Raw genomic sequence first — 57,671 nt, forward strand, 5'->3', positions numbered from 1 at the left:
CATCGATTGGTTCAATAAATTCTCGAACTAACGATGTTTATATATTAACAGTTCTTTTATCATCCGTCAACAAAAAATTAAAAAAAACTTCCCTCTACAAAGAGGGAAGCTTTTATCTTATAGAAGAGTAATATCTTCTTTTGCAATCCATGCACTTTGACCAAAATCATCTAAAATCAAATAAGATTGTGCAAATTTATTAGTAACTAGCTTCAATATCTTTAGTGGTCGATCTGCTAGATTATAATTTTTAATTTCAGAAACTTCTGAATTTATCGAACCAATTGGCTGCGTATATAAAATAGCTTTTTCTTTTTTATTTAATACCCCTAATACATTTAGTTCTTCTGTCTCTAAACTACGACTTCTTATCGCTTTATTTTTAAGTTTGTAATTTAAGAGTACTTGAGCATTAAAAGGATTTATTATTGATAGCGCATCTTTAGAAATATATCCTAATTCTTCATCATTTATGAAAATGTGACATCGTATACCATCTGAAGTTAAAATTTCTTCTGTCACACGTACAATCACACCAGATAACTCTTCGGACATTCCTACATATAAAGACGTATCTACTGGATCTGATGCATTCTTGAAGATTTTTCTATTTTTTATAATTTTAGCGTCGTAATTACATTGATGATTTTGACTAATGATTAAAACATTTTCTGAAAGCTCTTGCGGATTTATTATCCAACCTCGATAGATAGAATTAACCATTACTTTGTAATACTCTATACCATCCAAATAAATTTTATTCAATGTAATAATTTGATCGCTAGGATGAATTGTTATTGTTTGAGTTAAATTCATGTTTTTTAAGTTAGGAATTACTGTTAATTCTTTTACATTATTAATAATCAATTCTTGAACACATTTTGTCTGATTTGAAATAACATTATTGATTCCATCATAAAATGGAAAATCTAAAATAGGCTCTTTATCTGAAGTTTTGTAGTATGTTACATATTCTTCTGCCACATAATCTTTTATGAATTGTAAGTTTTTTTCATGTCTTTGGTAAATATTAATAATTTGATCATAAAATTGATAATAAGTCATCATACCATATAATGATAGTTTCTTATTTACATAATTATTTTTCAAAGCTTTATTCCATTGATATTCCAAATCATATTGTTGTAATAGAATCTTGTAAAGACTATTACTTTCAGCAATATATCGACTCCAATAAAAATTATCTCCTTGAAAATCAATTGCGGCAGTGAAATGAGCATTAGAAAATACACGATTTGCTTCTCTTCTATAAGCTTTTTTTGGATAATTTGATATATCAGATTGGATAATTCCTTTTTTACGAATAATGCTATCTTGTAATCGTTCTTGTCCACTAAAAATTGCATATCCTTCGTAGAAAATAGGTCTAATTTTTGAAGAAATTTTACGTAAATTTTCGTAAGATTCAACAGTTAAATCATTAGATGGAATAAGGACAGAAATATCATACTGATCAAAATCTATCTCTTTCAAAACATTAAAGAAACGGTTTGTAATAAAATTATTCTTCAAATATCCTGCATAAAATAATAACGTTTTTTTGTTGTTTTCTATTTCCACAACATGCAAGCTATTTTGGGCATTTGCAAAGAAAATCATCTCAATAAACAAACTTGAGTTCCATTGCTTATTCACCACTGTATTTTCTTTCTTTTGAAGTTTTCTATGAATAAAATCATAAATTGTATCTACTGAATATTCATCTATTTGTTCTTTTCTTAAATAAGAATAGGTTATATCTACATCTTCTAGAGAATAATAATATATATTATTATTCATTTTTAAATAATCTAATGATAAAGAAGAATAATCTGATAATAATACATCCGTCATCGCTAAAACTGACATTATATCAACTGTATCTGGTACAATATGATCCACATATTTCTCGTTTTCTAGCAAATATTCTTTCAAATTTTCTGGTATTAATAAATATATATTATAAACGACTCCTAATTTTTGAATTAAGTATTCTAATTCATGCGTAAATCTTTCAATAGCTACAGGGTCCATTGAAAAAGTAGAAATATTCCATACTAAAGTTTCTTTTTTACTATCATAAATTCCATGCAGCTGAGAAACTAAATTTTCTTTGTAATGAACAGAATCAAATCGTGGTAAAGATGCTTCTAAAATCTTTCCTTCAAATAATCCAGATAATTTATAAGCACGTAATAAAATTTCTGTTGACTTTGGATTATCACTTAATATAAAATCACTCATCAAATAACTACGTAGACGATTACGTACTGGATATGGATTTTTATCATCATATGGAGCATCATATCCTACATAAAAGAAAGGATTAGATTCTCCAATCGTAATATATTTTTGTCCTTCTCTTTTCAAATAAAAAACAGGAGCTTCTGTATCATTGAAGTAATACTCTGCAGTAGCTAAATATTCTAGATATTTTAATGAATTTTTATTTACAAATTCAATATCATTAGATTTAAAAATCTCATCTATACCGTCTGCAAAATCTGTATTATAGACCCAAATCCATTTAAATTTTCTAAATCGAATATCTCTTTTTAAACTTTTGAATAAATACAATAAGTCTCCTGATAATTGATTGCCATAATTACTTTCAAATAAAACAGTTTTGGGTGATATAGATTGATGAGTTAAAATTTCTGAATATATTTTAGTTTTTTCAGATAAAGAATATTTAATTTCACTTTTTATATTTGAAGAAGAGATTGCTTCTTTTATCATCTGCAATGTTGGTTTAACGTTTAGTTGTTTCATATTTATTCCTCTTTACTATCGAATTTCATCATAAAAGTTTTGAATTGCATTTTGGTTATATTGTTCATAGTCAAAATAAGCAAAATGATGTTCTTGAGCCAAATATTCTTGTATAGTTTCAGCAATTTCCGTAGCTTCTGTTCCATCGATTAACATTCCATATTTTCCATTTTCTAATACATAACGATTAGATGGAATATCACTAGCAATAGTATTCATCCCTAAGGTTAAGGCTTCTAATAAAACCATAGGTTGACCTTCATATAGTGAAGGAAGAATAAAACAGTCACATTGTTTCATAATATAGAATGGATGTTCTTTTTGACCTAACATAATTACATTTTTCTCTAGTCCTAAGTTTTTAATTAAAGATAGTAATTGATTTTTTAATGGACCGTCTCCCATTATATATAGACAGAATTTTTCTTTTAATGACGGATCTTTTTCTAATAAGATAGAAATTGCTTGTATTAATGCTGCCTGATTTTTTTCATTGGATAATCTTCCCATTGTAACAAAATTAATATTATCAGAATTAATAAATGGAATTTCATTACCATGAATATCTGTTAACGTGTCTTCATTCACGTATTCTTTAACATATTGTTTTTCAATAAAAACTTCTTTCCCTTCCCAATTTATTTTCAACAGAATTTTATTATTGATGTTCATAGAAGAAAGAATAGTAATTGGATTATTTGTTGCAATATATTGTCTATAGTCTTCTAATGTATCATTAGATAAATAGTGATAATAATCTTCTAATGACATAAAGATTTGAGGGAATTCATCAGCAAAAACTGCTTGATAATTACATTCTTTTACATCTTTTACTTGATATTTGAAATTTCTTGCTGAAGTAATATTATGACTAGAAATCCAAATAGATTGTCCATTTTCTAAGATACCATGATAGTAATTATTTCCTGCAATATTTAATTTCCAAATGGCATAGAAAATAGAATTCTCTATCTCTAACATTGTTGAACGATTTGCAATAATATCTAAAACTGAAGCATACACTTTTCCATTTTGAATAATATAATTTCCTTCTACTCTCCAACTTTTTTCTAGTGATTTAGCTAAAGTACGTAAATTATGATCAGATATGATTTTTTCTTTTGTTATTGTGACTGCTTTAGAATTAATCCAACCAATTGTTTGTCCATCTACTTGGAATTGATAGTATTTTTCAGTTTCAACTTCCGATTCTCCATCAAATTCACCAATAGTTTTTACTTTTTCTACATTTGCTACTTGAGTAATAATGATATTTAAATCTTTTAATAATTTAGCAGATCCTTTAGAAATTCCTTCTTCCATATCAAATAGATTTTTATAAATTTGATGTCCAAAAGGCAAATCGATTTTAGCAAATTTACGTTCTTTATTATGAGATAAAATATGAATTTGTTTTTGATTTTTTAAATCATCTACAACATTGCAATTTTCTAAATATTTTGCAGGCAACCACCCAATATATCGTTCTTGGAATAAAATTTTAAAATATTTTTGATGATTGTAGTAACCAGACATAATCGCTACTAAATCATCTTCTTTTTTAATATATTCTAACTTTGTATACTTTGGTTTTGTTAAATCTAAAATAAACTCATACTCTTCATCTTGCAAAACATGAGTGGGAATATGTACGTCATTTAAGAAGAAATTGTTTTCTTCCAATGTTTCTTCTTCTTGCTCATGCTTAAAAATACGATTCGTATCAATCGTGTTAACGCAATATTGAAATTTATATTCTGGAGCATAATTATTCAATTTTGCTCGATTGACATCTCTTGTCGTTGGAGAAACACTTAGTAGAACATCATACCATTTATATAAAGAAAAAGCTCCTCTTAAATCGATAAAGTAACGTGCTTTTGCTTCAGCATGCAAATCATTATGTTGATAAATTACTTTGCGATCTGCATCTACTTCCAACATAAATTTAGCCCAATAATAACTATATCCACTAAAGTCTACTGAAACATTGAAATGACATCCGCCAGTTAAACGTCTCATTTCTCTTTGGTAAGCCTCTTTAGGATATAACTTTTCTAATTCTGGAGTAACTGATCTATTTTTCAGTAATTGATCCACGTATACTTCTTCTACCTTATAAATTGGCCAACCAAACCTTACAATAATTCGAGCATTTTTATTGATTTTATTAATATTTTTCAATGCTACTTCATTTCGATTATTTTGGACAATAACCGTTACATCATATTTATCATAATCAATGTTATTCAATAAGTTGATTGCACTAGTAGTAATTCCATTATCTTTTAGTGTACTTGGGAACAAAATAATTCGATATTTATCTTGACAAATAGTAGGATGATGTACTTCTTTATGCAAAATTCCAAAGAAAATTTCATCAATATAGCGTTCTGTAGCATGAGCATCATCATAAGGAACCATTAGTTCTTTCATTTTTAAATACTGATTGGCAAATTGTTCTTTTACCACATCTAAATGTTGAATGCATTGAACCACTTCTTCTACAGTAGATAATGTTGGTCCAGGTAATTCTGATTCTTTATAATACATTCCACGATCTTGAGAGTAAATTTCTTTATCCCAAGAATAAAATAGAATTGTTTTCCCAGTTGCTAAAAAATCAAAGAAAATACTTGAATAATCAGTGATTAAAATATCTGTAATAGACATCATTTCATTAGCATCATAATAATCTGGAACTAAAATCCCAGAAAGTTCTTCTCTATCTTGGACAAAAGGATACACAAACGGATGCACCTTAACCAGGAAATTATAGGAGGATGATACTTTTTCTTGAATATAATTCAATTCGGCAATCATTTGCTCAATATCTAATGTTGGATTTTTTAAATTGGATCCTTTCCAAGTAGGGGTATATAATATCGTCTGCTTACCAAAATCAATGTTTACTCCTGCAATTTTTAATTTCGCATAGATTTCTGCTTGAGGAACAGAAAATGTTAAATCAATTCTAGGATACCCACTTTCTAAAATTTCTCCATCATATAACCCATTCAGTTTATAACTTTTTAGATACATATCTGTAGTATGCTGATTTGGACTAATTAAATAATCTGCCATTAAAAAATTACGTAAAACATTTTGAGATGCAAATGGATTATTAGGAATATCAAATCCCATTGTTTTTAAAGGAGTTCCATGCCAAGTATTAATATAAACTTGTCCATCTTTTTTTGTAAAAAAGCTTTGGAAAGTAGAATTCGTAATTAAATATTGTACAGAAGCAAGTAATCGTAAATATTTATCTGAGTTACGTAATACAAATTGCGTATTTTTAACTTGTGGTAAATTACGCATTATCGTTTCTAGTTCTACATTTTGACTGTATACCCAATAAAATGTATAATTCTCAAATCGAGCATCATTTTGCATAAAACGATACATTGCATATGGACTATCTGTAAATGATTGACCATCACGCACCTCAAACAAAATAGAATTAGGGATTATTTCTAAATGATCATAATATCTAGCATAGCGATCATTCATATTTACTTGCTTATTACCAATGTATCGAGAAATAGGACGTGTCAAAAATTGATAACGTCTTTTTGTAATTCTCTTAATCTTATTTCTTTTCTTTTGGTTCATTTTATATTGTCTCCTAAAATAAAGCGTTAATTTTACTATATTATATATTCTATATTTTACAAATTACAACATAGAACTTTATTCATACTAAAAAAGATTATATAACAATAAAACATCAACAAACATTTATTTCTTAGTAGATTTCAATTAAATTTGTATCATATAAGTATCTTTATTTTATATAAAAATAACCCCTAGAAGTTTAAGCTTACTTCCAGGAGTTATACTAATATTTTATTAGATTTATTATAAAATTTTTATAATTGAATCGCTGTGTTTAATGCAATTTCAATCATTTCGTTGAATGTTGTTTGACGTTCTTCAGAAGTTGTTTCTTCTCCTGTTACTAAATGATCACTTACTGTCATCATTGCTAGTGCATTTACATGATATTTTTGTGCTAAGAAGTAAATCGCTGCTGCTTCCATTTCTACAGCAACTACTCCATAAGTTCCTAAACGGAAAGTATCTTCTAAACTGTCTTTATAGAACACATCATCACTCACAACATTCGCTACATAAGGAGTGATTCCCATTTCTTTACTTACTTCATTTGCTTTTGCTAGTAAATCAAAAGTAGCTGTTGCTGGGAATGAGTAAGTTGGAAACGCATTTTTTAACATGGAAGAAGAAGTTGCTGCTGCTTGAGCTAATACAACATCGCGTACTTTAACTTCTTCACTAATTGCACCACAAGTACCAACACGAATTAAGTTTTTCACACCATAAGATTGAATTAACTCTGTGCAGTAAATCGCTGCAGATGGCATTCCCATTCCTGTTCCTTGAACAGAAATACGATGTCCTTTATAAGTTCCAGTGAAACCATACATTCCACGCACTTCGTTATAGCATTCTACATCTTCTAAAAAAGTTTCTGCGATGTATTTCGCACGTAGTGGATCTCCTGGTAATAAAACTGTTTCTGCAATTGCGCCTTCTTTTGCTCCAATATGTATACTCATTATCATTTTTACCATCTTCTTATTAGGAAAATGGTACTCCTCCTTTTTTATCCTTACATTTCTTCAATAATATTTGCGACTAAGTTTTGGAAATGTTCTTTCACTTGATCTACAGTATTAACTACTGCAGAATGATCAATATTTTCTTGCATACCACTACCTAAGTTAGTAATACAAGATAAGCCCATAACTTTCATTCCTAAGTGACGAGCAGCAATAACTTCAGATACCGTAGACATTCCTACAGCGTCTGCTCCTAACGTACGGAACATACGAATTTCGGCTGGAGTTTCATAGGTAGGTCCTGTAACTCCCATATAAACGCCTTCTTTTAAATCAATATTTAATGCTGCGGCTTTTTCTTTTGCCAAAGCAATATAATCTTTCGCAAAAGGCTCACTCATATCAATGAAACGAGGTCCTAATTCATTGTCATTTGGCCCTAGTAATGGGTTTGTTCCTGTCATATTTAATTGGTCACAAATCACCATTAAATCTCCAGGTTGGAAATCCCAATTAATTCCCCCTGCAGCATTTGTGATCATTAATTTTTCAATTCCCATTGCTTTCATTACACGAATTGGGAAAATGACTTGTTCCATTTTATATCCTTCATAGTAATGGAAGCGTCCAGCCATTGCTAATACTTTACGGCCGTTTAATTCGCCATAAACTAATTCACTTGCATGACCTACTACTGTAGATACAGGGAAATGAGGAATTTCTTCATAAGGAATATGAATCGCATTTTCAAAACGTTCTACGATTTCACCTAATCCAGAACCTAAAACTAGTCCTACTTCTGCCTCATTTGCTCCTTTTTCTTGGATATAGCGTGCTGCTTCTTTAATTTGTTCTCTCATCAATTTTTCTTATTTTAGTTCTTCTAAGAAACTTTCTCCGTTTTCTGGCATTTCTACACCAAAGTTATCTGCGATTGTCGCTGCGATATCAGAGAAGTGTCCTTGTGGTAAAGAACCATGTCCTTTCATTTTTTTACTATAAGTTAATACTGGGATGTATTCACGAGTATGGTCTGTTCCTGTAAAGGTTGGATCATTTCCGTGGTCAGCTGTAATGATTAATAAATCATCTTCTTCCATAGCATCGATTAATTCTGGAATACGAGCGTCAAATTCTTCTAATGCATTTGCGTAACCTTGAACATCACGACGATGACCAAATAAAGCATCAAAGTCTACTAAGTTAGTAAAGCTCATACCATCAAAGTCTTTATGCATTACTTTTACTAATTGGTCTACTCCATCCATGTTGCTCTTTGTACGGATTGCTTCTGTTACCCCTTGACCGTTGAAAATGTCATTAATTTTACCAACGGCAATCACATCTTTACCTGCTTCTTTCAAGCTATCTAGTACTGTGTGTCCAGTTGGATTTAATGCGTAGTCATGACGATTTGGTGTACGAGTAAAGTTTCCTTCTTCTCCTACATAAGGACGAGCAATAATACGTCCTACGGTATGAGGTTCTTCTAAAGTAATACTACGTACGTATTCACAAATACGATATAATTCTTCTAATGGAATTACTTCTTCATGAGCCGCAATTTGTAATACTGGGTCTGCAGAAGTATAAACGATTAAATCTCCTGTTTCCATTTGATGTGGGCCGTAATCTTCAATTACTTTTGTTCCACTGTATGGTAAGTTACATACTACTTTACGACCAGAAAATTCTTCAATTTTATGAATTAATTCATCATCAAAACCATTTGGATAAGTAGGGAATGGAGTTTGGATGTTTAGACCCATTAATTCCCAGTGTCCTGTCATCGTATCTTTCCCAACTGAAATTTCTTCTAATTTTGTGACATATCCTTTGTGATCATTGATTACTTTTACTCCATGTAAAGGTTCAATAACTCCTAATCCTAATTGTTCCATATTAGGTACATGTAATCCTGCTTCACTAGCGATGTGTCCTAATGTATGGCTTCCTTTATCACCAAATTTTTCTGCATCTGGCGCTTCCCCAATTCCTACAGAATCCATTACAATAACATGTATTCGTTTAAACATCTGTCTTCCCTCCGTTGATTTTCGCGAAAGATACGAACAATTCCTTCGTGAAATTTTATTCGTTTTTATTATAACATAGATGAAAGGCTTATGTTCTCTTGTTTTCATCTATTTTTCAATCTTTTTCGAATATTCAGATAGTCCCCATATTTTCTATTTTCTTCTAAAAAATATTCGTATTTAAAACGTTTTTATGTTGTTTTTTAAAAAATCATCCTTCATCTCACGAACGATAATTTTCACTTATTTCTCATAAAACGATTTCACACTTTATTCTTCTCTCTAATTCAACCAAATTCCCATAGAAGAAATCCCTTTCGCTAGATTCCAATAGCGTTCTCCTCGGTCCGTAATGGCTTGATATAACTGTTTTACAGACTGTGGAACTTTGTTTTTATGTTTAATAACATAGGGAGTCAAAATATAGACTAGCTGAGAACAAATACAGGATAAACTATTCTTTTCATCTCGTAATGCTCTTCCTTCTTTGGCTAATAAATGTTTTAATTCAATTTCCACCGTTTGATCTTCTAAGACACCAACAATCAAAGACATCAATTTCTCTTCTTGTTTCATTTTTCCTCCAAAAAAAGAGCAGGGAATCCCCTACTCTGTACTTTTATTTTTCGATTTTTGTAACTCCACCCATGTATGGTACTAAAGCTTCTGGAATTGTTACAGAACCATCTTCATTTTGATAGTTTTCTAAAATAGCAGCTACGGTACGACCAACAGCTAAACCAGAACCATTTAATGTATGAACATAATGTAATTTACCATTTTCATCACGATAACGGATCATTGCGCGATGAGCTTGGAAGTCTACACAGTTTGAGCAAGAACTAATTTCACGGTAAGTATCTTGAGCTGGAATCCAAACTTCAACGTCATAAGTTTTCGCAGCGCTGAATCCCATATCACCAGTACATAAAGTAATGACGCGATGTGGTAATCCTAATTTTTGTAAGATATTTTGAGCATTGACTGTCATTTTTTCTAATTCTTCAAATGAAGTATCTTCAGTCGCAAATTTTACCATTTCTACTTTATTAAATTGGTGTAAACGAATTAAACCACGTGTATCACGACCTGCACTTCCTGCTTCTGAACGGAATGAAGGACTTAATGCTGTGAAGTAGATTGGTAAATCTTTTTCTTCTAAAATTTCACCTGCATAGTAGTTTGTTAATGGAACTTCCGCAGTTGGAATTAAGGTTAAGTCACGATTATCATTTTGAATTTGGAAGACATCTTCTTTAAATTTAGGGAATTGTCCTGTACCAAACATTGATTTATCGTTTACTAAGTATGGTGGGATAATTTCTGTATATCCTTCTTTGGCATGTTCATCTAACATGAAGTTATAGACCGCACGTTCTAAACGAGCACCTAAGCCTTTGTAGTATAAGAAACGGCTACCTGAAACTTTCGCCCCACGTTCAAAGTCTAAAATTCCTAATTCTTCCCCAATTTCCCAGTGAGGTTTTGGTTCAAAATCAAATTCACGTGGTGTACCCCAACGACGAACTTCTACGTTTTCATCTTCGTCTGCTCCGACAGGTACATCATCGGCAGGTAAGTTTGGTAAAATCACAGCGATTTCTTTCATTTTTTCATCAATCACTGCTACTTCTTCATCTAGACCTTTAATTTCTTGACCTAACAAACGCATTTTTTCAATCACTGCAGAAGCGTCTTGTTTTTCACGTTTCATTTGTGCAATTTGATCAGAAACTTCATTACGTTCTTTTTTCATTTCTTCTACTTTTACTAATAAATTACGACGTGTTTCATCTAAATCACGTAATTCAAATACTTTTGATTCATCTACTCCACGTGTCTTTAATTTGGCTAATACAGTGTCAAAATTTTGACGAATTTGCTTCATATCGATCATGTCGATGTCCTCCTTTTATATATAAAAAAAAACTCTCCGCCCCAATATGCTTGGGACGAAGAGTATACTTCGCGGTACCACCCAAGTTCAGAGAAATCCTCTCTGCCCTTGATCTTATTTAACGCATAAGAGACGGGATTACTTATTTCGCAATCCAATATCACAGATGGATTCACTACGCCACTGGATGACTCGCACCAACCGTCACCTCTCTGAACAGCTTCAATAGCTACTACTTCTGAACTTTTTATGATATTGACATCATTATATCATAACTTTATTTTTTCTACCAGTGAAAACGCTCACAAATATTTCCTTAAAAAATAATGTAAATGAAATTAAGCTATGTTATAAATATAGGTGAAAAAAGTAAAGGAGGCGTTTGCCGTGTCTATTAATATTATGTGGGAAATTTTCAGTCCAAAAGGAGAAGTCGCAACTAAACAGGTGAAAGAATGGTATGGAATGTGCCAATATTATACTGGAATCTATATGATTCCTCATACTGACCTTCCTGCTCTACGCAATGTGGTTGATAAAGTAAGTCAAAATCTCCCCACTGATAATGGACTGGTAAATATTGAACTCAATGATTTTGGAGAAAATCCTTTACGCGTCTTTGGTAATGTCGATGAAGATATGATTTTAGAAGCTATTCGCAATTATTCTGAATTTTATGATGATTGTATAATCACAAAAAAGGAGAACAATGCCGATTGGTTTGACTTATATCCAAAACAAATTGAAAAGGTGAATGCGGAAGTCGAAAAAGACCGAAAAGAAAGACAAAATAAAAAGAAATAATCAAAAAATTTGAATTCCTTTCCATATTTATTAATGATTCATGCTATGATAATTATTAATTGTATGAGAATACAAATATAAAAAGTGGAAGGGTAAAAATGAAAAAGATACGTAATAGTAATATTGAATTTATTAGAATTTTATTGATGTTTTTTATTATACTACATCATACTTCAATTTATGGATTAGAAAATAATTCTACTCTAAATACAAGCCAACAGATCATTGCAACTATTTTGTCTTCATTTGGTAAAATTGCAGTTATTTTATTCATATTGATTACTGGATATTTTCAAGGAAATAAAGAAAGGATAAATAAACATTCCCTTCAGAATATTCATAGGGTAACTTTATTTTATTCAATTTCTATCTTTGTTATATTTTGTATTCTATTTCCAATATACAAAATTAATTTTGGACGAATAATAAATGCAGTTTTCCCGATTTGCTCAGGAGCATATTGGTTTATTACTGATTATGTTATCTTATTAATCATTAGTCCTTATATCAATAAACTATGCAAATCTTTATCTAAAAAAGAATTTCAAAAGTTATTATTCGTTTCTTTTGTATTATTATGTTTTGTAAATTATCTTCCTTTTTTTGATTTAGATATGTCTTCTATTATTTATTTTGTCTTTTTTTATATATCAGGAATTTATATCCAAAACTACTTTGAATCATCAAAAATGAAAAATTATAACTTTAAAATTATCTTCTTGTGTTTATCTGTATTTTATTTCCTATGTATTTATTTAGGAAAAACATTGGATATTACCGTACTTTCTGATGTTGTACAATTAAGCAGTCCTATCGGATATGCTATTGCTGTGAGCATTTTCTTAACAATTTTAAAATTCAAACCAACTCATTTTAAAGTGATTAATCACATTTCTAAGTATATATTACCAATTTATTTAATTCATGATAATCGATTGATTAGAGCATGGGTTTATGATGACTTATTTCATCTTACTCGCATCCATTTTTCTAATAATTTGCAATTAATTTTTATTACAATTATGGATGCTATACTAATTTTCATAATTTGTTTCTTTATTGAAATTATCCGTGTTACCTTAATGAATAAAATTAAAAAAATTTGTGCAAAAAGCTAGGAGAAAAATTTCCCCTAGCTTTTTTAATTATCCGCCTTATTGAAAACGCTTTCTAATTTTGCTATATTTTAACTGTAATTATGATTCAATTGAGGTAAAGATATGAAATTCAAGCACTTATTCTCTGCAAGCGTGTTTGGACTTGCATTAATGAGCACACCTGCTTTTGCAGATGAGATCAAAGATTTTCCAAACGTATTAAATTTAAAAGCAGCACCAACAGAAGAAATTTATGGTTCTTACCAAACTAATAAATATAACCATTTTTCTGATTTAGGAGCTTGGCATGGATACTACTTGCCAGAACAAAATCAAAAACAATTATTAGGTGGATTCGCAGGTCCAATGATTATTGCGGAAGAATATCCTCTAAACTTATCAGATTCTATCAATAAAATTCAAATCAAAAATACAAAAACAAAAAAAGTTTATGATTTGAGTAAAACAAAAATGACAATGAATGCTTATCCTGGCCATTTAGAACAAGTCTATTCTAATAAAGATTTTGATTTAACATTGAAATTAATCTTTGCGACAAAACGTACGGCATTAATTCAAACAACCATCACTAATAAAACAAGTAAAAAATTACCATTACAATTATCTTGGACAGGTAAAGTCTTTGACCATATTAAACAAGGCGATAGCAAAACTCCATTAGGTCAAAAATTAAAAGCAACCAAAGATGGAGTCCAAGTTTCATTCAAAGAAGAACGTCAAACTTGGAATTACTTCATGACAGATGAAGTTCGCTATACTATCGCACATAAAGATGCAGTAAAAACTTCAGTAAAAGGAAATCACTACACTTCAACAATGAAAAAACCAGTAGTGATTGCACCAAAAGGAAAATTCCAAACAGAAACTGCTGAAAGTTATACCTTTACGAAAAAAGAAGAAGCTAAAGAAGCAAGTCAATATTCTAAATTATTCCATCAACCTGCCCGCTATTTTGGTGAAAATGAAAAACGTTGGCAAAAATATTTAGATAAGTCTTTACATTCTTACAGCGATAAAAAATATAAAAACGTCGCAGTAAAAAGTATTGAAACTTTAACAACAAACTGGAAGAGTGCCGCAGGAGCTATTAAACACGATGGAATCGTACCATCTACTTCTTATAAATGGTTTGTAGGAATGTGGAGTTGGGACACATGGAAAGAAGCAAGTGCCGTAGCACAATTCGATGGTGAATTAGCGAAAAATAGCGTTCGTTCCCTATTCGATTACCAAATTCAAAAAGATGACAAAGTTCGTCCACAAGATGAAGGCGCAATTATCGACGCTATCTTCTTCAACCAAGACGCTTCTCGTGGTGGCGATGGTGGAAACTGGAACGAACGTAACTCAAAACCTGCACTAGCAAGTTGGGTAGTTTGGAACATTTACCAAAAAACAAAAGATACTTCATTCTTACGTGAAATGTATCCAAAACTAGTTTCTTACCATGAATGGTGGTACCGTAACCGTGACCATAATAAGAATGGTTTATGCGAATACGGAAGCATGGTCAGCGATGCTAACTACGATGTAGATGACAGAGGAAATAAAACATTCAACGATGATGCAGTCATTGAAGCTGCTGCTTGGGAAAGTGGAATGGACAACGCACCACGTTTTGACAAAAACGGAATTGGTGTAGATGATTCTGGCGTTAAAGTTTTAACAAACAAAGATGCAAAAGGAAATGTTGTCGGCTATTCTATCAACCAAGAATCTGTCGATCTAAATGCTTACTTATACGATGAAAAAGTAACTTTAGGTAAAATTGCAAAAGTGATCGGTAAAGGTCAAGATGCAAAACGTTGGAATAAAGAAGCAGAAGAATTAGCGAAGAAAATTCAAACAAAAATGTTTGATAAAAACACAGGCTACTTCTATGACTTACAAATCTTACCAAACGGAAAAGATAAATTATTAGTAAACCGTGGTCGTGGACCTGAAGGATGGATTCCATTATTTGCTAAAGCAGCTACTTATGAACAAGCACGTTCTGTTCGTAATATTATGATGGCACCAACAGAATTCAATACATTCATGCCATTACCAACTGTATCTGCTTCAAGTCCTGCATTTGCTCCATCTAAATATTGGCGTGGACCTGTATGGATGGACCAAGCATTATTCGGTGTTGAAGGATTATCACGTTACGGTTACTACACAGACGCAAAACGATTAAGTGCAAAATTAATCGATAACGCAGATGGTTTAACTGGAGACAAATCTATCCGTGAAAACTACAACCCATTAACAGGAGAAGGATTACATACTGCAAACTTCAGTTGGTCTGCTGCAGCCTTCTACACTTTATATCAAAATAACTTATTCAAATAAGAATAAAAAAGAGGTTGGGAGATTACTCCCAGCCTCTTTCTTTTTTTTTGATTATTTACCAATATAGCTACGCATTGCCTCTTTTATCGGTAAATAGTAATGATATAATTTCAATCCCTTATCTTGATTGTTGTAATTCCCATCTAATTCAAATTCTATTTCTGTATATCCTACTTCTTTTTCTGAAGGTAAAATCAAAGCAATTTGTGTTTTGCTCTCATTTCCTAGTTTTTCAAAATAATTTTTTAGTAAAAAATAATATGAAATCTGTTTATAATCAATTCCTACTTTGTTCTTATAATATTTGGAATCAAAAATATACCGAATACCTCGATTTTCATCTTCAAAATAGTGATCAATTTCTAAGCGATGGTTTTTACTATCACTTGTTTTAGGATGTCTACAATCTGGATAAAATGTTTTCTGTTCTTCGAATAGTCTATGTTTTCCATCAAACCTTAATTGGTCATCTATGATTTGATCAAAAGATTTTAATTGATGATGGACTAATTTTTCCCAAATTTTATCAAAATGATGAATTTTTAACAAAATGTCTCCAGATGTGTTTCCTTCTGTCTTAAAGTAATTAATCAGTGCATCTATCAATTGTAAATGAATATCTTTAAACATAGTTTGCCGTAAATCATATAAACAGTTCAGAACATAACCTTTATTAGAAAATTCTTGTGGATTGAATGCATATTCGATAGGTTCTATTGAAAATAAAAAATTTAATTTTTGTGATACATCATTAATTACATAAGCCATACAACGAGTAATAAATGTATCATATGGATTCTGTTTTTCAATTTTTAGAGGCATATACATCCATTGTCCTTGATATTCTAAAGGAGTAACTGATTGGATAGTTTTACGCCAATTTATTTTTCCATAGTATCCATCTTTCAATTGCTTTTTCTCTTCATAATATAATCCAAATTGCTTGTAATAATTATAGACAGTCGCAAAAGCAGAAAGTGGAAAATTATTTTGAGAATTCGATAAATCCTTCAATCCATTTTGAGCAGCTTTAATAATGGTGGCTAATAATAACTGAAAATCTTCTTTAGAAAATTCATTCTCTAAATTTTCTTGATAAAAATGTTTAGGAAAACTAATTAAAATATGATTTTCTTTCAAAATAAAACCGACAAAATTAATATACTTTTTTTGATTCCACATTCTAATATCTTCTTCTTGATAAGATTGAATATCATTAAAAAATTCTTGCTCTATTTTCGAAGAAATTTCAGATCCATCTAGTACGATAGTGACATTTATTTTCTTATTCATTTTCTTCTATCTCATCGTCCATATTATAGGATACGTCTTTTGTAGAATGCATATTTTTCTCTAAACACCCCTTGAATTCTTCACTATAAATATCATAATGATTTTTCGCAGTTGCTTTCTGATATAAATCCCCAAAACTCTTAATGTTTTCATTGAATAAGCGTTTTTCTGTATGATAGCTAGCTTTTTCTACATCATGATACAAGTAGTACAAAACTTTATCTTTATAAGTTTCAAAATTCTTACTATCTTTGATAGTATATAAGACTTTTGATTCTTCTAACAACGGATCAATCGTCATTGCGTCTTTTGCATCATAGTTCTTCATGAAAAATTGACCTAACTGCTTATCTTCTGATAATTGCAATCCCTTATCATCCACAATATAGTCATTCACAGTTTTGACAAAATCATTCCATTCCATTGTTTCTGTATCAGAATATGGTAATGAAAATTGATTTTTGTTGGAATCGATTGTGGTAGGGACATATTTCATTAAGAATCGACGTTTGAATGCAGTATCCATCACAAATACATTTTGATCACTTGTATTCATTGTACCAATTAGATATAAATTCCCTGGAATATAAATTTTAGATTGATATTTATTCCAAGGATGAGATTTCCCTAGCTCTCTTTGTAAATAATTGGATAATTGAAGATGATTAATTGGGTATTCACTTTCTCCTTGCCCATTGCGATCTAAAAGTTGGAAAATATCCCCAAACACACTTGCGCAATTTGCTCGACTCATTTCTTCCAAAATTAAAAACACTGGTTCATCTGGATGGCGATATGCATATACTATTGCTTGAGTAAATGATCCTGGATTAAAAATGTATTCCAATTGTCCTTCTTCATTTACTGTTGGCATAATTTGACCTACAAAATCACTATATCCATATTCTGGATGGAAAGTAGTTCGAAAGACATCTTGGATGTATTTTTGAATTCCATAAGATTTCCCAGTTCCAGGTGCTCCATAAAAAATAAGATTAGAACCTATATTATCATCTATAGAAGTGTTTTGATTAGAATCAAAAGTAAGATATTTAGAATACGTCTTACTATTACCCATAATTTTAAAAATTGTATCGCTATCTTTATCACTCTTTAAAAGAATTACATATAGATTATTTTTATAGTTGAAAAAAAATAGTACATCTCCTATGTTTGCTTGATTTCTAAGTTCCAAAAAGTCTTTACCATCCTTCTTTATCTTAGACAAGCCTAATTGATCTTTATCTTTTTTAGGAAAAATCCAAACATTAGTAATTGATTCAATAAATGTATTATCTTTTTCTACAAATAAATTTAATACGATATCTTTTTCTTCGCCGCTGGGAAAAATAATTCCATATAATTTTAAGATATGATCTATATCTTCCTCTTCTAAAGAATGACATAATTCATTACTTAAAAAAAATTTTTTTCCTAGTTTATCGACAAAATATTTCTTAAAGAAATTCCTAGAGTCTCCAGTAACAGCTATATGTGCAGTCGAACCTTTAGTCCCTTCTTCTTTATTATTGAAAACAACATCTGCATTACTTAATTTCTTTACATATATAGATTGAAATCCTTCTTTTTTAAATTGAGGATACCTATCTATGATAGTTTCTATCAAAATATTTTCAATTTCCACAATAATCCCCCGTTCTGTTTGTATTAATTGTAACATAATATATTTATTATTGCCGGAAATAATCCGGATGTGGTATATTTATCATATTAATTTTGAAAGGAATCGAAATATTATTATGATTAATGTAGCTACAGTGTTCAGTGGTATTGGTGCGATAGAATGTGCTTTAAAAAGAATGAATATTCCTCACAAAATTATCTTTGCATGTGATAATGGAGAAAGAGAATTAAATATCTCGTATGAAGAAATTTCTAGGCAACTTCAAAATCGAAATAATGAATACGATATACAAACATTTATAAATAAAATTTATGATCAAACAGGAAAAAGAAACTATGTTCAAGAATCATATCAAGCTAATTATAATATAGACCCTAATAAATTTTTCCAAGATATAAGGTTTGTAGATGGGACTAATTATAGAAACAAAATAGATTTATTTGTTGGAGGTAGCCCTTGCCAAAGTTTTTCTATTAGTGGAAAAAGAGCTGGATTAGATGATGCTAGAGGTACACTATTTTATGACTTTGCTCGTCTAGTAAAAGAAATACAACCAAAGGTATTTATATATGAGAATGTTCCAGGAATGTTGAATCATGATAAGGGAAATACTTTTAAACATATAAGCGAAATATTTGATGATCTTAATTATAATTGGAGATTTCAAATTCTAAATTCTAAAGATTATGGTATTCCTCAAAATAGAAAACGTCTATTTATTGTAGGTTTTAGAAATGATTTAGATCTTGATATTTTTCAATTTCCAACACCAATAAAACTTAATTGTACTGTTAAACATTTTTTAGAAGATAATGTAGATCATAAGTATTTCCATGGAGAAAAAGGATTTAAATGGATCACTAAGGATGAAAGTTTAAAAAAACGTGTCAGTATTAATTCTGATATATGTAGAACCCAAGCAGCAAATCAACAATTTAATTGGTGCGGAGAAATGGTATTTAAACCTATAGAACTTGAACCATGGGCGTACGAAGATGATAGAGTATATGTAGGAAAATTTAATAATATTGAAGGAGTGGCGAGAAAGCTTACACCGAGAGAATGCTTACGCTTAATGGGATATGACGATAATTTTAAAATTGTTGTTCCAGATAAACAAATTTATCGTCAAGCTGGTAATTCTATTGTAGTAAATGTTTTAGAGCATATACTACAAAGTATTATAGCCACTAATGTTTTTAAAGGAGATTTATAAATGTTGAAATTAGCAACTGTATTTAGTGGCATAGGGGCAATAGAATGGGCTTTAAAGAGACTAAATATAGATCATAAAATTGTGTTTGCATGCGATAATGGTGAAATTGACTTAGATTTTGAAAACATAGATTTCAAAAATATATCTAACAAAGCCGAATATATTCAAAATCTCTATGAACGAAGCCGTAAAACAAATTTTGTAAAAAAAACTTATATGGCTAATTATAATATAGATAACGATAATTTTTTATATGATGTCCGATTTATAGATGGATACCAATATAGAGGACAGGTTGATTTATTTGTTGGGGGTAGCCCATGTCAAAGTTTTTCAATAATGGGATATCAAAAAGGATTAGATGATACAAGAGGTACATTATTCTATGATTTTGCACGCCTCGTAAAAGAAATACAACCAAAAGTATTTATATATGAAAATGTACAAGGTCTATTAAAACATGATAAAGGTAATACATGGGAAATTATTAAAAAAACTTTTGAATCATTAGGATATAAAATTTCATATCAACTACTTGACTCTAAAGATTATGATATTCCTCAAACAAGAAGAAGAATTTTTGTCATAGGTTTCCTTGATCATAGTACCAATTTTTCATTTCCAAAACCAAAAAAATTAAATTATACTATGCAAGATTTCCTAGAAAGTAATGTAAAAGAAGGATATTTAAAATCCATTAATGGTAATCTATCACTTGAGAATATTCCAGGTATTGTTGATGAAAAATACTTTTTATCTGAAAAGGTAACAAAACATGTACTATCTACAGGAACCAAAGGATACTATACAAAACCCGAAACAGACTTATCTATTGCTAGACCTTTGTTATCTACTATGCATAAAATGCATAGAGCAGGCGTAGATAATTATGTAACAGAAAATGGTAAATTAAGAAGATTGACACCTAGGGAATGTTTACGTTTAATGGGATATGACGATACTTTTAAAATCGTAGTATCTGACACACAGATGTATAAACAGGCTGGAAATTCAATAGTTGTAGATGTGATGATGGAAATAATTAAAAATATTATGATAGCTTATCCTCAAATTTTTGAATAAAATTCATAAAAAAAAGACATTGATAATTAATCAATGTCTTTTTTATTATTTTTTTCTTCTAAACACTCTTTGAATTCTTTACTATAAATATCATAATGATTTTTCGCAGTTGCTTTCTGGTACAAATCTCCAAAACTTTTAATATTTTCATTGAATAAGCGTTTTTCTGTATGATAACTAGCTTTTTCTACATCATGATATAAGTAGTACAAAACTTTATCTTTATAAGTTTCAAAATTCTTTGCAAAATATGGAGTACTTTCTTCTTGAATAGAATCATCATTTCCTTTTTGATTCTTCCCTTTCATGAAAAATTGACCTAACTGTTTATCTTCTGATAATTGCAATCCCTTATCATCCACGATATAGTCATTCACAGTTTTAACAAAATCATTCCATTCCATTGTTTCCGTATCAGAATATGGTAATGAAAATTGATTTTTGTTGGAATCAATTGTAGTAGGAACATATTTCATTAAGAATCGACGTTTGAATGCAGTATCCATCACAAATACATTTTGATCACTTGTATTCATTGTACCAATTAAGTATAAATTTCTTGGAATATAAATTTTAGATTGATATTTATCCCAAGAATGAAACTCCCTTAACTTTTCATGTAAATAATTAGATAGTTGGAAATGGTTAATTGGGTATTCACTTTCTCCTTGCTCATCGCGATCCAAAAGTTGGAAAATATCCCCAAACACACTTGCGCAATTTGCTCGACTCATTTCTTCCAAAATTAAAAATACTGGTTCATCTGAATGAATATAAGCATATACTATTGCTTGAGTAAATGATCCTGGATTAAAGATATATTCTAATTGTCCTTTTTCATTTACTGCTGGCATAATTTGACCTACAAAATCACTATATCCATATTCTGGATGGAAAGTAGTTCGAAAGACATTCTTGGATGTATTTTTGAATTCCATAAGATTTCCCAGTTCCAGGTGCTCCATAAAAAATAAGATTATTCCCTACTATATTTCCGTATTGTACAGTTTTATTATTTGCTTCATAATTTATGTTTAAAGGACTTTCTATTTTTCTTTTTTGTTCATCATTAAAATATTCATGAACGTCTGTATCAATATTCATTAATAAGTATTGCTTATTTTCCCATTTAATAACATTATTATTTGCTTGACAATTAATCCATAAAGAATATTGATATTTTCTTTTTATCTCTTCATGTAACTCATTTATATCATTGTCCTCTAATATATAATTACCATCTCCGTTTTTGATAATTTTTCCATTTTGCACTTGATAAATATTATCTATAAATGCCAAATTATCATTTGCCCTTATAAATTTTAAAATGTATTCATTATCTGATATATTTTCTATATTTTCATCAAATCCATCTGAAATATATAAACTTATACTCCCATTTATTTTTTGTTCAAACAATTCTTGTATAGATAATGATGTAGAGTAAAAATTTCTATTTCTATCTAAACTTTTACATATCTGATATGCTGTTTTGGTAGTTATATTATTGAATTTAACAGTCAATTCATAGCTATTCATCAAATTACTAATTAAAGGAGTTTTTTCTGAAATATTCTCTCCATATTTTATTTTTAAAATTATTGATCTAGATCCTTTATCAATTCTATATTTATTAAACCAAGAAACTAAGTTTTTATAACTTATTTTCCAAACTTCTGCAAAATTCATAATATTTCCTCACTTTGCCTATACTTTGTTCTAAAGTATTAAATTATACAATCATTGATTCTCTCATTACTTTATTATTACATATTAAAAACGGTCCGACAAAGGTACTTCTCTACTTGTATATTTTTTTTCAAAAAGGTAAACTGTTGAACAGATGAATAGAAAGGATTAAAAACATGAAGTGTACATTCACAGCGAAAAGTTTTGCCCAAGTCGCAACATTAGAACTTGAGCCAAACGAAAAAGTCATGATTGAACCAAGTACAGCGTTAATGTGGGACCAACACATTACATTAGAAGGAAAAATGAATAGTAATGGGAAACATGGATTAAAAGGTGTGATGTCTTCTTTAGGACGTCATTTCACATCGGGTGAATCTTTCTTCATGACCTACGCCAAGGCAGATAGCCAAGGAGGAGCTATTTCTGTCGCTCCTGCATCCATTGGTTGTATTCGTCAATTAATCTGCGATGATACTCATCAATACCGTTTAAATACCGGTACTTTTTTAGCTTCAGATGGAGATGTACATTACAACATGAAACGCCAAGAGTTATCTAAAGCGATTTTAGGAAATACAGGTGGATTATTTGTAATGGAAACCGAAGGAACAGGTCAATTATTGATTAGTGGATTTGGTGATATTTTAGAATTAGAATTAAACGATGATTCTTTAGTGATTGATAATGAACATGTTTTAGCTTGGGATCGTAGTTTAGATTATGAAGTGGAAATCGCCTCTGGTGCTTTAGGATTTAAAACTTCAGAAGGATTAGTTAACCATTTCAAAGGGACAGGGAAAATCTATATTCAAACAAGAAATATGGAACATTTCGCAGAAACACTCCCAAAGCATTTAAGTTCCGACGATTAGTCGATGAAATTGGAGATACTGTAGGCGACATCGCATCGGACATTCTTTCATAAAAAAAGAACCGAAAGCAAATTGCTTTCGGTTTTTCTTATTGTGCAATCGCTTCAATAATTGGCGTATCTCCTCCGGTCATCATAATGACACGACGAGAAGTCCATTCTGGATGCAAAATAATTTCTGCTAGAGTCATTGCGACATCTGGGATTGAATTTTTATATTGAGTCGTGTTGGTATATTCAGTTGTAATTTTTCCAGTGTATGGAGTTTCTGTTAATCCTGTTGGTTGTAAGATAGTATAATTCAAATTCGTACTATCCATTAAATAATGATCTGCAAAAAACTTAGCGATATTAAACTCTTCTAAATCCGCTGATTTCAAAGGTTCTTCTTGCCATTTTTCTGGCTGTAAAACATACATTGAACTTAGTAATACAAAGCGATTTACTCCACTTTTTTCCGCTGCTTGCATTGCTTTTACAGCACCAAAAGCATCGATGCGTAATAAATCTTTTCCTCTAGAACCTGCTGTAAATAAAATGGAATCCATTCCTTGGAATTTTTCCGCCAATTCATTAACAGAAGCTTGTGCTAAATCAAGAGCAATGGGTGTAATATTTTCATGTTTTGGTAAGCGATCAAGTGCTCTTCCTCCTGCATAAACTTCTACACCACGTTCTGCTAAATCTAAAGCCGCTTGAGAACCTACTCTACCTGTAGCTCCAACGATAAATACTTTTTTTACCATAATAAATCTCTCCCTTTATTTATTTTCCAAAATAGCCATCACTTTTTCTGCTACTACAGCTCCTGAAGCAGGATTTTGACCAGTTACTAAACGACCATCTGCGATAGCAAAAGGTAACCAGTTTCCTGCTTGTTCGTAGTGAGCTCCACGTTTTACTAATTCATCTTCAGTTAAATAAGGAACTAAACGATCTAATTGAACTTCTTTTTCTTCTGAATTAGAAAATCCAGTTACCATTTTATCAGCAATAAAATAGCTACCATCGCCTTCTTTTAGATTTAAAATTCCTGCGGCTCCATGACAAACTGAGCTAATAATTCCTCCTTGGTGGTAAATATCCATCGCGATTTGTTGCAAGGCTTCATTTTCTGGGAAATCCCAAATCACTCCATGTCCTCCTGTATAATAAATAACATCATAATCGCTAGCATCAATTACATCGACAGATAATGTATTTCCTAAACGATTCATGAAAGATTGATTTTGATAGTATTTCCAATCTAATGGGGTCATCATATCTGCAGTTAAAGAATGAGGATCAATCGGTGTATATCCACCCTTTGGACTAACAAAATCTACTTGATAGCCTTTTTCTTCTACGGCATGAACAAAATGAACGGCTTCTCCTAACCATAAACCGGTAGCACGATCGATGTCTACCCCTTGATATTTGGCAATATTGGTAACAACGACTAACATTTTTTTCATATTTTTTCCTCTTTTCCTTTTTATTTTACAAATTCATCTTAGACCCTGTATTATGGTATAGGTCAAGAAAGGAGTTTTTATGAAAACATTTACGATTGGAGAAGTGGCTAAAAAATTAAATCTGAATGTAGAAACCCTTTATTATTACGATAGAAAAGGCCTTTTACCGTTCGTACATCGTGATGAAAAAGGAAATCGTCGTTTTACAGTGGATGATATTGAAATGATATTAACCATTTTGCATTTAAAAAATGCTGGGGTAACTCTAAAAGAAATTAAGCAGTTCATTTTATGGCGATTAGAAGGAGATCAGACGCTAGAAGAGCGTTGGCAGTTTATCCAAAAACAAGAAAAAATCTTAGAAGAGAAAATTCAACAATTGATTCATGCTAGAGAAATTTTACGCTATAAAGATTGGTACTATCAAACCGCAGTAGAGGCAGGAACAGAACAGATTCATCTTTTGCCTAATACTTACCAGTATAATCAGGATGCCCAAGATAAATTTTTAGAAATGATTGATCAAATGTCAGAAGAAGAGAAATTTCTTTTTGAAATTGAAAAACAAGAAAAATAAAAAGCACTTCCCAAAGAGAAGTGCTTTTTTTGAACGATAATAAAAATTAACGTTTTGAGAATTGTGAAGCTTTACGAGCTTTCTTAAGACCTGGTTTTTTACGTTCAACCATACGTGAGTCACGTGTTAATAAACCAGCACGTTTTAATGGTGCACGGAAATCAGGATCTACATTTAATAATGCACGAGCGATACCTAAACGGATAGCTCCTGATTGACCAGTATAACCACCACCATGAACGTTTACGATTACATCGTAAGCACCCATTGTGTCTGTTGCAGCAAATGGTTGGTTAATCACTTGGATCAATTCTGCATGTGGAATATATTCTTCTACATCTTTTTTGTTCACTGTAATTTTACCTGTACCTGGTACTAATTGTACGCGAGCTACAGAAGTTTTACGACGGCCTGTGCCGAAATATTGTACTTTAGCCAATTGTTTATCCTCCTAAATTAGGTTTGTAATATCTAATACTTCTGGTTGTTGAGCTTGATGTGGATGTTCTGAACCAGCATAAACGTGTAATTTCATACCTTGTTGACGACCTAAAGTGTTTTTAGGAAGCATACCTTTAACAGAAGTTTCCACTAAACGACGAGCGTTTTTGCTACGTAATTCACCAGCCGCGATAGCTTTTAAACCACCTGGATGTTGGCTGTGACGGTAATAAATTTTATCAGTTGCTTTTTTACCAGTTAATTTAACTTTTTCAGCATTGATAATTACTACAAAATCACCTGTATCTACATGAGGTGTGTAAGTTGGTTTATTTTTACCACGTAAGATTGAAGCAGTAACCGCAGATAAACGACCTAATGGAATATCTGTTGCATCGATTACATACCATTTACGTTCTACTTCGCCTTTTTTGGCCATATATGTTGTACGCACGATTTTATTCCTCCAATTAAATAATATTCTTAACTTATTTTTCAATAATTCTTGTTGTGTTTGGCAACATAATAAACTTTCCGGGGCTTATCATGGGGCAAAACAATACCATATACAATAATATGGGATTTTTCTTATAAAGTCAATCAAATTTCCAACTTTACAAAAAGAAAATCCCATATCTATGATTATTTATTTTCTAATTCTAAAATATAGCGAATGGTTTCACGGAATACTTCACGAATATTTTCTTTTTCCACTCCTAATTGTGGGAAAGTATCATTGTAATTTAAGTAGCAATACTCTTGTTGTACACGACAAATTGTTTCCATTGGAATTCCGTATTCACGACCTGCATCGTTTAATAGAGTTTCATCCATTTGTTTGTACATTGGGAAACCTTCGTCAAATGTTAATACTTTAATTTCTGTATCTACATTCAATTCTTCTTTGATGATAGTAGCAAACTCTTCATAGCTTAAGTTTGTATCTCCAATCGCAAAAGTTTGACGATGTTTACCATGAAGTAATGCACCTACAGCAGCTTGTCCTACTTGTTTTGCGGTAACACAAGCAGTGCCTCCTTTAAATACTGGGTAAACCGCATTATCACGAATACGATCAACAAACATTTGCCATAATGGCATACGATTCTTCATTGTTCCAAAAATGTAAGGAAGACGGATGACAGTAACATCCATAATTCCTTCTCCTTCAGCGAATCCCAACTGTTCTTGTAATAAACGAGTATTGATATATGGACTATCTTGAATACCAAGATCTGGGAAGCGCTCTGCCATTTCTGAGAAGTAAGAACCAAAGATTACAAAATGTTTTACTCCTGCTTTTCCAGCTAAACGAACCATACGTTGTGTTGGTAAAACATTTGCTTCATAATAAAAACGTTTTGCTGGAGCTTTCGCTTGGACACGTTCATCTGCCCCTGCTCCATAAACGAAACCATCGCAATCTTTTAACATTTCTACAACGTCTTCATCACTCATTGCATTAATGTCATTTACAAGAATTTCTACATTATCTAATCCAGCTAGTGGATTTTCTTCGGTAATTGTTCCTGCATCTTCTTTTGGAGGTAAAGATAATGTCTTTACAGCAATTCCTTTTTTCAATAATTCTTGTACAGTGTAATAACCTAAAAATCCTGTACCGCCTAGAACAAATACTTTATTCATATCAACCATTCCTCCTTTCTTCCTATTATAGCAAAGAAAAAGGACAACTATAACGATTTATATCAACGAAAAAAGAAAGGATTTACTTTGTGAAAAGATAGATCTTATACCTATTTCTCTGCTTCCTCTTATTTTAGCTCAAAGTCCATATGCACTTCTTACAATACATCAGAAAATTCACAATCAATAATATCAAAATTTACACTTAGAATGAGTTTACGACTTCATTTTTTATTGCTTATTTCCAAAAATCTTTTCTATTTTTTCTATAATCAGTAACTCTTTTTTTAGACATGATTTTTGCTTTTTTAATCGAGCCACATTTTATCCAATCATGAATAAAATAAAAAACTAAAGAAAACGCACCATCAAAATATACATTTACCCAAAAATATAAGGCAATTAAAACAACACACAATAAAACAATAAATATTACCATGACTGATCTCCTACACTACTTTCTAACGTAATCTCTACTAATAACGTTAAACCTTTCTTTCCATGTCTTTTTCACATTATTACTATATTATATTCACTATTTTACTTAGAATCTTTTTTATTTATCGCCATTTATATTTATCCATCTTACTGGAACAAAATAAAACTTGCCAAAAAGTACAAATGACCATATTTTTAAAGCGATCAAAAGTCTTATCCTTAATCAATAAAAATTCAATCATATGGATAACGAGTAATCCCAAATAACAACTCAACCAAATACCAAAAATAGATATAACAATAAAAATTAAAATTGCCATATATTACCAAACTCCATTTCCCCTGCATCATCAATGACAAATGATATAACTTTTTTCCTTTAAAATCTTCTTCTACATTACTATTATATTACATAAAAAATTTAGCCTCGAATTCGAATTATAGGACGACAACCCTATCGAGGAATTTTTTTGTCTTTTTGTATGAAATCATTAAATTCATGCGATTACTCTAAATATAAAAAAACAACGGAAATAGAAAATCATGATATAATCTATATTGAAAAGAATACTAGACAATTATGTCAAAACAAAAAGGACGAGGCTATCACCTCGTCCTTTTACTTTTGTTCACTCAAAAGATTTTATTTAAACTTGTTCTTAGAACTATTTTCTCTTAGAGTTAAGCCATTCAATAATATAATTTGCAATTATACTTCAACTCAAAGTCTTTTTATTTTACTTTTTAAATTTGCTAATCATACCAAAAAGACTCCAAAAAGTATTAGAAATCATTTTCTTCAAATCTTCTTTCCAATTACTTTTATCTTTTTGTGTTAATAAATAAAAAATTAAGCTAATCAAAAATGATACACTATAATAACTAATAAATAATCCAATTAAGGCTAGTATAATCACTAAAAAAATATTCATATTATGAAAAATATTCATACGATCCAACTCCATTTTCTTACACCATTAACGACATAGATTATAACTTCTTATTTTTTCTATACAGTAAAATTTCAGCTTTTGCTTTTTCTTTAGCAAAGGAATAATTATGCTGTACCCAATTTTTAATAAAATGATAAACAATAATAACCAAATAATCTCTAATATCAGTAACTTTAGCATAAAAAATAAAAAATATAATAACTAAAATAATTAGACAAACAATAAATATTACTATGACCGATCTCCTACACTACTTTCTGACGTAATCTCTGCTAATAACGTTAAACCTTTCTTTCCATGCCTTTTTGACATTATTACTATATTATATTCACTATTTTACTTAGAGTCTTTTTTATTAGCTTTTCGTTTCTTATATTTTTCCATCCATTGTAAAAGGTAAATCGATTTCCAATCTTTTTTAAAACTTTCTATCGAACAATCTAAACCTTTTGGTAAATAAATAATGAAATCTAATATACTAAAGAAAAAAGTATAAACGATATTTCCACCTAAAATAAAAAATGGCAGTAATACTAAAAAAAGAATAATCGCTAATATGAAATAAAATCCTGTTGAAAAAAAATCACTTACTGATATTAATACCATCGATGACTATCCCTCTCTTATCATTTTACTTATAACCACTTTATTTACTTACTATTCACATTTTTATTTTTTCTTTTCTTCTTGTTCTTGATTGCTTCTTTTTTTATCCAAAAATTTTGGTTTATGTGGCAATAAAAATACATACCATATATCATTTTTAAGAGTCTGAACAAATTTTTTATGCGCTCTTTCTTTTTCTTCTGCAGATTTATCTTTTCCACCAAAAACATAAACAATAAAATATTGTAAAGTATCAGATACAATCAATCCAATATATCTAAGTATAAGTAATATAAAGATACAAATAGCAAAAAATAATATCGCCGCAATAATCTCATCTACCATACTTTACTCCCTTTCAAATGCTTATTTTTTCCTTTTATTTTTATTTTATCTTCTTTTTTTGTCCATTCTACTATCTTTATTCTTTAGTAATATAAAAAATAACCCCTGAACTTTCGGAGGTTATTCCTTCTAACGATCTGATTAAACGATGACAGTAATTGCAGCGGCACCAATGATAATCGCTAAACCGATAATCGTCATAATCATTTCTTTTCTTGTTTTCTTTTGACCTAAGAACCAAATACCTGTTAATGTAGCTAACACAACAGAAGTTTGAGAAAGAATAAATCCTGTAGCTAACCCATTCATATTTGGTTGTGCTGAAATTAAGTAAGTTAATGCAGCAAAGGCAAAGAAGAAACCAGAAATAATTTGTTTATAAGTAACTCCTTCAGCAAATGGAGAAGCACCTTTTTCTTTTACCGTTACCCAAATACCATAAACTACACCAACAAGAACCATACCGATAGCTTGTGGTAAAAATGCTTGCATCCCATTAATATTTGTCGCTTGAGGTGCAGCAGAATAAGCCCAGTAACCAATTTCACCAATTAAAAGAACAAGCACTGCTTTTTTCAAAGAACCAGCTTCTTCTTTTGATTTTTTCTCTGACCAAACAGTTAAGTATGCCCCTAAAATAATTAATGCTAGAGCCACAAAACCGATCACTTTATCCATCACAGTAGGCCAATCATGTAAAGCTAGAACTCCCCATAAAGAAGCTCCTAATAATTGGAAAGCGGTAGTAATTGGCATCGCGCGAGAAGATCCAATTAAAGTGAAAGAATAAAAAGTAATAATTTGCGCGCAAGCCCAACCGACACCAGATAAAATAGATAACCATAAATCTTTCCCAGTTGGGAAACCTAAATGCATAATTTGATTATAAATAATAGCAAAGATTAATGTTCCGATTGTAGAACCTAAAATTTGGTTTACCGGTTTTCCACCAAATTTAGAGGCAATAGTAGGATAAATCCCCCAACCAATCAGTGGTCCTAATCCGATTAAAATCGCAAAAGTATTCATAAATTCTCCTCTCTTAATTAAAAGACAACGTTACTTTCTAAAATCACATTCGCATAAGGAGTCATTTCTCCTGTACGAACAAAAGCGTGACAATCATGTAAACGTTCTTTCATTTCAGTATGTGGAATAAAGACAATATCGATGTCTGAAAAACGATTTTCTAATTCTTTTAAAATCTCAGGATTGTTTTCTTTAATTTCTTCCGCTAAGAAAATACGTTGAACTTCTAGTTCTTCCAAAACATTATCTAATACTTGTAAGAAACTAGGAACTCCATTTGTAACAGCTAAGTCAATTTTTTCTGTAGTCATAGGTACAGGCATGCCTGCATCACCAATCGCTAACGTATCAAAATGACCCATTTGTGAAATCACACGAGATAAATCAGAATTAATTACTTTTGTTTTTTTCATTTGTCTTTCCTCCTTAAGCTTCTAATTCTTCTTTAAATGGAATAGAAGGTTGTGCACCATAACGTTGTACGGCAATAGAAGAAGCACGGTTCCCAAATTGAATGGCTTCCTCTAAGTTACTTGCATCTGGTTGTAAGCAACTCATAAACGCACCAATGAAAGTATCTCCAGCAGCAGTCGTATCTTTAGCATCTACTTTAAAGGCTGGAACGATTCCTTCTTTTTCTTTGGTATGGAAATATGCACCACGACTACCTAAAGTAATAATGACCGTTTCTACACCATGATTATGGAATGCTTCCGCACAAGCACGCATATCTGCTTCTGTTTCTACTTTGATGCCAGTTAGTAATTCTGCTTCTGTTTCATTTGGAATGACAATATCTGTTAAGTCTAATAACTGACTTGGCACTTCTTTTTTCGCTGGCGCTGGATTCAATACTGTTTTTACCCCTGCGTTACGTGCGATACGAAATGCTTTTTCAATACAAGCAAGGTCAACTTCAAATTGACTCACTACAAATTGACTGCTTTCAATTAATGAAGCACTTTCTTCGATATGTTCTGGAGTTAACGCCATATTTGCGCCTCCATAAACTAAGATACGGTTTTCGCTAGCATCGTCCACAATAACAAACGCTTGTCCTGTAACGGTATCTTCTAAAATACGAATAGCAGAAAGATCCATCCCTTCTTCTCCAAGAAGTTCTAACATCATTTTTCCTTCGTCATCATTTCCTACAGCACCGATGAAGTGCGTTTCTGAACCTAAACGTTGAATCGCAACAGCTTGGTTGGCTCCTTTCCCACCACCAGCAGAGAATACTTCATGGACATGAATTGTTTCTCCTCCTTGTGGCATTCTTGGTGTACGAACCATATGGTCCAAGTTAATGCTTCCAACAACGGTTACCTTATTCATTTGATTTGCTCCTCCTATTAAAAGATAGTTCTATTTTAACACTTTTTTTATTTTTAGTTAAGATAAAAAGCGATATCTTTTCATGATATCGCTTTCTTAATGTATTTTATTTTTGATATTTTACTTCTTCTAAGAACAAACCTTCTGGCGGAGCTGCCCATAAAACTTGGGTTTGATCTTTTCTTTCTAAAATTTCTTCTATCGAATCATCGAGACGACCATTCCCTAGACGTAGAAGTGTCCCTGTTATTAAACGAACCATTTTGTACAAAAAACCATTCCCATAATAAGTAAAAATGAGTTGATTTTTTATAACATCTTTCTCAATTTGAATGTCATAAATCGTTCGTACTTTATCTTCCACACTCGTTCCGGTAGCACAAAAACTAGTAAAATCATGAGTCCCGATTAATTGTTGAGCACCAGCTTTCATTTTTTCTATATCTAATTCATACGGAAAATGAGCCGCATAACGACGTAAAAAAGGATCACGACTGCGATTTAAGTCGACATAGTAGCGATATACCTTTTCATGAGGTTGATAACGACAATGAAAGTCATCAGGGACCTCATAAAGATAAGGCACACTGATATCATCTGGAGTTTGCGTGTCTAACGCAAAGCGCAGTTTTTCCACTGGACGAGCATGAAGTAAATCAAAGTGAATCACTTGACCTCTTGCATGAACGCCAGCATCTGTTCGACCTGAACCATGAACGGTAACCTCTTTTTTTCCATTTAAACGATACAACGTTTTTTCTAATTCTCCTTGCACCGTTCGTTGTTCTTTTTGGCGTTGGAAACCAAAAAAATCAGTTCCATCATAAGCAATGATTGCACAATATCGCATCTTATAACCTACCTAACCATAAAATGAGTGGACACAATAGAATAAAGAAAATAATAGTCCACGTGTCTTTTGTTTGCCAATGTAACGCACGATACTTTGTACGTTGGTCTCCTCCTTGGTAACAACGTGCTTCCATCGCGTCTGCTAGTTCTTCTGCACGATTAAAACTAGAAACAAAAAGCGGAATTAATAAAGGAACCATCGCTTTAATTCGTTGGAATAAACTTCCTTGATCAAACTCTACCCCACGTGCACGTTGCGCATCCATAATTTTATCCGTTTCATCCATCAAGGTTGGTACAAAGCGCAAAGCAATAGAGAGCATTAACGCAAATTCATGCACTGGCACATGTAATTTTTCTAATGGCCGTAATAACGATTCACAAGCATCCGCAATGGCAATAGAAGGAGTGGATAACGTTAACAAAGTAGAGATAAAAATAATTAAGACAAAACGCAAAAAGATAAAAATCGCATTTTGAATTCCTTCTTTCGAGATGGTAATCATGCCCCATTGGAAATAGATTTCACTACCACCAGAAAAAAGCAATTGTAAAAGGACCGTGAATAAAATCAGTCCAATCACTGGCTTTAATCCTTTAAAAAAAGTACTCCACTTAATTTTAGATAACGTGATTCCTAATGCTACGACAAGAAACATCACTCCATAGGTCCAAACATTATTGCAAAGAAAAATCAAAATAATGAAATAAATCGAAGCTAATAATTTCACCCTTGGATCTAAACGATGCATAAAAGAATTTCCTGGTACATAGCGACCCAGTAGCATTTTATTCATGAGGCTCTCCCCCCTTTGTTAAAATCGTCCGAAATTCTTCTAAAGTAATCGGTAATTGAGGCATTGGCATTCCCCATTCTTTTAATTGACGAGCAAATTGTGTCACCACCGGCTCATCCAAATGATAGTTTTGTAAAAATTCTTGATCTTGGAATAACTGTTGTGGTGTCATTTCCGCAATTTTTTCTCCTTGATCCATAACAATAACTTTTTTGGCATATTGAGAAACGTCTTCCATATCATGAGTCACTAAAAGAATCGTCATTCCTGACTCATTTAAAGTTTGGAATAACTCCATCATCTCTTGATGTCCCCAAGGATCTAGTCCTGCGGCAGGTTCATCTAAAACAAGTACTTCTGGGTTCAAAGATAAAATGCCAGCAATCGCCACTCGACGCATTTGTCCACCGGAAAGTTCAAAAGGAGAGCGATCATATAATTCTTCATGAATGCCTACTTTTTCTAATGCTTGTTGAGCTTGTTTTTTAGCTTCTTCTTCTGATAAGCCAAAGTTTTTTGGTCCAAACATTACATCTTTTAGAACCGTTTCTTCAAATAATTGAGCTTCTGGAAATTGGAAGACAAGTCCGACTTTTTGTCGTAAAGTACGAAGAGAAACTTGTTTTGGATCTACCGGTAATTGATAGTCTGTACCTAGTTCTAACGTACCTTCATCAGGTTGTAATAGTCCATTTAACATTTTGACTAACGTAGATTTTCCACTTCCTGTATGACCAACAATGGCAACAAAATCTCCATCTTGAATATCAAAAGAAACATTGTGAAGAGCACGTTGAGCAAACGGCGTATTTTTTTGATAAACATATCCTATTTGTTTTCCATGTACGTCCATAATGCATCTCCCCAATCTTTTAATTTCAAGCTATTTTTTTGTACTGGAATTCCTTCTTCTTGAAACATCATTTTTAATTGTAGTGGAAAAGCTCGAGCTAAATGATATTTCTCCACCAGCGCTTCATTCAATAACAATTCTTCTGCTGTACCTTCTTGAGCAATTTTTCCACCATCAAGAACTAAAATGCGATCGGCTAGCATCATTTCATTGACATCATGGGTAATGGATAAAATTGTCAAATCTTGATTTTTTCGCAAGTCTTCTAGTAAAGTCAACATTTGTTGCCGACCTTTGGGATCAAGCATACTAGTCGCTTCATCTAAAATCAAAATATCAGGAGCTACCGCAATGACCCCAGCTAAAGCCACTCGTTGCTTTTGTCCTCCAGAAAGAAGACTTGGTTCTTTTTTTCGATATTCCCACATTCCTACTTCTTCTAACGCTGCTTTTACACGCACTTTCATCTCTTCTCTAGGTAATCCTCGATTTTCTAAGCCAAAAGCAACGTCATCTTCTACATTGGCTCCCACAAATTGATTATCTGGATTTTGAAAGACAATTCCAATATGTTGACGAATTTTCCAGACAGTATCTTCATTCATTTCCATTCCTAGTACTTTGACCGTTCCTTTTTTAGGAATTAGTAAACCATCAATCAAACGAGAAACCGTAGATTTTCCACTACCATTATTTCCAACTAAGGCTACCCATTCTCCTTTTTGAATTTGGAAATTTAATTGAGATAAGATCGTTTCTCCCTCATCGTAAGCATATTCAATTTCATTTAATTCGATTATTGATTTCATTTTTGATCCTTTCTCGATAAAAAAAGACGTTCCCCATGGGAGCGTCTTCTTATCCTATAAATAGGTTGATGATATTTAATAATATCACTCCACCGAGTGTTGAAATATATAATTTTTTGAAGTTTTTCATATTCAAATGTTTTTTAATCAAAATTCCAATGATGGCTCCAACAAAGGCAGAACCCATGAAGACAAGCATTGTGCTAGTTTGATATTGAATTTGATGAATATGATCAAAACTCATAATCACTCGAATTGAAACCGATCCCAGAACAGAAATTAGCGAATAACTGGTCGCCTTTTTCAATGGGAATCCTAGTAACATCATTAATAGTAAAACATTTAATGGTCCGCCTCCAATTCCTAAAAGAATAGAGAAGGCTCCCATAATTGCACCAATACAAAAGATTTTCCATGGTTTCGTCCATAAGTGTTGGACTGGTTTTCCTTTGCATTGATACCAAATGCCAGCCACGATGGTAATAATCGTTAAGGCAATTTGTAGCTCTTTCATTATACTTTCTAGACTGCTCAAGCCTAAGTTTAACAAAATGCTACCTGCTAATCCACCCGTTAAGCTTCCAAGGCAGATATACAATGCATCTTTCCCATATTTCGTAGTTTTCTTCCATTGACTGTAAATAAAAGAAGTAAAACACATCACAATAATAGAAAGATTAGAATAAAATAAAACCGTTTCTAGCGGTAAATGGCTCGCAATCGAAACGAGTGGCTTGATAATAATTCCGCCACCCATTCCTGAAAAAGAACCAATAATATTCGCAAAAACAACGATAAAAAAGTAAATCAAATTCATCATGGTTTGATATAACGATATCCTTTATCTTGATACTCAGCCAAAGCAATGACACCATAAGGAACCACTTGGAATTCATTTAAAATTTCTTCTGGCTGAATTGAAAATTTTAATAACGATTGGTGGCAAGCATTAAAAGCAATTCCTTCTTTAGCTAATTGAGCCACTTCTTTTTTGAATTCTTCTGTTGCAGATTGGGCGACGATAGGTTGCACTGCATTTCCTGTTGCTACTAAAGCAACGGATAAATCAGGCACAAGCTCCTTTTTGGCCTCAATCATATGATGTAAGTTCCCAAACAATTGACTCCAACGACGTTGATCATCGATATGAAAAACAATTTTCATTTTTAACCGATCCTTTCTTTTTTAAACAATGGAGCAACAAGTAATGATGGATAACGCTAAGAAAAGCGCAATGTAAGTTTCTTGTTCTAAACGTTTCTTATGCGTATTTTTGAAAATATACAGTAATGCTCCAAAATAAACCACAAACAAAATTAAAGAGATCCACAAGAATGGATGTTTCAAAGCAGTTAAAATCAAGACTACAACACATAACGCTGCTAACACAGTGAACGTAATAAAGTAATTACTTCTTCGATTATAGTCTGTATACATAATTTGGTATAACACCCCTTGCATCATAAATAGTAAAAATGGCAAGAAGTATGGGAATAAACCAGAAAAACTTAAAGTAAACGGTACACCCACTGCCAAAATAATATTAATGATAAATCCTTTGAAGAATCCATTCATAAAACAGTAATAAAAATGATTCATGTACTGCCAATCATTACGATACAGTAATGCTTGATACAGTTCATACATCAACAATAAAATCCCAAGAATAAAACGACTTTGACAAGCAATAATGACAATTAATACTAACGAAATGAGTAACTTTGTCCCATAAATTGGCCAAGTAAACTGACGTTGATGGTAATACATATTTCGTCCAATTAATTGCCATGCTTCACTAACAATAATATAAAGAATAAGGAAAAAGAGACCCGATAGCAAAGGAGTTTTCTCTTGAAAATGTTCCACTCCTCCTACCCAAATCATCGCTAACGTATTTAAAAGAATAATGATTGGCATTGCAACCACGGGTTTTTCTAAAGACCACTTATTCACAATGCTCATCCTCTTGTTGACGTTTTGATACAGCAATGATTTTGCGATAAATTTCAAATAAATCTTCCGCTACAGGAATTGGATAATTTGTCGCAATGTTATGATAAATTTCTTTTTCTCTTCCTTCTTGTTCAACTGGGATTTGATGTTCTCTTTTATAAATCCCGACTTGTTCTGTTAGCTCTCGGCGTTGAACTAATAGTCGTTGAATTTGTTCGTCTAATTGATCAATTTCTTGACGATATTCTTCCAATTTATCCATTTTTATTCCCCTTTTTCTTGAACAGATGAGAGAAATTACGTTTTAAGACTTGGAAGAAAGTTAATGAACGTACCATATGATCTGCTGGAACATAAGGACGAATCGCACGTAATAACTGTTTTGGATGTTTAGCTGCAAAGGTATAAATTCCATTTCGTTTTGTCTGAATCGCAATACGAGGAATCCAATGTCCTTTAAACATGACTGAAGCAATGACATAGTCTACTTCTTCCCAAGGAATTTGGATATAGTCACGTTTATTGCGATCGTTATAAAACTCAAAAGCTTTATCTCCGATCATTAATTTACCGTAATTCCCCATTCCTAAAAAAGAAGTGCCATCCATTACTAAATCTACTTTTTGGTTTAATGACTGAATTGTATTTAAATCTTTTTTCATTGTAATTTGGATCAAAAAGAAATTCTTTTTGATGATGGCTCCTTTCCTTTTTTATTTAAGTACTGATAACATTCTTATTATAGCATGATTTTATAGGAGTTTGGCGACAAAAAAAAGCTTGGGTAACAACCCAAGCTTGATTTTTTACTATTTTTTAATCTTATAATAAGCCAACTACGTGACCTAAGATACCCACTACGAATAACGCAATGATGATGATGATTGGAGAAACTTTTTTCTTCAATAACCACATACATAATAATGTTAATCCTAAAGCAGCTAATCCAGGGATTAATTCGTTTAAGTTATCTTGTAATGTAGTAACTTTCACTGGATCTAATGCCAAACCGTGACCATTGTTGTATTGAACTAAAGCTTCTTTGACACCTTCGATACCACTTGGTAATTTATCCCATTGGATGTAAGCACCATCTTGTAATTTAACTTCTGAAACAACTGGTACAAAGTTAATGTTTACCCAACGAGCAACTAAAGAACCTAGGACGAACATACCCATGATTGATGCACCACGAGTAACTTTTTGTAATAAACCACCAGACATGTCTTCTGTGATTTTTGAACCTGCACGGTAACCAAATTCTTGTGTATACCACATGAATGCCCAACGGATTACGTTCCATGCAACGAAGAATAAGATTGGACCTAAAATGCTACCACCCATTGCTAATGAAGCACCTAAAGCTCCTAACATTGGACGAATTGTGAACCAGAATACTGGATCTCCGATACCAGCTAAAGGTCCCATCATACCGATTTTAACCCCTTGTACTGCTGCGTCATCAATTTCAGCACCATTTGCACGTTCTTCTTCTAACGCTAATGTTACCCCTAAAATTGGTGAAGCGATGTATGGGTGTGTATTAAAGAATTCTAAGTGACGTTTTAAAGCGTCAACGCGATCTTCTTTTGTTTTATATAATTTTTTCAAAGCTGGGATCATTGCATAAGCAAATCCACCATTTTGCATACGTTCGTAGTTCCATGAACCTTGAAGGAAGGTTGAACGCCATGCTACCGCTAAACGGTCTTTTTTAGTTAATTGAATTTTTTCTGACATTTTGTTCTCCTCCTCTTATTAATAATCGTTCAAGATATCTCCTAGTGGATCACCAGTATTGCTGTTTCCTCCACCGTTGTTTGAACCTTTTTCAGATAATTGTAAGTAAATTAATGTAATTGCAACAGCTAACGCACCGATAGCGATTAATGTTAATTGAGAAATCGCTGCGATAACGAAACCGATAATGAAGAATGGCCATACTTCACGAGTTGCCATCATGTTGATAACCATTGCGTAACCTACAGCTACTACCATTCCTCCACCGATTTGCATACCTTGTGTTAACCATTCAGGCATTGCAGTTAAGAAGTCTTTAACTGTGTCGGCTGGAATTGCTAATAATAAACCTGCTGGGATTGCTACACGTAAACCTTGTAATACGATAGCAATAATTTGCCACATTTCTACTTTACGGAAGTTACCTTCTTTTGCTGCAGCATCCATGAAGTGAACGATAGGTACTGCTAAAGTACGAACGATCATTGTTAAGAATAAACCTGCAACAGCTAATGGAATCGCTACAGCAATCGCTGCTGAAACTCCTTTTTCACCTTGGCCACCTAATACTAAAATAATTGCTGACGCTACTGAAGCCAAAGCTGCATCGGGCGCAACTGCGGCACCGATATTAGCCCAACCTAGGGCGATCATTTGTAATGTACCACCTAAAATAATACCTGCTGTTAAATTGCCTGTGACTAATCCGATTAATGTACAAGCCACTAACGGTTGTTGGAATTGGAATTCATCTAAGATTCCGTCTACCCCCGCTAAGAAGGCAATAAGTAAAACTAAAACGATTTGAAATGCGTTCATAGTATTTCCTCCTTATGTCTTATAGACCTAATTCTTGTTTTGCTTTGTTTAAGATGTTATCCATATTTTCTTTTGAATCTGTAGGTACTTTACGAACATCAAACTCGATACCTAAATCTTTTAATTTTTCGAAAGTTTCTACGTCTTCTTTATTGAAAGATAATACTTTGTTTACGGCTACTTTACCTTCTGAGTGAGCCATTGAACCAACGTTTAATGTTTTAATATCAACGCCACCTTCGATTGCACGTAATGCATCTTCTGGTGTTTCGAATAATAATAATGCTTTTGTGTCACCAAAGCGCGGATCTTTAGCAACTTCAATCATTTTCTTGATTGGTACAACGTTTGCATGTACTCCTGGAGGAGCCGCTTGTGTAATTAAGTTTTTACGTAATTCATCATTTGCTACGTTATCTGAAACAACGATAATACGGTTTGGTTTTGTAGCTTTTGTCCAACCAGTCGCTACTTGTCCGTGTAATAAACGAGTATCGATACGAGCTAATACGTATTCGATTTTACCATCGCCAATTACAGTTCCTTCTGGAATTGCTCCAGTTGGTTGGTTTGCTGCAGGAGCTGCAGGAGCTGCTGCTTCTTCTTTTGGTTGTAATTCTTCTGGCATTACTTTAACACCGTTTTTCGCTTCACCAATGATGTGAGCAGCGATATCGCGTGCACTTTCCATTGAGAAACGAGAAGCATAAGCTTCAATTACCATTGGTAAGTTCATACCAGCAACGATTGCCCATTTGCTATCTTCTTGAGCATTCATTAAGTTGCTTGCTTGGTTAAATGGTGTTCCGCCCCAAAGGTCTACTAAGAATAATACTTCGTCTTGGTTTTCAAAAGAAGCAATTGCCTCTTCCATTTTGGCACGAATATCATCTGGACCTTCACTAGGCATTAAAGTTACTGGTTTGACATTTGGCTGTTCACCAAAGATCATTTGTCCTGATTGGAAGATTCCTTCCGCAAAGGCACCGTGACTAGCTAGGATAATTCCTACCATATGTCTCCCTCCTATAAATTCACTTTATTCCCTGAGTTCAGAGATTCATCTTTCCTGGATTTTTTCAAGAAAGAAGTTTTTTCCTCTAAAATTGGCCACAATTCCTTTTTCACATCGCTCGCTACTTTTTGAGCGATTAAAGGATAACCCTGTTCATGTAACCAATGAAACGCTAACATATCTTCCATATCTACTGCGATAGCATCTGTTACCAAATGAGCTCCAGTATGGAAGCTTAAAGATCCGACATTAATTTCTTTCACTGATAGGCCAGCTTGAATTAATTGCACCGCATCTTTTGGGGTTTCGACTAAAACGAGAGCCTTCATTGTTGAAAAACGTTCATCGTGCATAATCCGTAACATTTTTTCCAAAGAAATAATGTTCACACGCACAGTAGCCGGTGCTACTTGTTCCATCAACAACTTCCACATTGAATCATTGGCTGCTTTAGTAGATACGACTAAGATTCGTTCTACATGCAAACTTTTCACCCAACTCGTTGTGATTTGACCATGTAGTAATCGACTATCAATTCTCAACAACTGTATCTCCATTTTGGGAAATCTTCTCCTTACTTTGATTTCATCCACTATATATAAGCAAGAAGCGTGCCAACTTTGTGTATAAAAATAAAACCCTTTATTTCTAAAGGGTTTTAAAGATTATTTATACACTATTTTTCTGTATCATTATTTTGTATCAATTTTTTCTCGTTCTGTATCAAATAACTGTATCAAATAATACAGTTCTTCTTCTGGAATTGTAATCATCAGATTTTTTTCGATAAAATCATTGCCTTGACACAAAATACGATACAGATCGTGTTCTTTCATTTCAGACAATTCCTTTTGTGATACACTTAATGGTTTTTGTTGGATAATGCGCTCAATCATTCCTGCTAAATGCATAATCAAATTAATTTTAAACGTATTATGCACTGAAAAAGGTAAGCGACGGTCTAAAAAAGAAAGATATTCCCATAATATTGGTAAAATCTTTTCTGGATTGATGTAAAAATATTGTTCTCGAAGACATTGTTCAATATACTCTTTTGTCAATTCTTCTGAAGATTCTACTTCACTTAATAATTTTTCATCAATCACAGTGGTTTCCTGCGTAATTTGATCTAATAATTGTAAGAAACGCTCTCCTTTTCCTTGTAATAAATCAGGTAAGGTTAAGAAAGGAATATTTCCTTTCGGTGCTTTAATCCCTACTGCTGCAACGATATGATAGTCTTCTTGTAATTGTTCAATCGTCTCATCCATATTCACTACCGAAATTGGTTGGACAACAATGTCATCAATCAATTGATCGACTAAAATATCATTAATTTTATTTTGAATTTTAACGGCTGCTCCTTCTCCTGTGGCACAAATCGAAACAATCATTTTTGGCTTAACTGAAGGCAATGGATGTGTAGTTTCTTTTTTTAAAGAAAGTACACGGGAGTAGCCTTTGAAAGAACACAATTCTTCATAAACACTTTGTAAATCAATATCCATCATCGTTTTGCGAGCTGCTTCCAATACCATCGCGGTAGTTACCATTTCTACAGTGGCAACTTCTACACCTGTACGCTCTTGTAATTTATTGGTAAAGGTTGCTAAAGAACCCATATCTACCAGTAAAAGAACCCCTTTTCCACGATTTACTTTTTGTACTAATTCTGTTAATCCTTGTAGAGCTTGGCTAGGCTCCATTTCTAAATTCATATCAAAACTGTATAAATGATCGACATTTAATAGCTCTGTAACTACTTGAACCATAGAAGAAGCCGTACTATTTCCATGAGCAGCAACAATAATACTAATTTTCCCCTCAGTTTTGGCTGTTTTTAAAGAGATAAGCAAAGTTGCTAAATAATATAATTCTGATTTAGGAATTTGGAACCCTTCATTCGTTTCCAAATAATCCTTTATTTTTTGAGCAATATAAAGTTCTTTGGGATAATTTTCTACCATTGCAACTAAATGGTTAGAAATTCCTTTTTCTTCTGCTCCTTCTTGCGTCCGTTTCACAAAAGCACTCAAATGCAAACTCATCGCATATAAGAAATCATCATTTAAAGGATAATATTCCTCATTCACAATATATTGTTGTAGACGTTGTGCCAAGTCAATAAAGCGATTAGCTACGATGTCACTCAGTTTATAATCCCTTCTTGTATTGGCTGTTTTTTGATATGCTCGTTTTAAATAGAGATTAATATCTGTTGTAATAAAATTATTAATCGCTTCTTGATCCATTCCTTCACTTTTTAACATAGAAGCTTTATTATCAATAATTTCATACAGATTATAAGGTAACTCATCTTCTTCTTTTTCTAATAGAGGAATTCTTTCTTCATGCGGATGAATGACTAAAATACTATCCAATTCGCAAGAAATATCTAAATATTGCTTTCGCTTAGCCATTAAATGATTCAATCCACTTTTCATTTCTGGCGTTAAAATTTCAGCAGTAAGTGGAATCACTTCTTCTTCCATATGATTTAAAAAGCCACGAGCACATAAAAACTGAACATTGGATTTTAATTGCCCTACATTTCCATATTCTACGCTACCAATTAATGCCTTGGCTACAGATTCTTCCACTTGGAACGTACGATCTACACGAGAAGCCTCTAATTGTAGCATCGTTTTTAATAATCCGACTTGCTCATTAGCTGGTCGATCATGAAAACTTGGCAGTTGAATCATAATTGGAATTCTTCGTGTAAAAGTAGAAAGTAAGCTAGATGTAGGGTCATCTGTAGTTGCACAAACGATACGAACATTTGCATAATTATTTTTCTCCACTTCTCCTAAACGAGAATAGCAACCATGATCCATAAAATAGAAAATCATTTCCTGTCCTTCTGGCGGTAAACGATGGATTTCATCTAAAAAGAGCATTCCTCCATCCGCTTGTTGAATTAACCCATCAGTAGTTTCTTCTGCTCCTGTGAAGGCTCCTTTTGTATAACCAAAAAGATGAGACATTAATAACTCACTATTATTTGCATAATCCGCACAGTTAAAGACAGTTAATTCTTTGTCTTCAGCAATAAGGTGATGCTTTTTAGCAAATTGAAACATCGTATGAGCAAACAAAGTTTTCCCTGTTCCAGTTTGTCCTGTTAATAGGCAATTCAATCCTCTTGGTGGATATAAAATTGCCGCCTTTGCTTGTTCAATTTGTGTCTTCATACTGCCATTTGAACCAATAATTCGTTGAAAAATATAATGAGAACTTGATTCAGATGTCTTTTTAGGATTCGTTTCTTTAATGGGAGATTCTACTTTCTCTTCAGCACGTAAAGAAAGAGCATAACGAACTGGACGAGATTTTATTTTGTTAACTCTTCCTTCTCTAACTAATTCATTTAGTTCTTTGCTGACATTGGTTCGTTGTAATCCTAAGCGCTCTGCTAAATCTGTCGTCGTCCATTCACCTGGTCTTGACTTCATTTCTTCATATATTAATTCTTTTCTTTTTTTCATCTTTTCTCCTTCATTAAAAAAGACGACCAACGCCGTCTTTTAAAAGAATAATCCTAGTGCATATACAATAATTTGAAGCATCATAATCATTTCAAAAATTTCTTGAATGTAAGGGAAAGCTTTCGATGCATGGTGTTTTTGAATGAATTTTTTCAAATCCATCCATGCTTTAGGAAATACTAGCCACATTAATACCACTAGCCAAGGAGCTAGATCTAAATAGATAGAAAATAGTGGCAAAACGAAAGCTAAAAATAAAAAGAGCTCCAATAAACCATCAATTACACTGTAATGTAAATACGATACCAAAGGATGAATATCCTCTTCTTGTTGCATACGTACTGTATTTTCTGCTGTAATGACAATCGCAAAAGTAAAGACTAAAGGTAACATCATCCAAGTGGATTGCATCCATAATTCTCCAATTGAAATGGTTTTTTGCCAAGTATTCGCTAGCAACATGATAAAAGGCAATAATAGACCCAACCCAAAACTAAAGATTGGTTCTGATAGCCAAGTATTCATCCATGGATTTTTCCCGTAGACATAAAAAATTGAACAAAAAATTCCGACTACTAAGAAAATTGCAAATTGCCATCCTACCATAAAGGCAACAATCGCAAAAAGAAGGAAACTTGCTCCAAATAAAATAAATAGCCATTTTCTTAATTCATCCATATCAATCGATAATTGGTATACTAAGGTTTCTTTTTGTTTTTGTTCATCCTCTGCTCGTTGAAAATAACCCCATTCTTTTAATAAATGAATCGCTAAAAAGAAACATACCATTGCGATCATTAAAATAATACTTTTACCCCAATAGGCATTATCGTATTGATATAAAGAATAAATTAATCCAAAAAGCAAGGGAAATAATAAAAATGGAATTTTTCGTACATGCGCTAATTGAATAAAGCGTCGAATATCCATAGGTCCCTCCTATTTTTTCTTTTCTTTTCCATTATAGCATTTTTTGGAGTGAACTTTTTAGAAATAGAAAAAAAGGAGTGAAACCACTCCTTTTTTCTTATTTTGATTTGATATAAGTTTTACCAATTGCTTTTGGTCCTGAAGATTTACCAAAGGCAGAGAATAAAACTAATACAATAATTGTTAATACGTATGGAGCAATTTGCATGTAAACATCTGGCATTTTAGCAATAAACGGAATTGCGCCACCGGCAATACTTAAGTTTTGAGCAAAACCAAAGAATAATGCCGCAAACATAGCTCCGATCGGGTTCCAACGACCAAAGATCATTGCGGCCATTGCGATGAACCCTTGTCCACAAATCGTTGTTGCTGAGAAACGTCCAGCGATGGCTTGAGCAAAGACTGCACCACCCATACCACCTAATAATCCAGATAGTAACACGCCAGCATATTTCATAGCATAAACACGAATTCCTAGTGTATCTGCTGCTTGTGGATTTTCCCCTACAGAACGTAGACGTAAACCAAAGCGAGTTTTATAAATGACAACCCAAGCTAAAATTGCAATTAAAATCGCTACATAAGCTGGAGCAGAAGTATCTTTGAAGAACAAATCTCCCACGATTGGAATTTTGCTTAATACTGGAATATCTGAATAACCAAAGGCATATTGAATAGAATCTGTTTGTCCTTTGTTGTACATTGCTTTTACTAAGAAAACAGCTAAAGCAGGCGCCATTAAGTTAATTACTGTACCACTAATAATATGGTCAGCACGTAAGTTAACCGTTGCTACCGCATGTAGTAAGGAGAACAGCACTCCAACAACCGCACCAACTAAGCATCCCAACCATGGTGTCCAATCCCCAAAAGTTGGACCAAAAGCCAAGTTGAAAACAACAGAACTGAAGGCACCCATAACCATGATTCCTTCTAGACCAACGTTAACAATCCCACTACGCTCAGAGAAAACTCCTCCTAACGCTGTTAAAATCAGCGGAGTTGAATAAATCAAAGTTTGTGTAATAATATTTGAAATTGTTGACATATCCATTAGATTTCTCCTCCTTCTTGGTTTTGTTTTTCAATTGCTTTTTGAGCACGACGTTGTGTCACTTTATTAATAATAAAGCGGATTAAATAGCTGATACCAATGAAGAAGATAATAGATGAAATTACGATATCTACTAACTCTGTTGGTACTGGTGTGTAAAGAGGCATTCCTTGTCCACCAATTTTTAAAATACTGAATAGTAATGCAGATAATAAAATACCAATTGCAGAACCGCTACCTAATAATGAAACCGCCATTCCATCAAAACCAATACTTAATGAAGCGTTTTGTTGGAAGAAGTAACCAAAAGTACCTAATCCATAAATGACACCACCAATACCTGCTAAGGCACCAGAGATCACCATTGCAAAAGTTAAAGTACGTTTACTATTCATCCCAGCGTATTCTGCTGCATTAGGGTTTAACCCAACAGAACGAATTTCAAATCCTAATGTTGTTTTCTTCATAATAAACCAGAATAAAACAATAGCAATAATCGCTAAAAAGATACCAATATTTAAACGTGAGCCTTCGGTCATAGAAGTTAGCCAATCTGTTTGTAACATTGCATTAGCAGGGATTTGATTTGTTACCCCTTTATTACTAATCCAATCAGCAGGCATCGCGTTATTTACTAAGTGAGTACTTGTATATAAAATAATGTAGTTCATCATAATCGTTACGATAACTTCACTTGTACCAAAGTAAGCACGTAACAATCCAGGAATTAAACCAGCAATCGCACCTGCTAAAGCTCCTGAGATTACACAAGCTGTAATCATTATCACTTTTGGTGTAGATTCTGGTAAAGAAAAAGCAGTATAAATACTTGCGACCCAACCACATAATGCTTGGCCAGGTAATCCAATGTTAAAGCAACCTGCTGAATTAGCGATAGAAAATCCTAACGCTGTAAAAATCAGCGGCGCAGCCATAACAAAGATTTCTCCAATATTACGTGAAGAAGAAAAGGCACATTCAAACATTGCAGAATAAGCATCCATTGGATTATATCCAAAAATCAGCATAATGATTGCACCTAACACAAATCCCATAATAATTGAGATCAATGGAATGGACCAATTAATTATTTTTTCTTGTTTTGTATTCATGTTATTGTGCCCCCTCCAATTCTTTTTTCGCTTCTTCTAATGTATATCCAGCCATTAATAAGCCTAGTTCTTTTTCTGTTGTTTCTTTTGGATCTACAATTCCGACAATTTGACCATCATGGATTACGGCGATACGATCAGATAAGTTCAAGATTTCGTCTAACTCAAAGCTGACTACTAATACCGCTTTTCCTTCTGTACGCTGTTGAATAATACGTTTGTGAATATATTCAATCGCACCAACGTCCAATCCACGAGTTGGTTGTGATACAATCAATAACTCTGGATTACGAGAAATTTCACGGGCAATAATTGCTTTTTGTTGGTTACCTCCAGAAAGAGCTCCAGATGGAACCAATTCATTAGCTGTACGAACATCATATTCTTCAATCAATTCGCGCGCATGTTGATTAATATATTTATAATTTAAAATTCCCGCTTTACTATTTGGCGCTTTATAGTATTCTTGTAACGCAATATTTTCTGCTAGCGTCATTTCTAAAACTAAACCATCTTTATGACGGTCTTCAGGAACGTGTCCAACACCCATTTCTGTAATTTTACGTGGGGCTTTATTATTGATATTTTCACCATTTAAGATGACATTTCCTGAATCCACTTTTGCTAAACCAGTAAGTGCTTTTACTAATTCTGTTTGTCCGTTTCCGTCGATTCCGGCAATACCAACGACTTCTCCGGCACGAACTTCTAAGTTTAAGCCATTTACTGCTCCAATTCCACGACTATCTTTAACGTGTAAATCCACGATTTCCAATACTGGTTCGCCAGGGTTTGCTGGTACTTTATCTGTTTTGAAAGATACCGCACGACCAACCATCATATCCGCTAATTCTTGGCTAGTAACATCTGCTACATCTACCGTACCGATATATTTCCCACGGCGGATAACGGTGCAACAATCTGCTACACGTTTAATCTCGTCTAATTTATGCGTAATTAAAATAATGGATTTTCCTTCTTTAACTAAGTTTTCCATAATTGTAATTAACTCATCAATTTCTTGTGGAGTTAACACCGCAGTTGGTTCATCAAAAATTAAAACATTCGCTCCACGATAAAGTGTTTTTAAAATTTCAACCCTTTGTTGCATCCCAACAGAAATATCAGAAATACGGGCATTTGGATCTACGGATAAACCATACTGTTCAGATAATTCTTTGATTTTTTTCGCTGCTTGTTTGCGTTCTAAAAATCCTAATTTACTTGGTTCATCCCCAAGAACAATATTTTCTGTAACTGTAAAAGCATCAACTAACATAAAATGTTGGTGAACCATTCCAATTCCTGCTTTATGCGCATCTGTTGGTCCATTAAACTTCACTGGTTTTCCATCAATCAAGATTTCTCCACTTGTCGGTTGATATAAACCAGATAACATATTCATTAAAGTCGATTTCCCTGCCCCATTTTCTCCTAATAAAGCATGGATCTCTCCTTTTTTAATCTTCAAGTTAATATCATCATTGGCAGTAAATGTGCCAAATTTTTTTGTAATATGACGCATTTCAATGACATATTGTTCTTGACTCACTTTATTTCACTTCCTTTTCCAATTAAAAAAACGAGGAGAAGAACATTCTCCTCGTTATGCATCTGAACTATTATTTTTTAGGTGTTGAAGCAACTTCCACTTTACCATCAATAACTGATTTCTTAGCTTGTTCTACTGCTTTCCACGCTTTTGTTGATAAGAATCCTTTTGTGATGCTTACTCCGTTATCTTTCAAACCGTAAGATAATACTTTTCCACCAGGGAATTTGTTATCCCATGCATCCTGACAGATTTTTTCTACCGCAACATTTACTCCTTTGATTGTTGAAGTTAATGTACAGTTATCTTTCTTACCATCTTTGTTTGTGTATTCTCCTTCAGCTTGTTGATCGCTGTCTACACCGATTACCCAAACTTTTTTGCCATTTCCTTTTTCGTTTAATGCTTTTGCTTCTTGGAAGACGCCTGCACCTGTACCACCTGCAGCATGATAAATTACATCTGCACCATTTTTGTACATTTGAGCAGCTAACGCTTTCCCTTTATCTGGCGCACCAAATGATGCAGCATATTTCACATCTACTTTAATATTTTTATGTAATTGTTTTGCTCCATCTTTAACACCTTGTTCAAATCCAGCTTGGAAGCGGTCAATTACTGCTCCTTCTTCCCCACCGATGAAACCAACTTTGTTTGTTGTTGTTGTATACGCAGCGGCTACCCCTGCTAAGTAAGCTGCTTCATTATCTTTGAATACTGCAGAAGCAACATTTTTTTGCCCTTTGATTACATCGTCAATAATAACGAAGTTTGTGTTTGGATTTTGTTTTGCTGCTTTTTCAACAGAATCTTTTAATAAGTAACCCACACCAAAAATAGTTTTGTATCCAGCTTGTACTGCTTTATCTAAGTTTGTTGTATAATCTGCGGCTGTTTGTGATTGTAAGTAGTCATAACCACCTACACCTTTTTTCAAGTCATGAGATTTACCCCATTTTTGTAAACCTTCCCAAGCAGATTGGTTGAATGAGCGGTCATCTACCCCACCAACGTCAGTAACGATAGCAGCACTATGATCTGATTTTTTGTCATCTTCTTTTTTATCAGATCCACATGCTGTTAATGTGAAGGCCATTCCTACTGCGGCCATTCCTAATCCTAATTTTGCTGTTTTTTTCATGATAGAAATCCTCCAAATATTGTGTCTCATCTCTTAGTGTAGTTCTGTAAACGAATAAGGTAATAATTCCCGAATGGTCATTTCTTTTCGTGAGCGATCGTTCCCAATCAAAGTAACAGGCATATCTGCATCACAAAACTCAGCCATTACTTGACGACATGCGCCACAAGGAGAAATCGGTGCTTTTGTTTGACCGTAAACAACAAGATGTTGAAATTTTTTCTCTCCTTCAGAAACGGCTTTAAAAATAGCTGTGCGTTCTGCACAGTTTGTTAAACCAAAAGAAGCATTTTCAATATTACATCCAGTATAAAGAGTTCCATCTTCTGCAACTAGACAAGCTCCTACTGGAAACTGAGAATATGGAATATACGCTTTTTGGCTAGCAGTGATTGCAGCATCAATCCATTCTTCTTTTGCGGACATCTCACTCACTTCTTTCTTATCTTATAGTTTACTTTCTTTCATTATACATAATTTTATAGTATCAGTAAACCGGTTTACCAAAGAGATTTTCAAAATCTTTTTCAAATTTTTTCACTTACACTTTCGCGCTTAATCAAGCTTGGTTCTAAGGTTTTATTAGCAATTGGGTGTTGTGGATTTTGAATTTTTTCAATTAAACTCTTTGCAGCAACTTGTCCCAATTCATAGATAGGTTGATGAATGGTAGTTAATGCTGGAGTAATATAAGAAGCCATATCAATATTATCAAATCCCACAATAGAAATATCTTCTGGAATTTGGTATCCGTATTTAAAAAGCGAACGATAAACTCCGATTGCCATATAATCGTTCGCACATATAATAGCATCTATTTTTTTATCCTGCGATAAAAGAAATTCACAACCTTTATATCCACCTTCAACAGATAAATCCGTCTCAATCATCCATTCAGGGTGATATAGATGATATTTCTTCATTGCATTGATATAACCTTTTTCTCGTTCTTTTAATTGATAATACTTCTTATTTTCTTTAATATAGAAAATTTTTCGATGTCCACAACGATAAAGTTCATCAATGGCTAATTGCATTCCTTGTTTTTCATCGATATCAATCTTTCCTTGCTCTCTTTTATTTCCTTGATTATCGAGTAATAAAATCGGACAAGTGGCTTTGATATGTTTGAAATAATTCTCTTCTAAAGTGTAAGGAGTCGCTAAAATAATCCCTTCGACTGATCTGGAAAGCATTAATTCAATTCCTTTTTTCTCCATTTTTGGAGAGTGTTGCGAATGAAATAATAAGACCGTATATCCTTCTTTGGTGGTAACAGATTCAATTCCTTTAAGTACTTCACCAAAAAAGAAGTCGGTTAAATCAGGAACAATTACACCTATCGTTTTATTTGCTTTTGTACTTAAATTTTGAGCATAAAAATCAGGATAGTAATGATATTGGGCAGCTAATTTTTTTACTCGTTCTTTGGTTTCTTTACTGAATCTTTCACCTTTACCACTTAAGATTAAAGAAACGGTCGTCGTAGATACTCCTGCTAAATCTGCTAATTGTTTCATTGTCAACTTCATATCGTTCACTTCCTTTCCTTCTTTTTTCTACTATATATTGTAACAAAAAAAGAGTACTTTTTTTATAGAACTTTGACACTGATATTAGAAAAGCGTATAGTTAAACCATATATACGATAGAGATAAACCATCGAGGTTAGAGAAACTAACTTCGATTTTTTAATAGAAAAATTAAAGTGAGGAAACAAAACTTATGATTACGGTTAACAATGTCGGATTACATTTTTCCGATCGTAAATTATTTGAAAATGTAAATATTAAGTTCACTCCTGGTCATTGTTATGGCTTAATTGGAGCGAATGGTGCAGGAAAATCTACTTTTTTAAAAGTTTTATCTGGAGAAATTGAACCTTCTACTGGAAATGTTTCACTAGGTCCTGATGAACGTTTAGCGGTATTAAAACAAAACCACTTTGATTATGAAGATTTTACGGTTTTAGATACAGTAATCATGGGACATAAACGTCTTTATGATGTAATGAAAGAAAAAGATGCCATTTATATGAAAGAAGATTTTTCAGATGAAGATGGAATTCGTGCTGCAGAATTAGAAGGAGAATTTGCGGAACTAAATGGTTGGGAAGCAGAAGCAGAAGCAAGTCAATTATTACAAGGATTGAATATTCCTGAAAGCTTGCATCATTCTTTAATGAGTGAATTATCTAACGCTCAAAAAGTAAAAGTTTTACTAGCCCAAGCTCTCTTTGGAGATCCTGATGTGCTTTTACTCGATGAACCAACAAATGGTTTAGATGCTCGTTCTATTGCTTGGTTAGAAGATTTCTTGATGAACTTTGAAAATACAGTCATCGTTATTTCCCATGACCGTCACTTTTTAAATGCTGTATGTACTCATATCGCAGATTTAGATTTCCAAAAAATTCAATTATATGTCGGAAACTACGACTTTTGGAAAGAATCTAGCCAATTAGCTGCCCAATTAAAAGCTAACGCAAATGCGAAAAAAGAAGAACAAATTAAAGAATTACAAGACTTCATCGCGCGCTTTAGTGCCAATGCCAGCAAATCAAAACAAGCAACTTCACGTAAAAAAATGTTAGAAAAAATTACCTTAGAAGATATTCAACCTTCTTCTCGCCGTTTCCCATACATTGAGTTTAAACAAGAGCGTGAAATTGGTAATGATTTATTACGCGTTGAAGGCTTATCGAAAACAATTGATGGTCACAAAATCTTAGATAACATCAGTTTTACTTTGAATCGTCAAGATAAAACTGCCTTTTTAGCCGATAACGATTTGGCGACAACGACTCTTTTCAAAATTATTATGGGAGAAATGGAGCCTGATGAAGGAGAAATTAAATGGGGAGTGACTACTTCTCAATCTTACTTACCAAAAGATTTAACTCCGGAATTTTCTGAAGAAGTAGAAATTTTAGATTGGTTACGTCAATATGCTTCAAAAGAACAGGAAGATAATACTTTCTTACGTAGTTTCCTTGGTCGTATGCTATTTTCTGGAGATGAAGTAAACAAAAAAGTAAATGTTCTTTCTGGTGGAGAAAAAGTACGTGTCATGTTAACAAAAATGATGATGCAAAATGCCAATGTTCTTGTTCTTGATGACCCAACAAACCACTTAGATTTAGAATCCATCACTGCTTTAAATGATGGCTTGAAAAAATTCCCAGGAGCCTTATTATTTAGCTCTCATGACCATGAATTTATTCAAACGTTAGCCAACCGTATTATTTTTATTTCAGATCAAGGTATGGTTGACCGCCAAGATACAACTTATGACGAATTTTTAGAAAACGAACAAGTCCAAAAACAAATCGAAGCGTTACGCTAATAAAAAGACCTAGGAAAAAATTTTTTCCTAGGTCTTTTTTTATTAAAGAAGAGAAAGTAACGATAAAATACCAAAAGAAGTTAATCCACCAATAATCGTCATCATCGTCCATGTTTTTAATGTCGTTTTGATATCTAAATTGAAATATTCTTTAAACAACCAAAAACCTGGATCATTGATATGAGAACAAAACATACTTCCCGCTCCAATCGCTAAGGCAACAAGTACTACTTCCCATTGATTACTACTATGTAACAAAGGTTGCATCATTCCTGCAGTAGTTAATGCAGCTACTGTACTACTTCCTAATAAAATTCGCATCGTGCCTGCAATAGCAAAGCCCATAACTAATGGGGATAAGTGCCAGTGACTACATAAATTCGTAATCGTTTCAGTAACACCACTATCGATGAATACTTGTTTTAATCCACCTCCAGCACCATTGATTAAAAGTACGTTGGCAATCGATTGAATCGCTACCGTCATCGCTGCCATTAATTTATCTGTCGTATGTCCTTTTTTCCATCCAAAAAAGTAAAGTAATAATAGCAATGTAATTAAAAGAGCAACTACGGGTTGACCTAAAAATTGAATCCAACCTACTCCTTGATGGACAAATAAAGGAATAAAAGATCCAGCCGCAATTAACAAAATAGGTAATAGCATGAACAATAGACTACTGCGGAAAGTGACTTGTTGTCCTTCTACTTTTTCATCAATTTCTATATGATTTAAATCCCAATGTTCATGACAGAAATAAAAGCGTGGCCATAAAATTCCAGAAACGGTAATAGAACAAAAAGCAACTCCTAATCCAACAACAATTAATAACCCTTCATTTACATGTAATGCTTTAATTACTTCTACCATCCCTGGATGAGGAGGGAAAAAAGTATGAATCGTTAATAAAGCAGAACAAGCAGGAATCCCTAGCCATAAGGGCGAAACTTTCATCTTATGAGCAATTTTAATAACGATAGGAATAAATAAAATAAACCCAGCATCAAAAAAGAGCGCAAAACCGATGATTACTCCAGATAAAATGACTGCAAATTGAGCGTATCGCCCCCCGACACGGTCTAAAATTGTATCAGCGATAACATTGGCTGCACCGCTCATTTCCATCATTTTAGCAATCATTCCCCCTAATCCTAAAATTAAGGCAAGTGATCCTAAAATAGAGCCAATCCCATTTTCTACAGATTGTAAAACGCCCGACAAAGGAAGACCAAGTAATAATCCACCAATGATAGACATCAATAGCATGGATAAAAATGCATTAAATTTTTTATACCCTGTTAAATACAGAAGTACTAAAATGATAAAAAGGACAATGATTAATTTCAAAGTGCAACCCTTCTTTCTATATTTTTGTTATAATCAGTCATAGATTTAATTAAGGAGGAAAACATGAAAGAAAAAAATCGTCTCTACTGGCAATTTGCAGGTAGTTGTTTTTTACTTATTTTTGTCTTTTTTACTTATGTTGTTAAATTTTATCCCCAATCTCAATGGCTTCAACGCTTAGATCTTTGGGGGCAATCTCTCCAACAAATCATTACACCACAAAAAACTGCCTTTTTCCAATATCTTACTCAATTAGGCAGTGGACAAAATATTTTTATTTTTACTATTATTGTCCTTTGTTTATTGATTTTATTTCGACAAAAAATAGCCGCTCTTTGGTTTAGTTTTATGATGATTATGGGACCTATTTTAGGTACTTCTATTATCAAACAAGTCGTACAACGTCCACGTCCACAAGGAATTCAACTTGTACATGAGACTACATTTAGTTTCCCTTCAGGACATACCATTGCAGCGATTTGTTGTTATGGAACGACTCTTCTAATCATTCATGTCTTAGTCAAAAATCGCTTATTAAAAGCGATAATGTCTCTTTTCTTTGCCTTCATCATTATTGGTATTTTAATGAGTCGAATTTATTTAGGAGCTCATTTCTTATCTGATGTGATTGGTGGCGCAAGTTTTAGTTTAGGAATTCTTTGTTTAACCTATCCGATTTATCGACAAAAGCAATTTATTTATGATTTTAAAGGAAAAAGGAGAAAATAACGATGACTTTCATCTATAGTAATGACCATAAACGATATCATACCTGGAACTACTTTTTACGTGAACGTTTTGGTGGAAAAGTATTTAAAGTACCCATTGATGGCGGTTTTGACTGCCCTAACCGAGACGGTACTGTCGCAAAAGGTGGTTGTACTTTCTGTAGTGTTTCTGGTTCTGGAGATATGATTATTGCTCCAACCGATCCTCTACCTGAACAATTTGTCAAAGAAGTAGATGCCATGCATCAAAAATGGCCTTCCGCACAACAATTTTTAATTTACTTCCAAAACTTCACCAATACTCATGCTCCAGTTGAAATTATTAAAGAGCGTTATGAGCAAGTGATTCATCAACCTGGAGTTGTAGGTCTTTGTATTGGGACTCGTCCTGATTGTTTACCAGAAGAGACCATTGATTATCTAGCAGAAATTAATGAACAGATGTACGTCCTTGTTGAACTTGGGTTACAAACGACTTACGAAGAAACAAGTGATCGCATTAACCGTGCACATACCTATGCCTGTTATGTAGATGCAGTAGAACGATTACGTAAAAGAAATATTGAAGTCTGCGTCCATTTAATTAATGGCTTACCAGGAGAAACTCCAGAAATGATGGTAGAAAATGTGCGTCGAGTGGTAAAAGATACAGATATTCAAGGAATGAAATTACATTTAATGCATCTCATTAAAAATACAAAAATGATTCAGGATTACGAAAATGGAACATTAAAACTAATGGATAAAGATACTTATGTAAAAACGATTTGTGATCAGTTAGAATTAATTCCACCAGAAATTGTGATTCAACGAGTGACTGGAGATGCACCTTGGGATAGTTTAATTGGTCCAATGTGGTCGCGTCAAAAATGGGAAGTTTTAAATGCCATTGATGAAGAATTAGTTCGTCGTGATTCTTATCAAGGAAAATACAATGCCAGAGAGGAGAATTACCATGCGTAGCGCCATGCGATATAGTCATATCCTTTTAACAGAGGCACTTTCAGAAGGTGGTGTAGCGGTAGACGCTACGATGGGAAATGGAAATGATACCTTATTTTTGAGTCAATTATTAGAAGATCAGGGACAAGTTTTTGCCTTTGATATTCAAGAGCAAGCTTTACAAAATACCAGGGAAAAATTAACTGAAAATCAGGCACCAGAAAATACCACACTCTATCATTTAGGGCATGAAAAAATGGAAGAGGTTTTACCAGAAGATATTCAAATTCAAGCAGCGATTTTTAATTTAGGTTATCTACCAAAAAGTGATAAAAAAATTATTACTCTTCCAGAAACGACATTAAAAGCATTTGAATTTATTTTAAATCATTTAGCGGTAGGTGGTCGTTTAGTTTGTGTACTTTATTATGGACATGAGGGTGGAGAGGAAGAAAAAAATGCTGTATTATCTTATGCAGCTAAATTACCACAACAACAATATCAAGTGTTAACCTATCAATTTATTAACCAAATTCATTGTCCACCGATTTGTCTTTGTATTGAAAAAATAAAAGAAGAGCATTAAATGCTCTTCTTTTTTCTTTGCCATAAAAATAGTAATAGTAGAGAAATTGCCATAATTACAATAGAAACAAAGAAAATATGATGTAATCCACTATACATAATTGTGCGCAATGGATGCAAAATATTTTCTGGAATATTATGAGCAGTTTGTACGTTCATAAATTCATTTAAATCTTGTTTTTGAATTTGTGGATATTGTTTCATTGTATGGTTCATACTCATATTTAATACTGTTCCGTATACTGCTACCATTACAGATTGTCCTAAGGTACGGAATAATGTATTTAATGAAGTAGCACTACCGACAAGGTCTAATTCTACACTTTCTTGAACAGCAACCGTAGAAGTGGTCATACTCATTCCAAATCCAATTCCTAGTAGAATACCTGTAGCACAGAAAATAAGATATGGCGTAGCTAAAGGATAAATACTATAAA

57 protein-coding genes and 1 other annotated feature (1 of these 58 running past the window's edge) are annotated in these 57,671 nt (G+C 32.8%); of the genes, 11 read left to right on the plus strand and 46 right to left on the minus strand.

The genetic code is table 11. From position 1 onward, the window contains the following. Positions 1 to 117 precede the first annotated feature (117 nt). The 7 genes from C683_RS04480 to serS all read right to left on the minus strand — a co-directional run bounded on the left by C683_RS04480 (position 118) and on the right by serS (position 11,288). Positions 118 to 2,772, minus strand: a complete 2,655-nt coding sequence (locus C683_RS04480; RefSeq protein WP_009490548.1) for a CDP-glycerol glycerophosphotransferase family protein — start codon at positions 2,770 to 2,772, stop codon at positions 118 to 120. Positions 2,773 to 2,787: 15 nt separating this feature from the next. Next, positions 2,788 to 6,387, minus strand: coding sequence for a CDP-glycerol glycerophosphotransferase family protein (locus C683_RS04485; RefSeq protein WP_009490550.1), 3,600 nt, complete (start codon positions 6,385 to 6,387; stop codon positions 2,788 to 2,790). Positions 6,388 to 6,644: 257 nt separating this feature from the next. Then, positions 6,645 to 7,352 (minus strand): purine-nucleoside phosphorylase, encoded by a 708-nt coding sequence (gene deoD / locus C683_RS04490; RefSeq protein ID WP_040388717.1) that lies wholly within the window; start codon positions 7,350 to 7,352, stop codon positions 6,645 to 6,647. Between the two features lie 53 nt (positions 7,353 to 7,405). Further along, positions 7,406 to 8,215, minus strand: a complete 810-nt coding sequence (locus C683_RS04495) for a purine-nucleoside phosphorylase (RefSeq protein WP_009490552.1) — start codon at positions 8,213 to 8,215, stop codon at positions 7,406 to 7,408. A gap of 9 nt (positions 8,216 to 8,224) precedes the next feature. Beyond that, complete coding sequence (deoB, locus tag C683_RS04500) at positions 8,225 to 9,391, minus strand: phosphopentomutase (protein ID WP_009490553.1); 1,167 nt, start codon at positions 9,389 to 9,391, stop codon at positions 8,225 to 8,227. A 282-nt stretch (positions 9,392 to 9,673) separates the two neighbouring features. Next, positions 9,674 to 9,967: a bacteriocin immunity family protein gene (locus C683_RS04505; RefSeq protein ID WP_009490555.1), complete on the minus strand. Its 294-nt coding sequence runs from the start codon at positions 9,965 to 9,967 to the stop codon at positions 9,674 to 9,676. A 43-nt stretch (positions 9,968 to 10,010) separates the two neighbouring features. After that, the gene (serS, locus tag C683_RS04510) at positions 10,011 to 11,288 is read right to left on the minus strand and encodes a serine--tRNA ligase (protein WP_009490557.1); all 1,278 of its coding nucleotides are present in this window, start codon (positions 11,286 to 11,288) and stop codon (positions 10,011 to 10,013) included. Between the two features lie 48 nt (positions 11,289 to 11,336). Beyond that, positions 11,337 to 11,544: a binding site (T-box leader), on the minus strand. 131 nt (positions 11,545 to 11,675) lie between these two features. Here serS and C683_RS04515 point away from each other — a divergent pair. The 3 genes from C683_RS04515 (at position 11,676) to C683_RS04525 (ending at position 15,544) form a co-directional block, all read left to right on the plus strand. Next, complete coding sequence (locus tag C683_RS04515) at positions 11,676 to 12,092, plus strand: hypothetical protein (RefSeq protein ID WP_009490567.1); 417 nt, start codon at positions 11,676 to 11,678, stop codon at positions 12,090 to 12,092. A 98-nt stretch (positions 12,093 to 12,190) separates the two neighbouring features. Further along, positions 12,191 to 13,210, plus strand: a complete 1,020-nt coding sequence (locus C683_RS04520; protein ID WP_009490568.1) for an acyltransferase family protein — start codon at positions 12,191 to 12,193, stop codon at positions 13,208 to 13,210. Between the two features lie 150 nt (positions 13,211 to 13,360). Further along, positions 13,361 to 15,544, plus strand: coding sequence for an MGH1-like glycoside hydrolase domain-containing protein (locus C683_RS04525; protein WP_244425056.1), 2,184 nt, complete (start codon positions 13,361 to 13,363; stop codon positions 15,542 to 15,544). A gap of 51 nt (positions 15,545 to 15,595) precedes the next feature. Here C683_RS04525 and C683_RS04530 read toward each other — a convergent pair whose 3' ends face one another. Continuing rightward, positions 15,596 to 16,837, minus strand: coding sequence for an LlaJI family restriction endonuclease (locus C683_RS04530; protein ID WP_040388708.1), 1,242 nt, complete (start codon positions 16,835 to 16,837; stop codon positions 15,596 to 15,598). Further along, positions 16,830 to 18,518 (minus strand): McrB family protein, encoded by a 1,689-nt coding sequence (locus tag C683_RS04535; RefSeq protein WP_083848964.1) that lies wholly within the window; start codon positions 18,516 to 18,518, stop codon positions 16,830 to 16,832. The genes C683_RS04530 and C683_RS04535 overlap by 8 nt, the downstream gene beginning before the upstream one ends. A 79-nt stretch (positions 18,519 to 18,597) precedes the next feature. On the opposite strand from C683_RS04535, the gene C683_RS04540 reads away from it, so the two are divergent. Both C683_RS04540 and C683_RS04545 read left to right on the plus strand, forming a co-directional pair. Then, the gene (locus C683_RS04540) at positions 18,598 to 19,698 is read left to right on the plus strand and encodes a DNA cytosine methyltransferase (protein ID WP_040388719.1); all 1,101 of its coding nucleotides are present in this window, start codon (positions 18,598 to 18,600) and stop codon (positions 19,696 to 19,698) included. Further along, the gene (locus C683_RS04545; protein WP_009490574.1) at positions 19,699 to 20,781 is read left to right on the plus strand and encodes a DNA cytosine methyltransferase; all 1,083 of its coding nucleotides are present in this window, start codon (positions 19,699 to 19,701) and stop codon (positions 20,779 to 20,781) included. 26 nt (positions 20,782 to 20,807) lie between these two features. Here the strand turns inward: C683_RS04545 and C683_RS04550 are convergent, their stop codons facing one another. Further along, the gene (locus C683_RS04550) at positions 20,808 to 21,719 is read right to left on the minus strand and encodes an AAA family ATPase (RefSeq protein WP_051011334.1); all 912 of its coding nucleotides are present in this window, start codon (positions 21,717 to 21,719) and stop codon (positions 20,808 to 20,810) included. Beyond that, positions 21,655 to 22,470: a hypothetical protein gene (locus C683_RS06395; RefSeq protein WP_009490578.1), complete on the minus strand. Its 816-nt coding sequence runs from the start codon at positions 22,468 to 22,470 to the stop codon at positions 21,655 to 21,657. Before C683_RS06395 ends, C683_RS04550 begins: the two co-directional genes overlap by 65 nt. 176 nt (positions 22,471 to 22,646) lie before the next feature. On the opposite strand from C683_RS06395, the gene C683_RS04555 reads away from it, so the two are divergent. Then, positions 22,647 to 23,345, plus strand: coding sequence for a TIGR00266 family protein (locus C683_RS04555; RefSeq protein WP_009490580.1), 699 nt, complete (start codon positions 22,647 to 22,649; stop codon positions 23,343 to 23,345). 88 nt (positions 23,346 to 23,433) lie between these two features. On the opposite strand, the gene C683_RS04560 is transcribed toward C683_RS04555, so the two are convergent. Together C683_RS04560 and C683_RS04565 are read right to left on the minus strand one after the other, a co-directional pair. After that, entirely contained in the window at positions 23,434 to 24,090 is a 657-nt protein-coding gene (locus C683_RS04560) for an SDR family oxidoreductase (protein WP_009490582.1), read from the minus strand. A gap of 15 nt (positions 24,091 to 24,105) precedes the next feature. Next, positions 24,106 to 24,798: a type 1 glutamine amidotransferase domain-containing protein gene (locus tag C683_RS04565; protein WP_009490584.1), complete on the minus strand. Its 693-nt coding sequence runs from the start codon at positions 24,796 to 24,798 to the stop codon at positions 24,106 to 24,108. 79 nt (positions 24,799 to 24,877) lie between these two features. Between C683_RS04565 and C683_RS04570 the strand changes: the two genes are divergently transcribed. After that, positions 24,878 to 25,375, plus strand: a complete 498-nt coding sequence (locus C683_RS04570; RefSeq protein WP_009490586.1) for a MerR family transcriptional regulator — start codon at positions 24,878 to 24,880, stop codon at positions 25,373 to 25,375. A gap of 46 nt (positions 25,376 to 25,421) precedes the next feature. On the opposite strand, the gene rpsI is transcribed toward C683_RS04570, so the two are convergent. The 31 genes from rpsI to C683_RS04730 all read right to left on the minus strand — a co-directional run bounded on the left by rpsI (position 25,422) and on the right by C683_RS04730 (position 51,819). After that, complete coding sequence (gene rpsI, locus C683_RS04575) at positions 25,422 to 25,814, minus strand: 30S ribosomal protein S9 (RefSeq protein ID WP_009490587.1); 393 nt, start codon at positions 25,812 to 25,814, stop codon at positions 25,422 to 25,424. Positions 25,815 to 25,826: 12 nt separating this feature from the next. Then, entirely contained in the window at positions 25,827 to 26,273 is a 447-nt protein-coding gene (rplM, locus tag C683_RS04580; protein WP_341871654.1) for a 50S ribosomal protein L13, read from the minus strand. A gap of 185 nt (positions 26,274 to 26,458) precedes the next feature. Then, complete coding sequence (locus C683_RS04585; RefSeq protein WP_009490589.1) at positions 26,459 to 27,463, minus strand: NAD-dependent epimerase/dehydratase family protein; 1,005 nt, start codon at positions 27,461 to 27,463, stop codon at positions 26,459 to 26,461. 238 nt (positions 27,464 to 27,701) lie between these two features. Beyond that, positions 27,702 to 27,902 carry a hypothetical protein gene (locus C683_RS04590; protein ID WP_040388709.1) on the minus strand — a complete coding sequence of 67 codons (201 nt, stop codon included), beginning with the start codon at positions 27,900 to 27,902 and terminating at the stop codon, positions 27,702 to 27,704. 121 nt (positions 27,903 to 28,023) lie between these two features. Then, positions 28,024 to 28,221, minus strand: a complete 198-nt coding sequence (locus tag C683_RS04595) for a hypothetical protein (protein WP_009490590.1) — start codon at positions 28,219 to 28,221, stop codon at positions 28,024 to 28,026. Positions 28,222 to 29,190: 969 nt separating this feature from the next. Next, positions 29,191 to 29,460, minus strand: a complete 270-nt coding sequence (locus tag C683_RS04605; protein ID WP_040388711.1) for a hypothetical protein — start codon at positions 29,458 to 29,460, stop codon at positions 29,191 to 29,193. A gap of 63 nt (positions 29,461 to 29,523) precedes the next feature. Next, positions 29,524 to 29,805 (minus strand): hypothetical protein, encoded by a 282-nt coding sequence (locus C683_RS04610; protein ID WP_040388712.1) that lies wholly within the window; start codon positions 29,803 to 29,805, stop codon positions 29,524 to 29,526. Between the two features lie 141 nt (positions 29,806 to 29,946). After that, positions 29,947 to 30,834, minus strand: coding sequence for a ribose/proton symporter RbsU (rbsU, locus tag C683_RS04615; protein ID WP_009490596.1), 888 nt, complete (start codon positions 30,832 to 30,834; stop codon positions 29,947 to 29,949). A 17-nt stretch (positions 30,835 to 30,851) separates the two neighbouring features. Continuing rightward, a complete protein-coding gene (gene rbsD / locus C683_RS04620) occupies positions 30,852 to 31,247 on the minus strand; it encodes a D-ribose pyranase (protein WP_009490598.1) in 396 nt (131 codons plus the stop codon). 13 nt (positions 31,248 to 31,260) lie between these two features. After that, positions 31,261 to 32,169, minus strand: coding sequence for a ribokinase (rbsK, locus tag C683_RS04625; RefSeq protein WP_009490600.1), 909 nt, complete (start codon positions 32,167 to 32,169; stop codon positions 31,261 to 31,263). 106 nt (positions 32,170 to 32,275) lie between these two features. Continuing rightward, positions 32,276 to 33,019, minus strand: coding sequence for a tRNA pseudouridine(38-40) synthase TruA (gene truA / locus C683_RS04630; RefSeq protein WP_009490602.1), 744 nt, complete (start codon positions 33,017 to 33,019; stop codon positions 32,276 to 32,278). 1 nt (position 33,020) lies between these two features. Next, on the minus strand, positions 33,021 to 33,818 hold the full coding sequence (locus tag C683_RS04635; RefSeq protein WP_009490604.1) for an energy-coupling factor transporter transmembrane component T family protein: 798 nt from the start codon (positions 33,816 to 33,818) through the stop codon (positions 33,021 to 33,023). Further along, positions 33,811 to 34,671, minus strand: a complete 861-nt coding sequence (locus C683_RS04640) for an energy-coupling factor transporter ATPase (RefSeq protein ID WP_009490606.1) — start codon at positions 34,669 to 34,671, stop codon at positions 33,811 to 33,813. The genes C683_RS04635 and C683_RS04640 overlap by 8 nt, the downstream gene beginning before the upstream one ends. Continuing rightward, a complete protein-coding gene (locus tag C683_RS04645; RefSeq protein WP_009490608.1) occupies positions 34,647 to 35,480 on the minus strand; it encodes an energy-coupling factor transporter ATPase in 834 nt (277 codons plus the stop codon). Before C683_RS04645 ends, C683_RS04640 begins: the two co-directional genes overlap by 25 nt. 49 nt (positions 35,481 to 35,529) lie before the next feature. Then, the gene (locus tag C683_RS04650; protein WP_009490610.1) at positions 35,530 to 36,300 is read right to left on the minus strand and encodes a sulfite exporter TauE/SafE family protein; all 771 of its coding nucleotides are present in this window, start codon (positions 36,298 to 36,300) and stop codon (positions 35,530 to 35,532) included. After that, the gene (locus C683_RS04655; protein ID WP_009490612.1) at positions 36,297 to 36,644 is read right to left on the minus strand and encodes a DsrE family protein; all 348 of its coding nucleotides are present in this window, start codon (positions 36,642 to 36,644) and stop codon (positions 36,297 to 36,299) included. The genes C683_RS04650 and C683_RS04655 overlap by 4 nt, the downstream gene beginning before the upstream one ends. A 21-nt stretch (positions 36,645 to 36,665) precedes the next feature. Continuing rightward, positions 36,666 to 37,433: a hypothetical protein gene (locus C683_RS04660; protein WP_009490614.1), complete on the minus strand. Its 768-nt coding sequence runs from the start codon at positions 37,431 to 37,433 to the stop codon at positions 36,666 to 36,668. Next, a complete protein-coding gene (locus tag C683_RS06400) occupies positions 37,426 to 37,695 on the minus strand; it encodes a chorismate mutase (protein WP_009490615.1) in 270 nt (89 codons plus the stop codon). The genes C683_RS04660 and C683_RS06400 overlap by 8 nt, the downstream gene beginning before the upstream one ends. After that, positions 37,688 to 38,095, minus strand: coding sequence for a DUF956 family protein (locus C683_RS04670; RefSeq protein ID WP_040388721.1), 408 nt, complete (start codon positions 38,093 to 38,095; stop codon positions 37,688 to 37,690). Before C683_RS04670 ends, C683_RS06400 begins: the two co-directional genes overlap by 8 nt. A gap of 160 nt (positions 38,096 to 38,255) precedes the next feature. Next, a complete protein-coding gene (locus C683_RS04675; protein ID WP_009490625.1) occupies positions 38,256 to 39,173 on the minus strand; it encodes a PTS system mannose/fructose/sorbose family transporter subunit IID in 918 nt (305 codons plus the stop codon). Positions 39,174 to 39,191: 18 nt separating this feature from the next. Then, positions 39,192 to 39,992 (minus strand): PTS mannose/fructose/sorbose transporter subunit IIC, encoded by an 801-nt coding sequence (locus C683_RS04680; RefSeq protein ID WP_009490627.1) that lies wholly within the window; start codon positions 39,990 to 39,992, stop codon positions 39,192 to 39,194. Positions 39,993 to 40,011: 19 nt separating this feature from the next. Further along, positions 40,012 to 41,007 (minus strand): mannose/fructose/sorbose PTS transporter subunit IIB, encoded by a 996-nt coding sequence (locus C683_RS04685; protein ID WP_009490629.1) that lies wholly within the window; start codon positions 41,005 to 41,007, stop codon positions 40,012 to 40,014. A gap of 11 nt (positions 41,008 to 41,018) precedes the next feature. Continuing rightward, positions 41,019 to 41,564: a PTS sugar transporter subunit IIB gene (locus C683_RS04690; protein ID WP_040388713.1), complete on the minus strand. Its 546-nt coding sequence runs from the start codon at positions 41,562 to 41,564 to the stop codon at positions 41,019 to 41,021. 135 nt (positions 41,565 to 41,699) lie between these two features. After that, complete coding sequence (locus C683_RS04695) at positions 41,700 to 44,495, minus strand: sigma-54-dependent transcriptional regulator (RefSeq protein ID WP_009490633.1); 2,796 nt, start codon at positions 44,493 to 44,495, stop codon at positions 41,700 to 41,702. Between the two features lie 39 nt (positions 44,496 to 44,534). Then, positions 44,535 to 45,425 (minus strand): UbiA prenyltransferase family protein, encoded by an 891-nt coding sequence (locus C683_RS04700; protein ID WP_009490635.1) that lies wholly within the window; start codon positions 45,423 to 45,425, stop codon positions 44,535 to 44,537. A gap of 97 nt (positions 45,426 to 45,522) precedes the next feature. Next, entirely contained in the window at positions 45,523 to 46,482 is a 960-nt protein-coding gene (locus C683_RS04705; RefSeq protein WP_009490996.1) for an ABC transporter permease, read from the minus strand. Next, positions 46,482 to 47,594: an ABC transporter permease gene (locus tag C683_RS04710; protein ID WP_009491316.1), complete on the minus strand. Its 1,113-nt coding sequence runs from the start codon at positions 47,592 to 47,594 to the stop codon at positions 46,482 to 46,484. The genes C683_RS04705 and C683_RS04710 overlap by 1 nt, the downstream gene beginning before the upstream one ends. 1 nt (position 47,595) lies before the next feature. Next, a complete protein-coding gene (locus tag C683_RS04715) occupies positions 47,596 to 49,146 on the minus strand; it encodes an ABC transporter ATP-binding protein (RefSeq protein WP_009491318.1) in 1,551 nt (516 codons plus the stop codon). Between the two features lie 70 nt (positions 49,147 to 49,216). Beyond that, positions 49,217 to 50,287, minus strand: a complete 1,071-nt coding sequence (locus C683_RS04720; RefSeq protein ID WP_009491319.1) for a BMP family lipoprotein — start codon at positions 50,285 to 50,287, stop codon at positions 49,217 to 49,219. A 33-nt stretch (positions 50,288 to 50,320) separates the two neighbouring features. Beyond that, positions 50,321 to 50,713, minus strand: a complete 393-nt coding sequence (locus C683_RS04725) for a cytidine deaminase (protein ID WP_009491321.1) — start codon at positions 50,711 to 50,713, stop codon at positions 50,321 to 50,323. Between the two features lie 101 nt (positions 50,714 to 50,814). Beyond that, complete coding sequence (locus tag C683_RS04730; RefSeq protein WP_009491323.1) at positions 50,815 to 51,819, minus strand: LacI family DNA-binding transcriptional regulator; 1,005 nt, start codon at positions 51,817 to 51,819, stop codon at positions 50,815 to 50,817. A gap of 193 nt (positions 51,820 to 52,012) precedes the next feature. On the opposite strand from C683_RS04730, the gene C683_RS04735 reads away from it, so the two are divergent. Then, positions 52,013 to 53,632, plus strand: coding sequence for an ABC-F family ATP-binding cassette domain-containing protein (locus tag C683_RS04735; protein WP_009491326.1), 1,620 nt, complete (start codon positions 52,013 to 52,015; stop codon positions 53,630 to 53,632). A gap of 42 nt (positions 53,633 to 53,674) precedes the next feature. Here C683_RS04735 and C683_RS04740 read toward each other — a convergent pair whose 3' ends face one another. Continuing rightward, on the minus strand, positions 53,675 to 54,979 hold the full coding sequence (locus tag C683_RS04740) for a GntT/GntP/DsdX family permease (protein ID WP_040388714.1): 1,305 nt from the start codon (positions 54,977 to 54,979) through the stop codon (positions 53,675 to 53,677). 63 nt (positions 54,980 to 55,042) lie between these two features. Here C683_RS04740 and C683_RS04745 point away from each other — a divergent pair, with 63 nt between their 5' ends. The 3 genes from C683_RS04745 to mnmM are packed head-to-tail and all read left to right on the plus strand — an operon-like array spanning position 55,043 to position 57,235. Then, entirely contained in the window at positions 55,043 to 55,708 is a 666-nt protein-coding gene (locus C683_RS04745) for a phosphatase PAP2 family protein (RefSeq protein WP_009491330.1), read from the plus strand. Between the two features lie 2 nt (positions 55,709 to 55,710). Then, entirely contained in the window at positions 55,711 to 56,670 is a 960-nt protein-coding gene (mnmL, locus tag C683_RS04750; RefSeq protein WP_009491331.1) for a tRNA modification radical SAM protein MnmL/YtqA, read from the plus strand. Further along, positions 56,663 to 57,235 (plus strand): tRNA 5-(aminomethyl)-2-thiouridylate-methyltransferase MnmM, encoded by a 573-nt coding sequence (gene mnmM, locus C683_RS04755; RefSeq protein ID WP_009491333.1) that lies wholly within the window; start codon positions 56,663 to 56,665, stop codon positions 57,233 to 57,235. Before mnmL ends, mnmM begins: the two co-directional genes overlap by 8 nt. On the opposite strand, the gene C683_RS04760 is transcribed toward mnmM, so the two are convergent. Then, positions 57,232 to 57,671, minus strand: the end of a protein-coding gene (locus tag C683_RS04760; RefSeq protein ID WP_009491336.1) for an MDR family MFS transporter. Its footprint extends 1,024 nt past the window's final position; only the last 440 of its 1,464 coding nucleotides appear in the window; its start codon lies off the right edge, out of view; it ends in the stop codon at positions 57,232 to 57,234. The two genes, mnmM and C683_RS04760, sit on opposite strands and share 4 nt — an antisense overlap.

The sequence above is a fragment of the Catellicoccus marimammalium M35/04/3 genome, from assembly GCF_000313915.1.
In the GTDB taxonomy this organism is placed as follows: Bacteria; Bacillota; Bacilli; order Lactobacillales; family Catellicoccaceae; genus Catellicoccus; species Catellicoccus marimammalium.

What these genes read in the sequence shown, in the direction of transcription:
- C683_RS04480 (WP_009490548.1), bottom strand. Translation starts at nt 2,772, where the DNA reads ATGAAACAACTAAACGTTAAACCAACATTGCAGATGATAAAAGAAGCA.
- C683_RS04485 (WP_009490550.1), bottom strand. Translation starts at nt 6,387, where the DNA reads ATGAACCAAAAGAAAAGAAATAAGATTAAGAGAATTACAAAAAGACGT.
- deoD (WP_040388717.1), bottom strand. Translation starts at nt 7,352, where the DNA reads ATGAGTATACATATTGGAGCAAAAGAAGGCGCAATTGCAGAAACAGTT.
- C683_RS04495 (WP_009490552.1), bottom strand. Translation starts at nt 8,215, where the DNA reads ATGAGAGAACAAATTAAAGAAGCAGCACGCTATATCCAAGAAAAAGGA.
- deoB (WP_009490553.1), bottom strand. Translation starts at nt 9,391, where the DNA reads ATGTTTAAACGAATACATGTTATTGTAATGGATTCTGTAGGAATTGGG.
- C683_RS04505 (WP_009490555.1), bottom strand. Translation starts at nt 9,967, where the DNA reads ATGAAACAAGAAGAGAAATTGATGTCTTTGATTGTTGGTGTCTTAGAA.
- serS (WP_009490557.1), bottom strand. Translation starts at nt 11,288, where the DNA reads ATGATCGATATGAAGCAAATTCGTCAAAATTTTGACACTGTATTAGCC.
- C683_RS04520 (WP_009490568.1), top strand. Translation starts at nt 12,191, where the DNA reads ATGAAAAAGATACGTAATAGTAATATTGAATTTATTAGAATTTTATTG.
- C683_RS04525 (WP_244425056.1), top strand. Translation starts at nt 13,361, where the DNA reads ATGAGCACACCTGCTTTTGCAGATGAGATCAAAGATTTTCCAAACGTA.
- C683_RS04530 (WP_040388708.1), bottom strand. Translation starts at nt 16,837, where the DNA reads ATGAATAAGAAAATAAATGTCACTATCGTACTAGATGGATCTGAAATT.
- C683_RS04535 (WP_083848964.1), bottom strand. Translation starts at nt 18,518, where the DNA reads ATGTTACAATTAATACAAACAGAACGGGGGATTATTGTGGAAATTGAA.
- C683_RS04540 (WP_040388719.1), top strand. Translation starts at nt 18,598, where the DNA reads ATGATTAATGTAGCTACAGTGTTCAGTGGTATTGGTGCGATAGAATGT.
- C683_RS04545 (WP_009490574.1), top strand. Translation starts at nt 19,699, where the DNA reads ATGTTGAAATTAGCAACTGTATTTAGTGGCATAGGGGCAATAGAATGG.
- C683_RS04550 (WP_051011334.1), bottom strand. Translation starts at nt 21,719, where the DNA reads ATGGAATTCAAAAATACATCCAAGAATGTCTTTCGAACTACTTTCCAT.
- C683_RS06395 (WP_009490578.1), bottom strand. Translation starts at nt 22,470, where the DNA reads ATGAATTTTGCAGAAGTTTGGAAAATAAGTTATAAAAACTTAGTTTCT.
- C683_RS04555 (WP_009490580.1), top strand. Translation starts at nt 22,647, where the DNA reads ATGAAGTGTACATTCACAGCGAAAAGTTTTGCCCAAGTCGCAACATTA.
- C683_RS04560 (WP_009490582.1), bottom strand. Translation starts at nt 24,090, where the DNA reads ATGGTAAAAAAAGTATTTATCGTTGGAGCTACAGGTAGAGTAGGTTCT.
- C683_RS04565 (WP_009490584.1), bottom strand. Translation starts at nt 24,798, where the DNA reads ATGAAAAAAATGTTAGTCGTTGTTACCAATATTGCCAAATATCAAGGG.
- C683_RS04570 (WP_009490586.1), top strand. Translation starts at nt 24,878, where the DNA reads ATGAAAACATTTACGATTGGAGAAGTGGCTAAAAAATTAAATCTGAAT.
- C683_RS04585 (WP_009490589.1), bottom strand. Translation starts at nt 27,463, where the DNA reads ATGAATAAAGTATTTGTTCTAGGCGGTACAGGATTTTTAGGTTATTAC.
- C683_RS04590 (WP_040388709.1), bottom strand. Translation starts at nt 27,902, where the DNA reads ATGGTAATATTTATTGTTTTATTGTGTGTTGTTTTAATTGCCTTATAT.
- C683_RS04595 (WP_009490590.1), bottom strand. Translation starts at nt 28,221, where the DNA reads ATGGCAATTTTAATTTTTATTGTTATATCTATTTTTGGTATTTGGTTG.
- C683_RS04605 (WP_040388711.1), bottom strand. Translation starts at nt 29,460, where the DNA reads ATGGTATTAATATCAGTAAGTGATTTTTTTTCAACAGGATTTTATTTC.
- C683_RS04610 (WP_040388712.1), bottom strand. Translation starts at nt 29,805, where the DNA reads ATGGTAGATGAGATTATTGCGGCGATATTATTTTTTGCTATTTGTATC.
- rbsU (WP_009490596.1), bottom strand. Translation starts at nt 30,834, where the DNA reads ATGAATACTTTTGCGATTTTAATCGGATTAGGACCACTGATTGGTTGG.
- rbsD (WP_009490598.1), bottom strand. Translation starts at nt 31,247, where the DNA reads ATGAAAAAAACAAAAGTAATTAATTCTGATTTATCTCGTGTGATTTCA.
- rbsK (WP_009490600.1), bottom strand. Translation starts at nt 32,169, where the DNA reads ATGAATAAGGTAACCGTTGTTGGAAGCATTAACTTGGACCATATGGTT.
- truA (WP_009490602.1), bottom strand. Translation starts at nt 33,019, where the DNA reads ATGCGATATTGTGCAATCATTGCTTATGATGGAACTGATTTTTTTGGT.
- C683_RS04635 (WP_009490604.1), bottom strand. Translation starts at nt 33,818, where the DNA reads ATGAATAAAATGCTACTGGGTCGCTATGTACCAGGAAATTCTTTTATG.
- C683_RS04640 (WP_009490606.1), bottom strand. Translation starts at nt 34,671, where the DNA reads ATGGACGTACATGGAAAACAAATAGGATATGTTTATCAAAAAAATACG.
- C683_RS04645 (WP_009490608.1), bottom strand. Translation starts at nt 35,480, where the DNA reads ATGAAATCAATAATCGAATTAAATGAAATTGAATATGCTTACGATGAG.
- C683_RS04650 (WP_009490610.1), bottom strand. Translation starts at nt 36,300, where the DNA reads ATGATGAATTTGATTTACTTTTTTATCGTTGTTTTTGCGAATATTATT.
- C683_RS04655 (WP_009490612.1), bottom strand. Translation starts at nt 36,644, where the DNA reads ATGAAAATTGTTTTTCATATCGATGATCAACGTCGTTGGAGTCAATTG.
- C683_RS06400 (WP_009490615.1), bottom strand. Translation starts at nt 37,695, where the DNA reads ATGGATAAATTGGAAGAATATCGTCAAGAAATTGATCAATTAGACGAA.
- C683_RS04670 (WP_040388721.1), bottom strand. Translation starts at nt 38,095, where the DNA reads ATGAAAAAAGATTTAAATACAATTCAGTCATTAAACCAAAAAGTAGAT.
- C683_RS04675 (WP_009490625.1), bottom strand. Translation starts at nt 39,173, where the DNA reads ATGTCAGAAAAAATTCAATTAACTAAAAAAGACCGTTTAGCGGTAGCA.
- C683_RS04680 (WP_009490627.1), bottom strand. Translation starts at nt 39,992, where the DNA reads ATGAACGCATTTCAAATCGTTTTAGTTTTACTTATTGCCTTCTTAGCG.
- C683_RS04685 (WP_009490629.1), bottom strand. Translation starts at nt 41,007, where the DNA reads ATGGTAGGAATTATCCTAGCTAGTCACGGTGCCTTTGCGGAAGGAATC.
- C683_RS04690 (WP_040388713.1), bottom strand. Translation starts at nt 41,564, where the DNA reads ATGGAGATACAGTTGTTGAGAATTGATAGTCGATTACTACATGGTCAA.
- C683_RS04695 (WP_009490633.1), bottom strand. Translation starts at nt 44,495, where the DNA reads ATGAAAAAAAGAAAAGAATTAATATATGAAGAAATGAAGTCAAGACCA.
- C683_RS04700 (WP_009490635.1), bottom strand. Translation starts at nt 45,425, where the DNA reads ATGGATATTCGACGCTTTATTCAATTAGCGCATGTACGAAAAATTCCA.
- C683_RS04705 (WP_009490996.1), bottom strand. Translation starts at nt 46,482, where the DNA reads ATGGATATGTCAACAATTTCAAATATTATTACACAAACTTTGATTTAT.
- C683_RS04710 (WP_009491316.1), bottom strand. Translation starts at nt 47,594, where the DNA reads ATGAATACAAAACAAGAAAAAATAATTAATTGGTCCATTCCATTGATC.
- C683_RS04720 (WP_009491319.1), bottom strand. Translation starts at nt 50,287, where the DNA reads ATGAAAAAAACAGCAAAATTAGGATTAGGAATGGCCGCAGTAGGAATG.
- C683_RS04725 (WP_009491321.1), bottom strand. Translation starts at nt 50,713, where the DNA reads ATGTCCGCAAAAGAAGAATGGATTGATGCTGCAATCACTGCTAGCCAA.
- C683_RS04730 (WP_009491323.1), bottom strand. Translation starts at nt 51,819, where the DNA reads ATGAAGTTGACAATGAAACAATTAGCAGATTTAGCAGGAGTATCTACG.
- C683_RS04735 (WP_009491326.1), top strand. Translation starts at nt 52,013, where the DNA reads ATGATTACGGTTAACAATGTCGGATTACATTTTTCCGATCGTAAATTA.
- C683_RS04745 (WP_009491330.1), top strand. Translation starts at nt 55,043, where the DNA reads ATGAAAGAAAAAAATCGTCTCTACTGGCAATTTGCAGGTAGTTGTTTT.
- mnmL (WP_009491331.1), top strand. Translation starts at nt 55,711, where the DNA reads ATGACTTTCATCTATAGTAATGACCATAAACGATATCATACCTGGAAC.
- mnmM (WP_009491333.1), top strand. Translation starts at nt 56,663, where the DNA reads ATGCGTAGCGCCATGCGATATAGTCATATCCTTTTAACAGAGGCACTT.